This window comes from Actinoplanes oryzae (assembly GCF_030757795.1).
Lineage (GTDB): Bacteria > Actinomycetota > Actinomycetes > Mycobacteriales > Micromonosporaceae > Actinoplanes.
This window is the reverse complement of the sequence record NZ_JAUQWH010000022.1, coordinates 1-56906: the sequence shown is the minus strand read 5'-3', so window position 1 is coordinate 56906 and position 56906 is coordinate 1. Positions and strand designations below refer to the sequence as shown.

At 72.6% G+C, this 56906-nt stretch carries 48 protein-coding genes, 1 pseudogene and 1 riboswitch (1 of these 50 running past the window's edge); of the genes and pseudogenes, 19 read left to right on the top strand and 30 right to left on the bottom strand.

The genetic code is table 11. The features are described from left to right. The 5 genes in view from hutU to hutH are tightly spaced (each overlapping or abutting the next) and all read left to right on the top strand, a layout consistent with a single transcriptional unit that may run on beyond the window. Positions 1-781, top strand: the end of a protein-coding gene (gene hutU, locus RBH18_RS10555; protein ID WP_306206295.1) for a urocanate hydratase. Its footprint begins 854 nt before the window's first position; only the last 781 of its 1635 coding nucleotides appear in the window; the start codon falls outside the window, past its left edge; its stop codon occupies positions 779-781. Continuing rightward, complete coding sequence (locus RBH18_RS10550) at positions 778-1968, top strand: allantoate amidohydrolase (RefSeq protein WP_306206293.1); 1191 nt, start codon at positions 778-780, stop codon at positions 1966-1968. The genes hutU and RBH18_RS10550 overlap by 4 nt, the downstream gene beginning before the upstream one ends. After that, the gene (locus tag RBH18_RS10545) at positions 1965-3239 is read left to right on the top strand and encodes a formimidoylglutamate deiminase (protein WP_306206291.1); all 1275 of its coding nucleotides are present in this window, start codon (positions 1965-1967) and stop codon (positions 3237-3239) included. The genes RBH18_RS10550 and RBH18_RS10545 overlap by 4 nt, the downstream gene beginning before the upstream one ends. Beyond that, complete coding sequence (gene hutI / locus RBH18_RS10540) at positions 3236-4384, top strand: imidazolonepropionase (RefSeq protein WP_306206289.1); 1149 nt, start codon at positions 3236-3238, stop codon at positions 4382-4384. The genes RBH18_RS10545 and hutI overlap by 4 nt, the downstream gene beginning before the upstream one ends. Beyond that, positions 4381-5916, top strand: a complete 1536-nt coding sequence (hutH, locus tag RBH18_RS10535; protein ID WP_306206287.1) for a histidine ammonia-lyase — start codon at positions 4381-4383, stop codon at positions 5914-5916. The genes hutI and hutH overlap by 4 nt, the downstream gene beginning before the upstream one ends. Positions 5917-6073: 157 nt before the next feature. On the opposite strand, the gene RBH18_RS10530 is transcribed toward hutH, so the two are convergent. Then, positions 6074-6625, bottom strand: a complete 552-nt coding sequence (locus tag RBH18_RS10530; RefSeq protein ID WP_306206285.1) for a helix-turn-helix domain-containing protein — start codon at positions 6623-6625, stop codon at positions 6074-6076. A 47-nt stretch (positions 6626-6672) separates the two neighbouring features. Between RBH18_RS10530 and RBH18_RS10525 the strand changes: the two genes are divergently transcribed. Then, entirely contained in the window at positions 6673-7566 is an 894-nt protein-coding gene (locus tag RBH18_RS10525; RefSeq protein WP_306206283.1) for a class I SAM-dependent methyltransferase, read from the top strand. Between the two features lie 155 nt (positions 7567-7721). Here RBH18_RS10525 and RBH18_RS10520 read toward each other — a convergent pair whose 3' ends face one another. From RBH18_RS10520 to RBH18_RS10500, 5 genes are all read right to left on the bottom strand, one after another. Beyond that, positions 7722-8687 carry a hypothetical protein gene (locus RBH18_RS10520; RefSeq protein ID WP_306206281.1) on the bottom strand — a complete coding sequence of 322 codons (966 nt, stop codon included), beginning with the start codon at positions 8685-8687 and terminating at the stop codon, positions 7722-7724. 479 nt (positions 8688-9166) lie between these two features. Next, a complete protein-coding gene (rdgB, locus tag RBH18_RS10515) occupies positions 9167-9781 on the bottom strand; it encodes an RdgB/HAM1 family non-canonical purine NTP pyrophosphatase (RefSeq protein WP_306206279.1) in 615 nt (204 codons plus the stop codon). Beyond that, a complete protein-coding gene (gene rph, locus RBH18_RS10510) occupies positions 9778-10506 on the bottom strand; it encodes a ribonuclease PH (protein WP_306206277.1) in 729 nt (242 codons plus the stop codon). Before rph ends, rdgB begins: the two co-directional genes overlap by 4 nt. A gap of 173 nt (positions 10507-10679) precedes the next feature. Next, entirely contained in the window at positions 10680-11936 is a 1257-nt protein-coding gene (locus RBH18_RS10505) for a glycosyltransferase (protein ID WP_306206275.1), read from the bottom strand. Between the two features lie 63 nt (positions 11937-11999). Next, positions 12000-12746 (bottom strand): MBL fold metallo-hydrolase, encoded by a 747-nt coding sequence (locus RBH18_RS10500; RefSeq protein ID WP_306206272.1) that lies wholly within the window; start codon positions 12744-12746, stop codon positions 12000-12002. A gap of 277 nt (positions 12747-13023) precedes the next feature. On the opposite strand from RBH18_RS10500, the gene RBH18_RS10495 reads away from it, so the two are divergent. Further along, entirely contained in the window at positions 13024-13431 is a 408-nt protein-coding gene (locus tag RBH18_RS10495) for a hypothetical protein (RefSeq protein WP_306206270.1), read from the top strand. A 333-nt stretch (positions 13432-13764) separates the two neighbouring features. Here the strand turns inward: RBH18_RS10495 and RBH18_RS10490 are convergent, their stop codons facing one another. From RBH18_RS10490 to RBH18_RS10480, 3 genes and pseudogenes are all read right to left on the bottom strand, one after another. After that, on the bottom strand, positions 13765-14730 hold the full coding sequence (locus RBH18_RS10490) for a PLP-dependent cysteine synthase family protein (protein ID WP_306206268.1): 966 nt from the start codon (positions 14728-14730) through the stop codon (positions 13765-13767). A gap of 5 nt (positions 14731-14735) precedes the next feature. Further along, on the bottom strand, positions 14736-15050 hold the full coding sequence (locus RBH18_RS10485; RefSeq protein WP_306206266.1) for a MoaD/ThiS family protein: 315 nt from the start codon (positions 15048-15050) through the stop codon (positions 14736-14738). A 63-nt stretch (positions 15051-15113) separates the two neighbouring features. Next, positions 15114-15616: pseudogene (locus RBH18_RS10480) on the bottom strand (Mov34/MPN/PAD-1 family protein). A gap of 95 nt (positions 15617-15711) precedes the next feature. On the opposite strand from RBH18_RS10480, the gene RBH18_RS10475 reads away from it, so the two are divergent. Continuing rightward, on the top strand, positions 15712-16575 hold the full coding sequence (locus RBH18_RS10475; protein ID WP_306206262.1) for an aldo/keto reductase: 864 nt from the start codon (positions 15712-15714) through the stop codon (positions 16573-16575). 33 nt (positions 16576-16608) lie between these two features. On the opposite strand, the gene RBH18_RS10470 is transcribed toward RBH18_RS10475, so the two are convergent. Together RBH18_RS10470 and clpS are read right to left on the bottom strand one after the other, a co-directional pair. Beyond that, on the bottom strand, positions 16609-17115 hold the full coding sequence (locus RBH18_RS10470; protein WP_306206261.1) for a DUF2017 domain-containing protein: 507 nt from the start codon (positions 17113-17115) through the stop codon (positions 16609-16611). A 49-nt stretch (positions 17116-17164) separates the two neighbouring features. Continuing rightward, complete coding sequence (clpS, locus tag RBH18_RS10465) at positions 17165-17455, bottom strand: ATP-dependent Clp protease adapter ClpS (RefSeq protein ID WP_305789260.1); 291 nt, start codon at positions 17453-17455, stop codon at positions 17165-17167. A 194-nt stretch (positions 17456-17649) separates the two neighbouring features. Between clpS and RBH18_RS10460 the strand changes: the two genes are divergently transcribed. The 3 genes from RBH18_RS10460 to RBH18_RS10450 are packed head-to-tail and all read left to right on the top strand — an operon-like array spanning position 17650 to position 22120. After that, positions 17650-20232 carry a LuxR family transcriptional regulator gene (locus RBH18_RS10460; protein ID WP_306206256.1) on the top strand — a complete coding sequence of 861 codons (2583 nt, stop codon included), beginning with the start codon at positions 17650-17652 and terminating at the stop codon, positions 20230-20232. A gap of 9 nt (positions 20233-20241) precedes the next feature. After that, the gene (locus RBH18_RS10455) at positions 20242-21528 is read left to right on the top strand and encodes a nicotinate phosphoribosyltransferase (protein ID WP_306206253.1); all 1287 of its coding nucleotides are present in this window, start codon (positions 20242-20244) and stop codon (positions 21526-21528) included. 10 nt (positions 21529-21538) lie between these two features. Then, complete coding sequence (locus RBH18_RS10450; RefSeq protein ID WP_306206251.1) at positions 21539-22120, top strand: isochorismatase family protein; 582 nt, start codon at positions 21539-21541, stop codon at positions 22118-22120. Here the strand turns inward: RBH18_RS10450 and RBH18_RS10445 are convergent. The 4 genes from RBH18_RS10445 to RBH18_RS10430 form a co-directional block, all read right to left on the bottom strand. After that, positions 22117-23349 (bottom strand): MFS transporter, encoded by a 1233-nt coding sequence (locus RBH18_RS10445; protein WP_306206249.1) that lies wholly within the window; start codon positions 23347-23349, stop codon positions 22117-22119. The genes RBH18_RS10450 and RBH18_RS10445 overlap by 4 nt on opposite strands. A 185-nt stretch (positions 23350-23534) precedes the next feature. Continuing rightward, complete coding sequence (gene ctaD, locus RBH18_RS10440; protein WP_306206247.1) at positions 23535-25289, bottom strand: aa3-type cytochrome oxidase subunit I; 1755 nt, start codon at positions 25287-25289, stop codon at positions 23535-23537. Positions 25290-25410: 121 nt separating this feature from the next. Further along, a complete protein-coding gene (locus tag RBH18_RS10435; RefSeq protein WP_306206245.1) occupies positions 25411-26520 on the bottom strand; it encodes an FAD-dependent monooxygenase in 1110 nt (369 codons plus the stop codon). A gap of 147 nt (positions 26521-26667) precedes the next feature. Beyond that, positions 26668-27345, bottom strand: a complete 678-nt coding sequence (locus tag RBH18_RS10430) for a helix-turn-helix domain-containing protein (RefSeq protein ID WP_306206243.1) — start codon at positions 27343-27345, stop codon at positions 26668-26670. Between the two features lie 71 nt (positions 27346-27416). Between RBH18_RS10430 and RBH18_RS10425 the strand changes: the two genes are divergently transcribed. Together RBH18_RS10425 and RBH18_RS10420 are read left to right on the top strand one after the other, a co-directional pair. Continuing rightward, positions 27417-28487, top strand: a complete 1071-nt coding sequence (locus RBH18_RS10425; RefSeq protein ID WP_306206241.1) for a DNA polymerase ligase N-terminal domain-containing protein — start codon at positions 27417-27419, stop codon at positions 28485-28487. 275 nt (positions 28488-28762) lie between these two features. Beyond that, positions 28763-30109 (top strand): MGH1-like glycoside hydrolase domain-containing protein, encoded by a 1347-nt coding sequence (locus tag RBH18_RS10420; RefSeq protein WP_306206239.1) that lies wholly within the window; start codon positions 28763-28765, stop codon positions 30107-30109. Between the two features lie 37 nt (positions 30110-30146). On the opposite strand, the gene RBH18_RS10415 is transcribed toward RBH18_RS10420, so the two are convergent. Together RBH18_RS10415 and RBH18_RS10410 are read right to left on the bottom strand one after the other, a co-directional pair. Next, positions 30147-30746 carry an MBL fold metallo-hydrolase gene (locus RBH18_RS10415; protein WP_306206236.1) on the bottom strand — a complete coding sequence of 200 codons (600 nt, stop codon included), beginning with the start codon at positions 30744-30746 and terminating at the stop codon, positions 30147-30149. Continuing rightward, positions 30743-31831 carry an S-(hydroxymethyl)mycothiol dehydrogenase gene (locus tag RBH18_RS10410; protein WP_306206234.1) on the bottom strand — a complete coding sequence of 363 codons (1089 nt, stop codon included), beginning with the start codon at positions 31829-31831 and terminating at the stop codon, positions 30743-30745. Before RBH18_RS10410 ends, RBH18_RS10415 begins: the two co-directional genes overlap by 4 nt. Positions 31832-31893: 62 nt before the next feature. On the opposite strand from RBH18_RS10410, the gene RBH18_RS10405 reads away from it, so the two are divergent. Then, positions 31894-34005 (top strand): TPM domain-containing protein, encoded by a 2112-nt coding sequence (locus tag RBH18_RS10405; RefSeq protein WP_306206232.1) that lies wholly within the window; start codon positions 31894-31896, stop codon positions 34003-34005. Positions 34006-34022: 17 nt separating this feature from the next. On the opposite strand, the gene RBH18_RS10400 is transcribed toward RBH18_RS10405, so the two are convergent. The 5 genes from RBH18_RS10400 to RBH18_RS10380 all read right to left on the bottom strand — a co-directional run bounded on the left by RBH18_RS10400 (position 34023) and on the right by RBH18_RS10380 (position 39089). Beyond that, a complete protein-coding gene (locus tag RBH18_RS10400; protein ID WP_306206230.1) occupies positions 34023-34484 on the bottom strand; it encodes a MarR family winged helix-turn-helix transcriptional regulator in 462 nt (153 codons plus the stop codon). A gap of 527 nt (positions 34485-35011) precedes the next feature. After that, complete coding sequence (locus RBH18_RS10395; RefSeq protein ID WP_306206228.1) at positions 35012-35401, bottom strand: cupin domain-containing protein; 390 nt, start codon at positions 35399-35401, stop codon at positions 35012-35014. 121 nt (positions 35402-35522) lie between these two features. Continuing rightward, positions 35523-36761 (bottom strand): MFS transporter, encoded by a 1239-nt coding sequence (locus tag RBH18_RS10390; protein WP_306206226.1) that lies wholly within the window; start codon positions 36759-36761, stop codon positions 35523-35525. Then, entirely contained in the window at positions 36758-37090 is a 333-nt protein-coding gene (locus tag RBH18_RS10385; RefSeq protein ID WP_306206224.1) for a hypothetical protein, read from the bottom strand. The genes RBH18_RS10390 and RBH18_RS10385 overlap by 4 nt, the downstream gene beginning before the upstream one ends. Before the next feature lie 244 nt (positions 37091-37334). Then, positions 37335-39089 carry an EAL domain-containing protein gene (locus tag RBH18_RS10380; protein ID WP_306206221.1) on the bottom strand — a complete coding sequence of 585 codons (1755 nt, stop codon included), beginning with the start codon at positions 39087-39089 and terminating at the stop codon, positions 37335-37337. A 396-nt stretch (positions 39090-39485) separates the two neighbouring features. Here RBH18_RS10380 and RBH18_RS10375 point away from each other — a divergent pair, with 396 nt between their 5' ends. Then, positions 39486-41060: a restriction endonuclease gene (locus tag RBH18_RS10375; protein WP_306206219.1), complete on the top strand. Its 1575-nt coding sequence runs from the start codon at positions 39486-39488 to the stop codon at positions 41058-41060. Between the two features lie 5 nt (positions 41061-41065). Here RBH18_RS10375 and RBH18_RS10370 read toward each other — a convergent pair whose 3' ends face one another. The 7 genes from RBH18_RS10370 to RBH18_RS10340 all read right to left on the bottom strand — a co-directional run bounded on the left by RBH18_RS10370 (position 41066) and on the right by RBH18_RS10340 (position 50073). After that, a complete protein-coding gene (locus RBH18_RS10370; RefSeq protein ID WP_306206217.1) occupies positions 41066-41308 on the bottom strand; it encodes a cupin domain-containing protein in 243 nt (80 codons plus the stop codon). Next, positions 41305-45531: an AAA domain-containing protein gene (locus RBH18_RS10365; protein ID WP_306206215.1), complete on the bottom strand. Its 4227-nt coding sequence runs from the start codon at positions 45529-45531 to the stop codon at positions 41305-41307. The genes RBH18_RS10370 and RBH18_RS10365 overlap by 4 nt, the downstream gene beginning before the upstream one ends. A gap of 61 nt (positions 45532-45592) precedes the next feature. Then, on the bottom strand, positions 45593-46324 hold the full coding sequence (locus RBH18_RS10360; protein WP_306206213.1) for an SDR family NAD(P)-dependent oxidoreductase: 732 nt from the start codon (positions 46322-46324) through the stop codon (positions 45593-45595). Positions 46325-46328: 4 nt separating this feature from the next. Further along, a complete protein-coding gene (locus RBH18_RS10355) occupies positions 46329-47027 on the bottom strand; it encodes an aspartate/glutamate racemase family protein (RefSeq protein ID WP_306206212.1) in 699 nt (232 codons plus the stop codon). Then, positions 47027-48544, bottom strand: a complete 1518-nt coding sequence (locus tag RBH18_RS10350; protein ID WP_306206210.1) for an NCS1 family nucleobase:cation symporter-1 — start codon at positions 48542-48544, stop codon at positions 47027-47029. The genes RBH18_RS10355 and RBH18_RS10350 overlap by 1 nt, the downstream gene beginning before the upstream one ends. A gap of 57 nt (positions 48545-48601) precedes the next feature. Then, entirely contained in the window at positions 48602-49342 is a 741-nt protein-coding gene (locus RBH18_RS10345; RefSeq protein ID WP_306206209.1) for a GntR family transcriptional regulator, read from the bottom strand. Positions 49343-49407: 65 nt separating this feature from the next. Continuing rightward, positions 49408-50073 (bottom strand): hypothetical protein, encoded by a 666-nt coding sequence (locus RBH18_RS10340; RefSeq protein ID WP_306206207.1) that lies wholly within the window; start codon positions 50071-50073, stop codon positions 49408-49410. A 429-nt stretch (positions 50074-50502) separates the two neighbouring features. Continuing rightward, positions 50503-50701: riboswitch (cobalamin riboswitch) on the top strand. Between the two features lie 30 nt (positions 50702-50731). Between RBH18_RS10340 and bluB the strand changes: the two genes are divergently transcribed. Further along, the gene (gene bluB / locus RBH18_RS10335) at positions 50732-51370 is read left to right on the top strand and encodes a 5,6-dimethylbenzimidazole synthase (RefSeq protein ID WP_306206205.1); all 639 of its coding nucleotides are present in this window, start codon (positions 50732-50734) and stop codon (positions 51368-51370) included. Positions 51371-51863: 493 nt separating this feature from the next. Here the strand turns inward: bluB and RBH18_RS10330 are convergent, their stop codons facing one another. Continuing rightward, on the bottom strand, positions 51864-53396 hold the full coding sequence (locus RBH18_RS10330; RefSeq protein WP_372338897.1) for an AAA family ATPase: 1533 nt from the start codon (positions 53394-53396) through the stop codon (positions 51864-51866). 169 nt (positions 53397-53565) lie between these two features. On the opposite strand from RBH18_RS10330, the gene RBH18_RS10325 reads away from it, so the two are divergent. From RBH18_RS10325 to RBH18_RS10315, 3 genes are read left to right on the top strand one after another with little or no spacing between them, the layout of a single operon-like run. Beyond that, on the top strand, positions 53566-54597 hold the full coding sequence (locus tag RBH18_RS10325; RefSeq protein WP_306206202.1) for a beta family protein: 1032 nt from the start codon (positions 53566-53568) through the stop codon (positions 54595-54597). Positions 54598-54636: 39 nt separating this feature from the next. Next, positions 54637-56181, top strand: a complete 1545-nt coding sequence (locus RBH18_RS10320) for a bifunctional DNA primase/polymerase (protein ID WP_306206200.1) — start codon at positions 54637-54639, stop codon at positions 56179-56181. Positions 56182-56208: 27 nt separating this feature from the next. Beyond that, the gene (locus RBH18_RS10315; RefSeq protein ID WP_306206198.1) at positions 56209-56880 is read left to right on the top strand and encodes an SRPBCC family protein; all 672 of its coding nucleotides are present in this window, start codon (positions 56209-56211) and stop codon (positions 56878-56880) included. Positions 56881-56906 lie beyond the last annotated feature (26 nt).

Sequence of the window (56906 nt, the reverse complement as noted above, 5' to 3'; positions counted from 1 at the left end):
GTTCACCGACCGCGCCCGCGCCAGCATGGCCCAGCACGTCGAGGCGATGGTCGGGTTCCTGGACGCGGGCGCCGAGGTGTTCGACTACGGCAACTCGATCCGGGGCGAGGCGAAGCTGGGCGGGTTCGAGCGCGCGTTCGCCTTCCCGGGGTTCGTGCCGGCGTACATCCGGCCGCTCTTCGCCGAGGGCAAGGGGCCGTTCCGGTGGGCGGCGCTCTCCGGCGACCCGAAGGACATCGCGGCCACCGACAAGGCGATCCTCGACCTGTTCCCGGAGAACGAGCCGCTCGCGCGGTGGATCCGGATGGCCGGCGAGCGCGTCGCCTTCCAGGGGCTGCCGGCGCGGATCTGCTGGCTCGGCTACGGCGAGCGGGACAAGGCCGGCGTCCGCTTCAACGAGATGGTGGCCGACGGCACGCTCTCCGCGCCGATCGTCATCGGGCGGGACCACCTGGACTCCGGGTCGGTCGCGTCGCCGTACCGGGAGACCGAGGCCATGCTCGACGGCTCGGACGCCATCGCGGACTGGCCGCTGCTGAACGCGCTCGTCAACACCGCCAGCGGGGCCAGCTGGGTGTCGATCCACCACGGCGGCGGCGTCGGCATCGGCCGGTCGATCCACGCCGGGCAGGTCTGTGTGGCGGACGGCACCGCGCTCGCCGGGCAGAAGATCGAGCGGGTGCTGACCAATGACCCGGCGATGGGTGTGCTGCGCCACGTCGACGCGGGCTACGAGTCCGCCGCCGCGTCCGGCGTCCACATCCCGATGGCGGGCGCATGACCTCCTCCTCACCCCGGGCCTTCGACGAGCTCTGGGAGCAGATCGCGCCCATCGGCCGCGAGAGCAAGGGCTATCTGAGGTACGCCCTCAGCCCGCCCGAACTCGCCCTGCGCGACTGGTTCCGGAGTCAGGCGGCGCTGCGCGGTCTTGAGGTCACGGACGACGGCAACGGCAACTTGTTCGCGTGGTGGGGCTCGCCGTGGGCCGACGGTGCCGTGCTCACCGGTTCGCACTTCGACTCGGTCCCGTACGGCGGAGGGTATGACGGTCCGCTCGGCATCGTCAGCGCGTTCCTGGCCGTGGACGAGCTGCGGTCCCGGGGGGTGACGCCGGCGCGGGCGATCGGGGTGGCCGCCTTCGTGGAGGAGGAGGGCGGGCGGTTCGGCGTACCGTGCCTGGGGTCTCGGCTCTTGACCGGGGCCGTCGATCCCGCGCGCGCGGCGGGACTGCGCGACGCCGGCGGGGTCACTTTCGGTGCGGCGCTGGGGGCGCAGCCGGCCGGCGCGCGGCTCGATCTGGTGAGCAAGGTCTCCGCGGTGGTCGAGCTGCACATCGAGCAGGGGCGTGCCCTCGTCGGCCTGGACGCGCCCGTCGGGGTGGCGAGCGCGATCTGGCCGCACGGGCGGTGGCGGCTCGACTTCACGGGCACCGGCGACCACGCGGGCACGACGCTGATGGCCGACCGGCACGATCCGATGCTCACTTTCGCGTACACGGTGCTCGCCGCCAACAAGGAGGCGCGGCTGGCCGGGGCGCACGCGACGATGGGCCGGGTGCTCGTGGAGCCCAACGCCACCAACGCGATCCCGGCGCTGGTCCGGGGCTGGCTGGACGCGCGGGCCGCGGACACCCCCACGCTGGACCGGCTGGTCGAGGCGGTCGTGAAGCGGGCGACCGAGCGCGCCGGGCGGGACGGCACCGCGGTCGCGGTCGAGGCGGAGTCGGTGTCGCCGGAAGTGGCCTTCGACACCGCCTTGGCCGCGCGGCTCGCGGGCATTCTCGGCGGCGCGCCGATCCTGCCGACCGGGGCGGGGCACGACGCCGGGGTGCTGTCGGCGCACGTGCCGACGGCGATGCTGTTCGTCCGCAACCCGACCGGGGTGTCGCACTCCCCCGCCGAACACGCGCCGCACGAGGATTGCGTGGCGGGTGTCACGGCCTTGGCCGACGTGCTGGAAAGCCTATGAGGTACTTCGCTTCCGCCGCGTGGATCGACGGACAGGTACGCCGGGACGTCCGCCTGGAGGTCGCCGGCGGGCGGTTCACCGCCGTCGAGCCCGGCTCCGCGCCGGACGGCACGCGCCTCGAGGGGCTCGTGCTGCCCGGTTTTGCCAACGCGCATTCGCACGCCTTTCATCGGGCGCTGCGCGGGCGGACGTACGACGATCGGGGCAGCTTCTGGACGTGGCGTGAACGGATGTACGAGGTCGCGGGCCGGCTGGATCCCGACTCGTACTACGCGCTGGCCCGGGCGGTCTACGGCGAGATGGCCCTGACCGGCATCACGGCGGTGGGTGAGTTCCATTACCTGCACCATGATCCGGACGGCCGGCCCTACCCCGATCCGAACGCGATGGGCTCGGCTCTCGTCGCCGCCGCCGCCGACGCCGGGATCCGGATCACGCTGCTGGACACGCTCTATCTGACGTCCAGTGTGGAGGGCGCGCCGCCCGCCGGGGTGCAGCGCCGATTCAGCGACGGCGACGCCGACAGCTGGCTCACGCGGGTGAGCGCACTCGGTGCGGCCGATCACGCGATCATCGGCGCGGCCCTCCATTCGGTACGCGCGGTGCCGGCCGACGTGCTCGGCAAGCTCGCCGGCCGGGCGCCGCTGCACATCCACCTCTCCGAGCAGCCGGCCGAGAACGAGGCGTGCCTGGCCGTCCACGGCTGCACCCCGACCGAGCTGCTGCACCGCCACGGGATCCTCGGGCCCGGCACGACCGCCGTCCATGCGACGCACCTCACCGACCACGACGTCGAGCTCCTCGCCTCCACCGGCACCGGGGTCTGCCTGTGCCCGACCACCGAACGCGACCTCGCCGACGGCATCGGGCCCGGCCGCCGGCTGGCCGGCGCGGGCGTGCCGCTGAGCCTGGGCAGCGACAGCCACGCGGTGATCGACATGTTCGAGGAGGCGCGGGGCATGGAGCTGGACGAGCGGCTGGCCACCCGGCGGCGCGGGCACTTCTCCCCCGCCGAACTGATCGCCGCCGCGTCCGCGCACGCCGCGCTGGGCTGGGCGGACGCCGGCCGCATCGAGGTGGGCGCGCGGGCGGACCTGGTCGCGATCACCCTTGATTCGGTCCGTACGGCCGGCGCGGACCCCACGGGGATCGTCTTCGCGGCCACGGGTGCGGACGTGACGGACGTGATCGCGGACGGGCGGCACATCGTCAAGGACGGACGTCACACGACACTCGACGTGCCCGCCGCGTTGCGGGAGGTGCTGGCGTGACCGTGCTCATCACCAACATCGGCGAGCTGACCACGCAGGACGGTGAGCTCGGCACGCTGCACGACGCTGCCGTGGTCCTCGACGGCGAGCGGATCGCCTGGATCGGCCCGGCCGCCCACGCCCCCGCCGCCGACCGGCGCATCGACGCCGCGGGCCGCGCCGTGATCCCGGGCTTCGTGGACAGCCACGCGCACCTGGTGTTCGCCGGGGACCGGGCCGCCGAGTTCGCGGCGCGGATGGCCGGCGAGTCGTACACCGGCGGGGGCATCCGGACGACCGTCGCCGCCACCCGGGCCGCCTCGGACGCCGAGTTGCGAGCCGCCGCGGGCCGGCTGGTCGCGGAGATGCTGCGGCAGGGCACGACCACGGTGGAGATCAAGTCCGGGTACGGGCTGAACGTCGACGACGAGGCGCGCTCCTTGCGCATCGCGCGTTCGCTCACGCCGGAGACCACGTTCCTGGGCGCGCACGTGGTGCCGGCCGAATACCTGGACCGGCCGGACGAGTACGTGTCCCTGGTCACCGGGCCGATGCTGGCGGCCGCGGCGCCGTACGCGCGGTGGATCGACGTCTTCTGCGAGCGCGGCGCCTTCGACGGCGACCAGACGCGGGCGATCCTGACCGCGGGCGCCAAGGCCGGCCTCGCACTGCGCGTGCACACCAACCAGCTGACGGCCGGGCCGGGCGTGCAGCTCGCGGTGGAGCTGGGCGCGGCGAGTGCCGACCACTGTACGCATCTGAGCCCCGCGGACATCGACGCGCTCGCCGGCTCGGACACCGTCGCGACGCTGCTGCCCGGGGCCGAGTTCTCGACGCGGTCGCCGTATCCGGACGCGCGCGGGCTGGTCGACGCCGGTGTCACCGTGGCGCTGGCGACGGACTGCAACCCCGGCTCGTCGTACACGTCGTCGATGCCGTTCTGCGTGGCTCTGGCCGTACGGGAGATGGGTCTTGCCCCCGAGGAGGCCCTGTGGGCAGCGACCGCGGGCGGCGCGCGGAGCCTGCGGCGCGACGACATCGGCGTGTTGCGCCCCGGGGCGCGGGCGGACCTCGTGCTGCTCGACGCCCCGACGTTCCTGCATCTGGCCTACCGGCCCGGTGTCCCCCTGATCCACCAAGTTCTGCACAACGGAGTGCCGCAATGAACGTCACAGTCCAGGTCACCGGAGTCAGCGCCGCCGACGTCGTCGCGGTCGCCCGCCACGATGCGCGCATCGAGATCGCGGGAGCCGCCGTCGACGCCATGGCGCGCAGCCGGAGCATCGTGGACGGCATCGAAGCCTCCGGCCGACCGGTGTACGGCGTGTCGACCGGCTTCGGCGCGCTCGCCAACACGTCGATCGCCCCGGCGCGGCGCTCGGAGTTGCAGCATGCGCTCATTCGCTCCCACGCGGCCGGGGTGGGCGCCCCGATGCCGCGCGAGGTGGTGCGGGCGATGATGCTGCTGCGCGTACGGTCGCTGGCCCTGGGGTTGTCCGGGGTCCGCCCCGCGCTGGCGCAGGGGCTCGTCGACCTGCTCAACCACGACATCACGCCGTGGGTGCCGGAGCACGGCTCGCTCGGCGCATCGGGTGACCTTGCTCCCCTTGCGCACTGCGCGCTCGTGCTGCTCGGCGAGGGCTGGGTGCTCGGCAAGGACGGCGCGCGGGTGTCGGCGCCCGACGCGCTGCACGCGGCCGGCCTGTCGCCGCTGGCGCTGACCGCCAAGGAGGGGCTCGCGCTCATCAACGGCACGGACGGCATGCTCGGCATGCTCCTGCTCGCCATCGACGACGCGGCGCACCTCTTCACCATGGCCGACGTCACAGCGGCCCTGGCGATCGAGGCGATGCTCGGCTCGGAGCGCCCGTTCCTGCCGGAGCTGCACGCGATCCGCCCCCACCCGGGTCAGGCGGCGTCGGCGGCCAACATCCACCGGCTGCTGCAGGGCTCGGCCATCATGGACTCGCACCGCGACGACCTCGCACACGCGGTGCAGGACGCCTATTCCATGCGATGCGCGCCACAGGTTGCGGGGGCGGCGCGGGACACCCTCGATTTCGTACGGCTGACGGCGTCGCGTGAGCTCGTCTCTGTGGTGGACAACCCCGTGGTGCTCACCGACGGGCGGGTGGAGTCGACGGGCAACTTCCACGGGGCGCCGCTGGGCTTCGCCGCCGACTATCTGGCCATCGCGGCCGCCGAGGTCGGCGCCATCTCCGAGCGGCGCGTCGACAGGCTGCTCGACGTGACGCGCAACCGGGAGCTGCCGCCGTTCCTGTCCCCGGACGCGGGCGTCAACTCGGGGCTGATGATCGCGCAATACACGGCCGCGGGCATCGTCGCGGAAAATCGGCGGCTGGCGGCGCCGGCGTCGGTGGACTCGCTGCCGACCAGCGGCATGCAGGAAGACCACGTGTCGATGGGGTGGGCGGCGGCGAAGAAGCTGCGGACCGTGCTGGACAATCTGAGCAGTCTGCTGGCGGTGGAGCTGCTTTCCGGCGTACGGGGGCTGCAGTTGCGGGCGCCCTTGACGCCCTCGCCGGCGGGGCGCGCCGCGGTGTCCGCCTTCGAGCCCTTCGCCGGGACGCCGGGGCCGGACCTTTTCCTGGCGCCGGTGCTGGAGCAGGCCCGGGCAGCGGTGTCGGGCAGGGCGCTGCGCGCTTCGATCGAGTCCGCTGTGGGGGCGCTTTCCTGACCTTCAGCCGTGGACGTGGGTGCGGCCTTCCGTTGCTTCCCTCCCGGGCGTGCTTCGGCAGTCGCGGCCCTCAGCCGCTTCCCTCCCGGGCGTGCTTTCAGGCAGTCACAGCCCTCAGGCGCTTCCCTCCGGGCGTGCTTTCAGGCAGTCGCGGCACTCAGTCGTGGACGTGGGTGCGGCTGCCGTCGTGGTCGAGGACGGCGAGGATCTCGGCGGGGCCGTTGCGGGAGCCGAAGGCGTGCGGTGTCATCGTCGAGAAGGAGGCGGCCTGGCCGGTCTCGACCACGATGAGCCGGTCGCCGAGGATCAGCTCGACGGTGCCCGAGAGCACCAGGAACCAGTCGCGCCCCGGATGGACCCGGGTGTCACGGGGCGCGGGGCCGTCGACGCGCACCTTGGCGACGCTCTGGTGCGGCTCGTTGGAGAGCCGCCAGACGGTCTGATTGCGTTCGGGGTTGTGCAGCGGGCGGATCACCACGTCGTCGTCGCCGTCGGGGCGGACCAGCTCGTCGAGGCTGACGCCCAGCGTCCGGGCCAGGGCGGTGAGCTGATCGAGCCCGATCCGCCGATGCCCGGTCTCGATGCGGCTCAGCGTCGAGGGGCTGAGATGACTGCGGGCGGCGAGGTCGTCGAGAGACCAGCCGCGCGCCAGCCGGAGCGTCCGCAGCCGGGCCCGCACGAGGCCGTCGACATCGCCGTCTTGCTTCATACGCAAGATTGTATGCCCGTCGAGCAACGCGGGCGTACCGTCGGGGCATGAGTCAGTCGCATTCCCCCAGCCCTTCCTCCCACCACGCTCCACACGGGCACCACCACCATGGTTCTTCGCACGGGCACGGCGACTCGGGGTCGTTGTCCACGGTGCTGGACCTCGATGCGGAGGTGCTGGGGGCGTACGTGGACGAGGTGACAGCTTGGATCGCCCAGCAGGCGGGCGACCGCCCGGTCCGCCGCATCCTGGATCTGGGCAGCGGCACCGGAGCCGGGGCGTTCGCACTGCTCCGGCGCTTCCCGGCGGCGAGCGTGACGGCAGTCGACGCCGACCGGGCGATGCTCGACCGGCTGACCGGCCGCGCACACGAGCTCGGCCTGCAGGAGCGTGTGCAACCCGTGGTCGCCAACCTGGACGAGGGCTGGCCCGCCGTCGGGGAAGCCGACCTGGTGTGGGCCTCGGGATCCCTGCACCACTTGGCGGAGCCGGTCCGCGTGCTCGAATCGGTGCGCGCCGCGCTGGCTCCCGGCGGAGTGCTCGCCGTGATGGAGCTGGACGGCATGCCGTGGTTCCTGCCGGAGTCGGCGGACCCGGCGGAACGAGCCCTGGAAGCCCGCACCCAGGAGCTCCAGGCCCAGGCACGCGCCGAACACCTCCCGCACATGGGCGCCGACTGGCGTCACCTGCTGGAGAAGGCGGGCTTCACCGTCACCGACCGAGTGCTGAACATCTCCGTCGACGCGCCGCTGCCGCCGGCCGGCGGGAAGTATGCGGCAGCGGTCTTCGGGCGGGTGGCCGAGCAGGTCGGCGACCGGCTGACCGCCGAGGAAAGCCACACCCTGGACCGCCTGCTGGCCGCCCTCCCCCAGCGCAACGACCTCGTCATCCGAACCACACGAACCGCCCTGATCGGCTCAGTCCCCCACCCCGCCCCCTGACCGCCTCACGGGCTCGTCACGTGGGAATGCGGCGGCCGACGACGCGCTGGATCGTTCCCCTCACGGCTCTCGTCGGGGCTCTCGTCGGGCTTCCGTCACGACTTCGGTCGGGCTCCCGTCACGGGCTTCCGTCGGGCTTCCGTCACGGGCTCCCGTCACGGCTTTCGGAGCCACTCACTCAGCGCCTCGGCGGCATCGGCGCGCAGGTCGGCGATGCGGTAGCCCGGTGCTCGACGACGCAGCCGCCTGGCCAGGTCGTCGAGCGCCGCGTCGAAGTCCTCGGCGAAGCCCCGCTTCTGCTCGGCGAGATCCGCCCGGGCCTCCGCATCCGTGTAGTGCCGAACGGCAGTGCACACAAGCTCGCCCCGATGCAGCGAGAACCGGCCGACCTCGAGCCGCGGCCGCACATAGGCCTTGGCGCCGGGCACCGACACCGCCCCGATCACCTCATGGAAGTACTCGGCGCCCGGCGCCCGCCCGCTCGCCGGATGACTGAAGTGGAGACGGATGCCGAGGCTGCCGAACCCGGGACCGTAAGGCTTCGCAAGCCGCCGATCAAGCAGCTCCCGCAGCCGCACGACCTCCTCGGCGAACGGCTTGGCCTCGACCTGGCAGCCACTCGACCGCACCAGCCGCACCGGACTGGAAGCCAACGGAATCCGCTGCGACGCCAACCCGGTCGCCGCGCCGACCACCACGTGGTCGCCGGCACCGTTGCTCCTCCCGGCACTGTCACTCTTCCCGGCACCGACGCCTCGCCCGACGTCATCACGTTCCCCGGCGCCGTCGCTCAGGCTCGAAGCATCATCTGCCAGGACGAAGCTGTTGCCCTGCTTGTCCCAGCGCTGATCGCTGCCGAGCACGACCTCGAACTGCCGATTCCGAAGCTGGGTGTAAAAAGACCCGTTGATCCACCGCTCGGCAAACGCCTCGACGGGCTCCCGCTCACCCCAGCCGACAACCGCCAGAGCCTCACAGACCCGCACCAGCCCATTCCACTCGGCGGCGGTCCGATAGTCCCGATACCGATCGAACGCTGCCAGCAAGTCGGAAGTGCCCCAAGCGGAACTCGCCTCCCGCACCTGCTCGACGCTCAGCTCCCCGAACAAGGCCTCGACCACCGCGCTCCCTCCACCGCCGGCCTCCCCGAAGATCAACTGTCGGCAGCCACGGAAAGACGCGGCACCCGCCCCACAGCCGGCCCCGCCCCAACGGCCCCAACGACCGTCAACCCAGGACAGGCCCGTTGACCCCGCGCTCGGCGACGGCGAGGCCGGACCAAGCCACCGCGCCCTCAACCACACCGCCGCGCCCGGCGAGCCCGGTCAGGCCAAGGCACTCGGCGCCGGCAACCGCAATGACCGTCGCGCCCATCCATGCGCCGCCGGCCGGCCCGGCCCAACGGAGAAGCCCGGCGAGCGTGGGGTTATGCGCCGCCGGGCAGCCCGGCCCAACGGAGAAACCCAGCGAGCGTGGTTTATGCGCCGCCGGGCGGGCCAACCCAACGGAGGAGCCCGGCGAGCGTGGTTATGCGCCGCCGGCAGCCCGGCCCAACGGAGGAGCCCGGCGAGCGTGGTTGTGCGCCGCCGGGCGGGGCGGCTCAGCGGGGGAGCTCCTTGGCGATGACCTTGGCCAGCTCGCGGAAGGCCTTGCCGCGGTGGCTGATGGCGTCCTTCTCGGCGGGGCTCAGCTCGGCGTTGGTGCGATCCTGCCCGTCGCCCAGGAAGATCGGGTCGTAGCCGAAGCCGCCCGTGCCCCGGCGGGAGCGGAGGATGCGGCCCGGCTGGCGGCCCTCGACCAGGTGCTCGCGGCCGTTGGGCAGGACCAGGGCGGCCGCGCAGACGAAGGCGCCGGCGCGGTGCTCGTCGGGGACGTCGGAGATCTGGCTCAGGAGCAGGTCGAGGTTGGCGTTGTCGTCGCCGTGCCGGCCCGACCAGCGGGCGCTGAAGACGCCGGGCATGCCGTTGAGCGCGTCGACGGCGATGCCCGAGTCGTCGGCGACCGTGGGCAGGCCGGTGCGGGAGGCGCCCTCGCGGGCCTTGATCAGGGCGTTTTCGCCGAAGGTCAGGCCCGTCTCGGGCACGTCGGGGTAGTCCGGGAAGTCGCCGAGGCCGACCAGCTCGACCCCGCCGAGGCCAAGCGATGCGTCGAGGATGCGCTGGAGCTCGACGAGCTTCTTCTTGTTGCCGGTGGCCAGCAGCAGGCGGGCGCTCACGATGCCAGCGCCTTCTGCTGGGCGGACGCCAGCTCCGCGCAACCCAGGACGCCGAGGTCCAGCAGGTCGTCCAGCTGGCCGCGATTGAAGATGCCCGCCTCGCCCGTGCCCTGCACCTCGACGAAGTCGCCGTCGCCGGTGCAGACGACGTTCATGTCCACCTCGGCGGCGACATCCTCCTCGTACATGAGGTCGAGGCGGGGCTCGCCCGCGATGACGCCCACGCTGACCGCCTGGATGGACCGGTGCAGCACCGCGGCCGGCTTGCCGGCGAGGGCCTTGCGGTCCGCGAGCCAGCTCACCGCGTCGTGCAGCGCCACGTAGGCGCCGGTGATCGCGGCGGTGCGGGTGCCGCCGTCGGCCTGCAACACGTCGCAGTCGAGGACGATCGAATTCTCCCCGAGGGCCTTGAGGTCGATGCTCGCCCGCAGGCTGCGCCCGATCAGCCGGGAGATCTCCTGGGTGCGGCCGCCGACCTTGCCCTTGACGCTCTCCCGGTCGCCGCGGGTGTTCGTCGCGCGGGGCAGCATCGAATATTCGGCCGTGAGCCAGCCCAGGCCGGAACCCTTGCGCCAGCGCGGCACGCCCTCGGTGACGCTCGCCGTGCAGAGCACGCGCGTGTTCCCGAACTCGACGAGCACGGATCCCTCGGGATGCATGCTCCACCTGCGGGTCAAGGTCACGGGACGGAGTTGATCCGGCGCTCGGCCGTCGGGACGGGACATGCCAAAGAGCCTAGGCCGATGACGAGCACTCCGCCGCGCCGGGTGCCCGTCCTGTGGATAACTTGCCGGGCTCGGTCGCACCTGTGGACAACTTCCCGAGCCCCTCTCCGATCGCTGCTAGACCTGACGCATCGAACGGCACGAAGGAGACGGCCATGAAGCAGGAATCGATGTCAGGCCCGGTTGTTGGAGGCGCTCGCCCACACGTCGGTGGCGGCCGCGATGACTGCCGGGACAGCAGGCCTGAGCGTACGGGCGGTCTGGCGGGCGGGCATCGTCGGCGGCCGCAGCGTCGGCTGGGCGCCGTGCGCGCGCAGGAAGCCCTCGACGGCCTGGGGCCACCCGAAGAGCTCGGCGCGCGCCCGTGCCTCGGCGCGGCGCTCGGCCTCGGGGCGCTCCATGAGCCTGGTGACACCGTTCGCGAAGCCGTCCGGGGTGCCCGGCACGGCCAGCCCCGCGGAGCCGACGACCTCGGGCAGCGCGCTGGCGTCGTTGACCACGACCGGCGTGCCGCAGGCGAGGGCCTCGAGGGCGGCCAGGCCGAAGGTCTCGATGGGGCCGGGCGCGACGGCGACGTCGGCGCTGGCGAGCAGCGCGGCCACCGCATCCCGGTCGGTGATGTGGCCCGCGAAGCGGACCGGCAGGCGGGCGGAGCGGTAGGCCAGGGAGGTGCGCCGGGCGCCGTCCCCCGCGATGACGAGCACGGCGGGCACCTTGGCAGCGCGCAGGGCGGCGACGGCGTCCACGGCGAGCTCGGGGCGCTTGTCCGCGGAGAGCCGGCTGCAGAAGACGACGAGCAGCTCGTCCGGCCGGGCATACTGCGCGCGGACGGCGGGGTCGCGGCGGCTCGGGTGGAACTGGCGCAGGTTCACGCCGAGCGGGATCTCGATGAGGTTGGGCACTCCCAGCCGGCGGAACTCGGCCGCGGCGAAGGCGGTCGTGCAGACGATCTGGTCGAAGGTCTCGGCGGTGCGCTCGTTGAGCCGGTCGGCGAGCGAGTCGCGGTGCGGCATGCCCCACACGCCGAGCAGGCCCGCCAGGCTCTCGTGCGAGACCATCATCGAGCCGACGCCGCGCTCGCGCGCCCAGCGGCCCGTCCAGCCCAGCGTGGAGCGGTCGGAGACCTCGATGCGGTCCGGGGCCAGGTCGTCGAGCAGCTTGCTCAGCTGACGGCGACCGGCCAGGACGCGATAGCCACCCGTGCGGGGCAGCCGCTGGCCGGGGAGCGTGATCACACGCCCCTGCTCGGTCATCACGTCGGAGTGTTCCTTGCCCGGCACGATCAGGATGGGCCAGTGCCCGGCGCGCAGATAGCCCTCGCCGAGGTGGCGCAGGGCGGTCCGCAGACCGCCGGAGCGGGGTGAGACGAAGTTCGCCAGTCGGACGATGCGCAGTCCACGAGAACGCGCGGCCGATGGTCGACCGGTCATGCAGGGCACTCCAAGATCACTATCGAAACCCGATGGTGCGCTGGTGCCGCCCCCTCGGCAAGCTCACAGATCGTAGCGGGCGCCCGGACGGACGACCTCCACCGGACCCGCGAAAGCCGCACTCGCGGCCTCCACAGTAGATGCCTCCGAGCCCCACGCGGGCACCAGATGGGTCAGCAGGAGGCGCCGCACATCGGCCTTCGTGGCCGCCTCGCCGGCTTCGCTGCCGGTCAGGTGCAGGTCAGGCGGGTTGGGCCGGCCGTCGAGGTAACTCGCCTCACACAGGAAGAGATCCGCGTCCTGAGCCAGGCGCAGGAGGGAGTCGCAGGGAGCGGTGTCCGACGAATACGCGAGGACGTGTCCGTTGTGCTCGACGCGGATCCCGTAGGTCTCGATCGGATGGTTGACGCGGTCGGCCGTCACCGTGAAGGGGCCGATCGGGAAGGTGCCGGGCTGCAGTCCGTAGAACGTGTAGACGTCGTCGACCGGTTCGTTCTCCGAGCTGTAGGCGGCGGAGATGCGCTCGGCGGCGCCCATCGGGGCGTAGACCGGCAGCGGCGGCAGCGGGCCCCCGGGTGAGTATCGGCGCACGACCACATAGGTACACGCGTCGAGCATGTGATCGCAGTGGAGGTGGGTGAGCAGAATCGCGTCGACGGCATCGATCGATGCATACCGCTGGAGTGCCGTCAGGGAGCCCGATCCGAAATCGATCAAGAGCCGGAATCCCTCGGCCTCGACGAGGTAGGCGGAACAGGCCGACTCGGGGCCGGGAAAACTGCCGGCACAGCCGAGAACGGTCAGTCGCATAGGGGTCCCTCTGGTTCACGCTCGGTCGTTCACAGCGCCGCCGACCGACCCCTGGCGGAGCGAGCGGAGCGGGCAATCTCGCTGCGCAGCCTACGCCGGGACCAGCGCGTCACGTAAACGTCTGATCGATTTGTCGCTAAATCGACAACCTATGTCACAGGCGCCGTGAGCTGGGTCATTTTCGGTCGCGTTACGCCTCGTGAGTCGCATCCGTTGCTCATTGTGTGTGAGGACAGTATCGGACAAATCGGAGGGCGGCGCAGTGACGACGACGGACATGGACGAAACGACGCGCACGCGTGAGGTGAGGGCACCGGAGGTCGTCCCGTTCGGCTGGGAGCCGACCCGGTCCGTCGCGCCGGACGTGTCCGACGCGGAGGCGCGCTTCCGCTTTCCGGCCGCGGACGACCCCACGCCCGGCAACCGGCGGCTGCTGGCGATGTCGATCTACGCACTCTTCCTCGGCCTCGGCGGGGTCGGGGTCGGAGTGCGGGGCATGGTGTCGCAGATCGGCGGCGGGGTGCCGGTCTGGTACACCGGCGTGCTCGCGCTGCTCGGTCTGGTGAGCGTGGCACTGGCGGTGGGCGGCTACCTGTCGATCCACCGGCGGGTGCTGCCGTGGGTGCTGCTGCTGGGCGCGGCGGTGCCACTGATCGCGGACATCATGCTCGCCGTCGCCTACTGACAGCGGCCTACGCCGACACCGCGAGACGGGCGCTCAGAAGGCGCGACGGCCACGGACTTCGACCGAGGGCGGAGCAAAGAAGGCCCCCTGGGAACGGTGCAACGGGGAGGAACGCTGTCTCGGGGCACGCACCCCGTGCGCCCGTCGACGATGTGGGCGCGCTGCCGGCGGTGGTGTGACGAAGGGGGCACGGCCGAAGAGGCACGGCCGAAGAGGCACGGCCGAAGAGGCACGGCCGAAGAGGCACGGCCGAAGAGGCACGGCGGAAGAGGGGAAGCCAGGACGGGGAAAGCAAGGACGGGGCAGCGTAAGCCGCCCCGTCCCGGGAGAGCGTCAGGCCCAGAGCTGACCCTCGAGGGCATCCTCCGCGTCGGAGAGGGTGCCGCCATAGGCTCCGGTGGAGAGGTATTTCCAGCCGCCGTCGCAGACCACGAAGGCCACGTCGGCCTGCTGGCCCTCCTTGACCGCCTGGTGGGCGACGGCCAGGGCGGCGTGCAGGATGGCCCCGGTGGAGAAGCCGGCAAAGATGCCCTCCACCTCCACCAGCTGGCGGGTGCGCAGGACGGCGTCGCGGGTGCCCACCGAGAAGCGGCGGGTGAGGACCGTGGCGTCGTAGAGCTCGGGGACGTAGCCCTCGTCGATGTTGCGCAGGCCGTAGACCAGCTCGCCGTAGCGGGGCTCCGCGGCGACGATCTGGATGCCCTCGACCTTCTCGCGCAGGTAGCGGCCCGTGCCCATGAGGGTGCCCGTGGTGCCGAGGCCCGCCACGAAGTGCGTGATCGTGGGCAGGTCGCGGAGCAGCTCGGGGCCCGTCGTCTCGTAGTGGGCGCGGGCGTTGGCCGGGTTGCCGTACTGGAAGAGCATGACCCAGTCGGGGTGCTCCTCGGCGATCTGCTTGGCCGTCGCGACCGCCTGGTTGGAGCCGCCCGCCGCCGGCGAGAAGATGATCTCCGCGCCGTACATGCGGAGGAGCTGGACGCGCTCGGCCGAGACGTTCTCCGGCATCACGCACACCAGGCGATAGCCGCGCAGCTTGGCGACCATGGCCAGCGAGATGCCGGTGTTGCCGCTGGTCGGCTCCAGGATCGTGTCGCCGGGGCGCAGCTTGCCGGACTCCTCGGCCTCGCGGACCATGGACATCGCCGCGCGGTCCTTGATGCTGCCGGTCGGGTTGCGGTCCTCGAGCTTGGCCCAGAGCCGCACCGGCGGTGCCCCCTCGGGCACCGTCGGCGACAGGCGGGGCAGGCCGATGAGCGGCGTGCCCCCGCAGGCGTCCAGAAGGCTCTCGAAGCGAGCCATGACGATTACTTCCCGAGCAGGGCCGCGGCAGCGGCGAAGCCCAGGGCGCCCCCGGCGACGGCCGGCAGGATGGTGACGGAGTCGCCGTCCTTGACCTTGGCGTCGAGCGCGCCGAGGAAGCGGACGTCCTCGTCGTTGACGTAGATGTTGACGAAGCGGTGCAGGCCACCCTCGGGGGTGATCAGCCGGCCCTTGAGGCCGTTGTGCTTGGTGTCCAGGTCGTCGATCAGACCGGACAGGGTCTCACCGGAGCCCTCGACGACCTTTGCGCCGCCGGTGTAGCTGCGCAGGATGGTCGGAACGCGAACTTCGACAGCCATGATGCGGTAACTCCTAGCAGAAGAGTGAGTCAAGATGTTCGGGAAACGGCCGGGGACGAGCGCTCAGCGACACTCGTAATAGACCGACGCGGGACTCTGCCCGAACATGTACGACTGGACGGCGTACCCGTCCGCACTCGTGCTCACGCGTCCACCGTCGCATCCACGATGTTGACCTCTTCCTCGGTCACCACACCGTCCACGATACGGAACGAGCGGATCTCCTCGGCATCGGGCTCGCGGGTCGAGACCAGCAGGTAGTGCGCGCCCGGCTCGCCGGCGAACTTGACGTCCGTGCGGGACGGGTAGGCCTCGGTCGCCGTGTGCGAGTGGTAGATGACGACCGGCTCCTCGTCGTTGTCGTCCATCTCGCGCCAGACGCGGAGCTGCTCCATCGAGTCGAACTCGTAGAACGTCATCGACCGCGCCGCATTGTCCATGGCGATGTGCCGCGTCGGCAGGTCGCTGCCGATCGGGCCGGCAACGACGCCACAGGCCTCGTCGGGATGATCCCGGCGGGCGTGGGCGACGATCGCGGAGACGATCGCACTGTCAATGGTCAGCACGCCGTTCACATTACCGTGACGACGAGCTTCACCGGGCGTGGCAGTGCTCACGCGCGAACACGGTACGAGCCGCCGAACGCGGGTAGCACCAGAACATGAAGCAGCGAAGCATCGGAGAAACCCAAGTCAGTGCGATCGGCCTCGGCGGCATGCCGATGTCGATCGAGGGCCGGCCGGAGACCGAGCGGTCGGTGCGGACGATCCACGCCGCGCTCGACGCCGGTGTGACGTTCATCGACACCGCGGACGCGTACCACCTCCGGGCGGACGACGTCGGGCACAACGAGAGCCTCATCGCGCAGGCGCTCGCGAGCTACGGCGGCGACACCTCGGGCGTCCTGGTCGCCACCAAGGGCGGTCACCTGCGGCCCGGCGACGGCTCGTGGACGCAGGACGGCTCGCCGGAGCACCTGCGGGAGGCCGTCGAGGCGTCGCTCAAGCGGCTCGGCGTGGACGCGATCGGGCTCTACCAGTTCCACCGGCCCGACCCGAAGGTGCCGTACGAGGACTCGGTCGGCGTCCTCAAGGAGCTGCTCGACGCCGGCAAGATCCGGATGGCGGGCATCTCGAACGCGAACGAGCAGCAGATCCGCCAGGCGCAGGAGATCCTCGGCGGGCGGCTGGTGTCCGTACAGAATCAGTTCTCGCCGGCCTTCCGGTCGTCCGAGGGCGAGCTGAAGCTCTGCGACGAGCTGGGCATCGCCTTCCTGCCGTGGTCGCCGCTGGGCGGCATCACCAAGGCCGGCGAGCTGGGCGACCGGTTCGCCGAGTTCGCCCGGGTCGCGCAGGCGCACGACGTCAGCCCGCAGCGGGTGACGCTCGCGTGGATGCTGGCCAAGAGCCCGGTGGTCATCCCGATCCCCGGCGCGAGCCGCCCCGAGTCGATCACCGACTCGGCCCAGGCGCCCGAGCTGACGCTCACCGACGAGGAGTTCGCGGCGCTGGACGCCGCGAAGTAACCGGTCGGCAGGGAAAAGACGCGGACCCGGAGGTCAGCGCGGCTCGATCTCCGGGAGCGCGTTCAGCAGGGACTCCTGCAGATAGCCCAGGTACGCATACACAGAAAGCTGGAACACGCGGCTCGACCCGGGATCCTCGGACACCGCCGCGTCCAGCTCCTCGCCCAGGTCGGTTGCGGCCTGGATGTCGAGCCGGGTGCCCATGGCGAGACGGGCGTCGTTGATCGCGCGCAGCCAGGCCTCGGCCTCCTCGCCGTCGAGCCGCACCTCGCCGGGGCCGTCGTCGGGCAGCGCCGCGAGGATGGCGCCCGCCTGGTCGAGCTTGCCGGTCTTGAGGTCGCCCTCGGTGTAGAGCCGGAACTCGGCGGAGTCGTCGGGCCGGTCCGGATAGATGTCCGGGAACAGCCGCTCGACGACCGGGTCGCCGTGGTCGAAACCGTCCATGAGGAGCCCGACGACCTCACCGGCCACCTTGCGCAACACCCGCACCTCGTCCACCGCGAAGGTGGCCACGCACACGTTGCCATTGCGCCGGAACATCAGTCGATCACCCGCCCGGTTTCGATCTCGTCAAGTCGGAACCGAGGTCTCACGCCCGGTCCACCGTCGCCCACAGACCGTATCCGTGAAGCTGGGAGGCGTCCATCTCCATGCGCTCGCGCGCGCCGGTGGAGACGACCGCCTTGCCCTTGTGGTGGACGTCCAGCATCAGCTCCTCGGCCTTGTCCTTGCTGTAGCCGAACAGCTTCTGGAAAACCCACGTCACGTAGGACATCAGGTTGACGGGATCGTCCCAGACGATCGTCACCCACGGCCGGTCATCTGCCGGCACCTCCTCGATCTGCGGCGTCTCGACGGGAGCGACCTGAGGCAACGCCATGCCCCCAATCGTGCCACGGCTTCGGAGGAGAAGACCCGACCGGCGAGCGATGACGCCCGCAACGAAATGGTGTATGCCCGCGCGCACCCGGCGGCGGAAGGCCCGCGACCAAGGGCGCGAGCTGCACTGTCGCGGTTCCGACTCTGACCGTCCGGACGTTCACCCAACGTGATGTTCCTCGATATGCTGGCGCGGTGGAGCACTGGGACTTCGTCGGCCGGGCCGGCGATTTGTCCCGCCTGCGTGCGGCCGCGACGAGGCCGGACGAGCGCGGGCTGATCCTCAGCGGCGCCGCCGGCATCGGCAAGAGCCGCTTGCTCCACGAGGCCGTGTCGTCACTCAAAGCGACCAACTGGGCGGTTCGCCGCGCCTCGGCGAACATCGCGACCTCCGGGCTGCCGTTCGGGGGCCTCGCGCAGATCCTGCCCGCCGACCCGCCCGCCGGCCTCTCCCCCGCCGGGCTGCTGCGCTGGGCCGTCGACGGGCTGGTCGCCGAGGCCGACGGCCGCCCGATCGTCCTGGCCGTCGACGACGCCCACCTGCTCGATCCGCCGTCCGCCGCGCTCGCGCACCTGCTGGTCCGCGAGGGCGCCACGCTGCTGGCGACCCTGCGCACCTCCGAGCCGGTGCCGCCGCCGATCGCCGCATTGTGGACCGAGGGCCTGGTCGCGCACGCCACGCTGGAGCCCCTGACGCCTCAGGAGTCACGGGAGCTGCTGACGACCCTGGTGGGCGGCCCGGTCGAGGCCGGCTCGGCGCAGCGGCTCGGGCGCCTCGGCGGCGGCAACCCGCTGCTGCTGCGGGAGCTGGTGGCCGCGGCGATCGCGGGCGGCGAGCTGACGGAGGCGTACGGCTTCCGGCGCTGGACCGGCCGCCTGGCCCTCGCGCCGAGCCTCGCCGAGCTGGTCGACGCCCGCATCGGCGGCCTGACCACCGGGGTGCGCGGCGTGCTGGAGCTGGTGGCGTTCGGGGAGCCGATCGGGCTGGAGCTGCTGATGCGCGCCGCCGACCCGGCCGACGTGGAGACGGCGGAGGAGCGCGAGCTGATCCGGGTCGTGTCCGACGACCGGCGCCGCGAGGTGCAGCTGGCCCATCCCCTCTACGGCGAGGTGGTCCGCCGCCGCTGCCCGGTGACCCGGGCACGCCGCCTCCTCGCCCGGCTCGCCGGCCTGGTGGAGGACGCCGGCTCCAAGCGCCGCAACGACGTGCTGCGCGTCGCGGTCTGGCGCCTCGACTCGGGCACGGCGCAGAGCGGCGAGGCGCTGCTCAAGGCGGCGACGGAGGCGTTCACGGGGTTCGACATCGCGCTCGCCGGGCGGCTGGCCGCGGCGGCCCGGGACGCGGGGGCCGGTTTCGCCGCCGCCGAGCTGCTGGCGACCTCCCTGTTGTTCACCGGCGAGCCGGAGCGGGCGCTGGTGGTCCTCGACGGGTCCGAGGACGGCGGGGCGCGCCAGGTCACCGCCCGCGCGTCCGTCGAGTTCTTCGGGCTGGGCCGGACGAGTGCGGCGGATCTCGTGTCCAAGGCGCTGGAGGGCGCGCACGAGGGCGTCGCGCACCTGCGGGCGTTCGAGGCGTTCCTGCGGCTGCAGCTCGGCGATCCGGCCCGCGCCCGCGAGCTGGCCGGCCAGGTGCTGGCCGAGCCGGATGCCGAGGTGCCGTCGCAGGCCCTGGCCCGGTTCGTGCTCGCGTTCCTGGCGGCCGCGGGCGGCGACCCGGACACCGCCCGCGAGCTGATCGACGAGGTCGAGCGGGAGCGGGCGACCTGGCAGCGGGACACCCCGACGCTGCAGTTCGCGCTGCAGATGGCGCTGGGCACGCTGGTCGGCGTGGGCCTCGACCTGCCGGCCATCGACCGGATCCTCACCGCGGAGTTCGCCGACCTGGCCCAGGCGGGCGGCTTCGGCTTCGGCTCGGGCTGGGTGTCGCTGCTCCACGCGCACGCCGCGTGGCTGCGCGGCCGCACCGGGGAGGCACTGCGGGCGGTCGACCAGGCGTGCGCCGCACTCGCGCCCGTCCGCTCGTACGACGGAAGTGCGCACTTCGGCCGGGCCATGGTCGCCGCCCTGCGCGGGGATCCGGCGCTCGCCCTCGCGTCGGTCGCGACCGGTGCCGAGGCCGAGGGCACGGCGGTCGGGCTCTACTACCCGTGGCACCAGCAGGCGCGGGCCTGGGCACACGCCAGCGCGGGCGAGCTGGACGAGGCCGTCCGAATCCTGCTCGGGCTGGCCGACCGGACACGCGCGGACGGGTTCTTCGGGCAGGAGCTGCTCGCCCTCTACGACGTGGTGCGCCTGGGCCGGCCCGAGCGGGTGGCGGAGCGGATCGGCGAGCTGGCGGCCTTCGTGGGCGGGCGGGCCACGCCGATCTTCGCCCGGCACGCCTCGGCCGCCACGGGCGAGGAGTTCCTGGCCGTCGCGCGGGAGTTCGCCGGGCTGGGCTACGAGGTGTTCGCGGCGGAGGCGGCGGCCGGCGCGGTGCGACGCTTCCGGACGGTACGAGACCCCGGCGCCCTGGCCGCCGGCACGCTCCTCGGGGACGTACTCTCCCGGTGCGACGTGCTGCGGACGCCCGCGCTGACGGCGGTGCAGCCCGCCCTGACCGTACGCGAAAGGCAGGTCGCCGAGCTTGCAGCCGGCGGCGTCCGCAGCCGCGAGATCGCCGACCGGCTGTTCCTGTCGCCACGCACCGTGGAGAACCACTTGCAGCGGGTCTACACCAAGCTGGGTGTCGGGGGCAGGAACGAACTCGCCCCGGCGCTCCGCCTGCTCCCGCAATAAGGTGGGGGCGTGACGTCATCTGCGCCTGCCCTGCTCACCGACCAGTACGAGCTGACCATGGTCAGCGCGGCCCTCAAGGACGGGACCGCCTCGCGGCCCAGCGTCTTCGAGGTGTTCGCCCGCCGCCTGCCCGGTGGCCGGCGCTACGGGGTCGTCGCGGGGCAGGGCCGGCTCATGGAGCTGATCCGGGAGTTCCGCTTCCGCGAGGAGGACGTGGCCTTCCTGCGCAGGGCGGGCATCGTCGACGAGGCCACGGCCGCCTGGCTCGCCGACTACCGGTTCACCGGCGACATCGACGGCTATGCCGAGGGCGAGCTCTTCTTCCCCGGCTCCCCGATTCTGACCGTGTCCGGCGGCTTCGCCGAGTGCGTGGTGCTCGAGACGCTCATCCTGTCGGTGCTCAACCACGACAGCGCCATCGCCTCGGCCGCCGCCCGGATGGTCACGGCGGCGCGCGGCCGGCCGATCATCGAGATGGGTTCCCGGCGTACGCACGAGGAGGCCGCCGTGGCAGCCGCCCGCGCCGCCTACCTCGCCGGCTTCGCCTCGACGTCGAACCTGGCCGCCGGCGCGCTCTACGGCATCCCGACCACGGGCACGTCCGCCCACGCCTTCACGCTGCTGCACGACGACGAGCCGGCGGCCTTCGCCTCGCAGGTCGCGGCGCTGGGCAAGAACACGACGCTGCTGGTCGACACCTACGACATCGCGCAGGGCATCCGCAACGCCATCGCGGTCGCCGGGCCCGGCCTGCGCGCGGTCCGCATCGACTCCGGCGACCTGTCGGTGCTGGCCCAGCACTCGCGCGAGCTGCTCGACTCGCTGGGCGCGACCGAGACCAAGATCGTGGTCTCCGGCGACATGGACGAGTACGCGATCGCGACCCTCGCCGCCGAGCCCGTCGACATGTACGGCGCCGGCACCGCGGTCGTCACCGGCTCCGGCGCCCCGACCGCGGGCCTGGTCTACAAGCTCGTCGAGGTCGAGGGCCGACCGGTCGTCAAGCGCTCGGAGAACAAGGCCACGGTCGGCGGCCGCAAGACCGCCGTCCGCCGGCACAAGCCCACGGGTACGGCCACCGAGGAGATCGTGGTCTCGCAGGGCGTCCCGGACCACCAGCCGAACGACCGGCTCCTGCAGCACTCGTTCGTCGCCGGTGGCACCGTGGCCGACCTGCCCACGCTCGAGGACGCGCGCGCCCACCTGCGGCAGTGCCTGATCTCGATCCCGTGGGAGGGGCTCAAGCTGTCGGCCGGCGACCCGGCTGTGCCCGTGACCGTCGTCCCCACCGCCTGAAAGGTCCGTCATGTCGAAGGCTCTCATCATCGTCGACGTCCAGAACGACTTCTGCGAAGGCGGCTCCCTCGCCGTCGGCGGCGGGGCGGGCGTGGCCGCGGCCATCTCGTCGGCGCTCGCCGCATCGGACGGCCGGTGGGACCACGTCGTCGCGACGAAGGACTACCACGTCGACCCGGGCGCGCACTTCAGCACGCACCCCGACTATGTCGACACCTGGCCCGCGCACTGCGTGGTCGGCACGGCCGGCTCGGAGTTCCACCCGGCGCTGGTCACGTCGCACGTCGAGGCCGTCTTCCACAAGGGTGAGCACGCGGCGGCCTACTCGGGCTTCGAGGGGCACACCACCGAGGGCGAGACCCTGACCGACTGGCTGCGGGCCCGCGACGTGACGTCGGTGGACGTGGTCGGCATCGCCACCGACCATTGCGTACGCGCCACCGCCCTGGACGCCGCGTCCGCCGGCTTCGCCACGACGGTCCTGCTCGACCTCACGGCGGGCGTGGCCGAGGCGACGACGGCATCGGCGCTGGAGCAGTTCGGCGCCGCCTCGGTCGAAACGGTCGGCAAGCCCGTCGTCGTCGCCTCCTAGACCGCCGCGTCGGTCAGCTGGGACGCCGTCGTCGGCGCCGTCGCGGCGAGCTTGCTCTCCTCGCGGCGGCGACGGAGCTCGATCGGGAGGACGGCGATCGCGATGAGGGCACCGATCCCGCCCACCGTCACGAAGCCCCACGCCGGCGAGATCGTGTCCATGGCGAGGCCGGCGAGCGGCGCGCCCAGGGCCACGCCGACGGTCAGGGACGAGTTGTGCCAGCCCATGGCCTCACCGCGGGCGCCGGCCGGGGTGAGGCGGCTGACCGCGTCGGCGGTGGCGGTGATCAGGGGCGCGCACAGGGCGCCGGCCGGGAGGAGCAGGACGGCGAGCAGCCACCAGTGGCCGCCGGCCAGCCCCACCGGGATGGTCAGCAGCGCCATGGGGAACAGCAGGGCGAGCGGCGGCAGACCGTTGCGGACCGTCCCGTAGGCGAAGCCGCCCGCCAGCGAATAGACCGCCCACAACGAGAGCACCGCGCCCGTCCAGGCGACCTCCCCGGACTCGCGCAGCACCGCCACCACGGCCACGTCGGTCCCGCTCAGGACCAGGGTCGCCGCACTGCTGATCGCCAGGACGGCGACGAGCCGGGGGCGCAGCCACGAGCGCCGCGGGATCCGCTCACCGGCGGCGAGGGGCGCCTCGTCGTGGGCGCGGATGGGCGGGTTCAGCAGGAACAGCCCGATGCCGGACAGCAGGATGCCGCCGCCGACCGCGAGCATCGCCACGCGCGGGCCCGCCGTGGTGCTGACGAGCACGCCGAGGGCCGGGCCGGACATGAACGACAGCTCGGTGGTGATCGAATCGAGCGCGAACGCGGGCAGCCGGTGCGACTCGGGCGCCAGCGCGGCGATCGACTGGCGGGCGACGGCGAAGGCGGGCAGCGTCAGGAAGCCGCCGAGCAGGGCCGCGACGAGCAGCGCCCAGTAGGGCAGGGCCTGCGCCGAGGTCCAGAAGGTGACCTCGGCGACGGTGGTGAGCACCAGCACGGGACGCAGCCCTCGCCGGTCGGTGATCCGGCCCATCGCCGGGGCGCCGAGCGAGCTGCCGATCGTGAAGAGGGCACCCACGAGCCCCGCCGCGCCGTAGCCCAGACCGAGGTCGAGCGTGACGTGCAGGGTCAGCGTCACGGTGCCCGCCGTGATCGGGATCCGAGCCAGCGTCGCCACGATCAGCAACGACTTGATGCCGCGCAGGGCGAGCGTCTCCCGGTAAGGCGTCAAAGTCATGTGCGGTCCTCACCTCCGGCCGACAGTCTCCACCCCGGGTACGACACTTCCCGCGGCGCCCCACCATGACATGGGCCCGTGTGGGCCGTCGTCCGCTTTATCCCCTCCGGATCCCGGCCGGTGCTGTACGGACACAAAAAACTGGCCCGATCCCCAGGGGGACCGGGCCAGCTCAGTGCGGTTGGTTACTTCTTGCGGTCGCTGAGGTCTTCCTTGTAGGTCGCGCCGCCGTCGGACTCGGAAGTCAGCGGGCGGGCACCACCCTCGGGCGGGCCGGCGATGGACTGGTCGCCCGCGGCGAGCTCCGGGTACTTCGCGTCGAAGGCCGGCCGCTCGGAGCGGATGCGCGGCATCTTGTCGAAGTTGCGGAGCGGGGGCGGCGAGGAGGTCGCCCACTCCAGCGAGTTGCCGGCGCCCCACGGGTCGTCCACCGTGACGAGCTGGCCGACGCGGTAGGACTTCCAGACGTTGTAGATGAACGGCAGCGTCGAGGCACCCAGCACGAACGACCCGATGGTCGAGAACGTGTTGAGGAACGTGAAGCCGTCGCTCGGCAGGTAGTCCGCGTAGCGGCGGGGCATGCCCTCGGCGCCGAGCCAGTGCTGGACCAGGAACGTCGCGTGGAAGCCGATGAACGTGAGCCAGAAGTGGATCTTGCCCAGGCGCTCGTCGAGCATCCGGCCGAACATCTTCGGGAACCAGAAGTAGATGCCCGAGAACACCGCGAACACGATCGTGCCGAAGAGCACGTAGTGGAAGTGCGCGATGACGAAGTACGAGTCGGAGACGTGGAAGTCGATCGGCGGCGCCGCGAGGAGCACGCCGGACAGGCCACCGAAGAGGAACGTGATCAGGAAGCCGATCGCGAAGAGCATCGGCGTCTCGAAGCTGATCTGGCCGCGCCACATCGTGCCGATCCACACGAAGAACTTCATGCCGGTCGGGACCGCGATGAGGAAGCTCAGGAAGCTGAAGAACGGCAGCAGCACCTGGCCGGTCACGAACATGTGGTGCGCCCACACGCTCATGGACAGGGCCGCGATCAGCAGGGTCGCGCCGACCAGGCCCTTGTAGCCGAAGACGGGCTTGCGGCTGAAGACCGGGATGACCTCGGTGATGATGCCGAAGAACGGCAGCGCGACGATGTAGACCTCGGGGTGGCCGAAGAACCAGAAGAGGTGCTGCCACAGCATCGGGCCGCCGGTGTCCACGTCGAAGACGTGCGCGCCGAGGACGCGGTCGGCCGCCAGGGCGAACAGGGCCGCCGCGAAGAACGGGAAGACCATGATCACCAGGAGCATCGTCACCAGGATGTTCCAGGTGAGGATCGGCATGCGGAACATCGTCATGCCCGGCGCGCGCAGCGTGATCACCGTGGTGATGATGTTGACGCCACCGAGGATGGTGCCGAGGCCGGAGAGCGCGAGGCCCACGACCCACATGTTGCCGCCGACGCCCGGCGAGTGCAGGGAGTCGCTCAGCGGCGTGTACGCGAACCAGCCGAAGTCGGCGGCGCCGCCCGGGGTCAGGAACCCGCTGATGGTGATCGTGCCGCCGAACAGGTAGAGCCAGTACGCGAACGCGTTGAGCCGAGGGAACGACACGTCGGGCGCGCCGATCTGGATCGGGATCAGGAAGTTCGCGAAGGCGAACACGATCGGCGTCGCGAAGAACAGCAGCATGATCGTGCCGTGCATCGTGAACAGCTGGTTGTACTGCTCCGGGGACAACAGCTGCATGCCCGGCCGGGCCAGCTCCGTCCGCATGAGCAGCGCCATCAGACCGCCCAGCATGTAGAACACGAAGGCGGTGATCATGTACATGATCCCGATCTGCTTCGCGTCCGTGGTCCGGATGATCCGCGCGAGGGCGGAACCCTTGACCTGTCGCCGGACCGGCCACGGCCGCGTAACTACCGGCTTAGGCGCCACGGTCGTCACGGATAGCCTCCGGTGTCTCGTTCGTCCCACTGCGTACACCCGAGTGAAAGGCGTACCTCGCAGGCAGAATAGTCCCCCACCGACCTCCGGCGGGCGCGGGGTGACCAAAGAGCACCCTGGTCTAGAAAGCCTCCACCAGCGCGCGGTAGTGCCCGGTGAAGATCTCTTGTCCCCGGCTCCGAAGCATAGGGTCACGCTCGGCGGGCGGCACGTCACGGGTCGAATCCCGCTCGTGTGTCCGCTCCCGCACCTGCTCACACCGCCCCCGGCGACGATCTTCGTACGCCCGCAGCGCCACCGCCACGTCCCCGCCGGCCGCCTTGAGCACCTCGCCGAGCACCACCGCGTCCTCGAAGGCGAGGGCGGCCCCCTGGGCGAGCGTCGGGGCGGTGGCGTGTCCGGCATCACCGACGAGGAGCACGGGCCCCTGCGAGTAGCGCTCGACGACGACCTCGTCGGTCCGGGCGACCTGAACCTTCTCCACCGCGTCGAGCACGGCGGGCACGCACCCGCCGAAGCCGCCGAACACCTCGCGGAGCCGGGCGACGGGATCGGCCGGGTTCGGGGTGCCGGGGTCGACGCTCTCCTCCGCGTAGCAGTAGAGCCGCCGGCCGCCCATGGGCATGGCGACGAACTGTGACCTGTCCCCGAGCAGCGCCGTCCAGTCGCTGAGCGCCGGGCCGCCCGCCACCACGCTGCGGTAGACGATCTGGCCCGTCGGGGTCGCCGGGCCACCCAGCCCGGCCTTGTCGCGGATCATCGAGCGCCGGCCGTCGGCCCCGACGACCAGGTCGTACTCCGCGACCGAGCCGTCGCCGAACTCCACCTTCGCGGCCCCGCCCGTGAGATCGAGGTCACGCACGGCGGTCTCGTAGCTGACCTCGCCGCCGACCCCGGTGAGCAGGACCTGCTGCAGGTCGGCGCGGGACAGCGCCCGGGACTCGCCGACGCCGGCCCACAGCGCGGCGGCGTCCAGCTCGAAGAGCTCGGCGCCACCGGCGTCCTGGAAGACCTGGCGGAAGATGAGGTGGCCGAGCGGGCGCAGCGGGGCGTCGAGCCCCAGCATGCGCAGCGCGCGGGCGGCGTTGCCGGGCAGGAAGATGCCGGCGCCGGGAACCATCGTGGCGGGCAGCTCCTCCACCACGTGCGGGCGGAAGCCGGCGACTCGCAGGCCCCTGGCAGCGGCGAGACCACTGATCCCGGCGCCCACGACGAGGATGCGCAGAGTCATCGCAGCAACGCCTCCGAGGGGTGGCCGATACGCGTCGGAGCCAAGACACTACCGGGCGCCACCGGGAACACGGAACCCATGAATCGCTTCCCGTCCGAAATGTTCAGACCTAAAGCGCGTCGCTCCACTTCGCATGGCTCGCACGTCTCATGAGGAGCGGAGCAGGGCGCCGAGCGGAACGCCCGACAACGCCTTGACCTCGCGGGACAGGTGCGCCTGGTCGGCATAGCCCGCCGCGGCGGCCACCTCGGCGAACGGCCGGCCGGCCCGAGCGAGCGGCAGCGCCCGTTGCAGCCGCAGGATCCGGGCCAGCGTCTTGGGTGCGTACCCGAAAGCGGTGGTGACCCGGCGTTGCAGCTGCCGCGCGCTGAGGCCGCTCGAGTCGGCGATCGCGGCGACCGGCCGGCCCGCGCGGGCCGCGGCGTGGACGGCGACCATGGTCCTGTCGGGCGGCTGCCAGCGGCGTGTGACGAACTCCATGAGCACCGCGAGCGGATCCGCGGCCTCGGCGATCCGGCGGCTGTCGGCGCCCGGCACCAGGGCGTCCAGCGGGACCTGCCGGTCGGTGAGCTCGTCGGCGGGCAGGCCGAGGACGCCCGGGCCGGTGCCGGCCGCGAAGCGCACGGCGAAGAAGCGCGTGCCCGCCGGGGGCGCCGGCCCGCCGACCTGGGCCGTCGTGTCGGGACCGGCCACGAAGACGCGCCCCTCCTGCCAGATCACGTCCATGCAGCCGTCCGGCAGGATGCGTGCCGGCCGCGCGCCGGGCTCCACGACGCTGCGCCAGGCGAGCACGTGCGGGAGGCGGGTGCCTCGTTCGGCGTACATGGGACGAGCCTGGCACGGGGGTACGACACTCCCGGAATGACAACGGTGTAAGTCGGGCGAAGAATCGACGGATGGCCGACCGGCTGGACGAATATCGGAGCAAGCGGAACGCGCGGCGCACCCCGGAGCCCGTACCCGGGGAGAGGCCGCGGCCGACGGACCGCAGGCGCTTCGTCATCCAGCAGCACCACGCCCGCAGCCTGCACTGGGACGTCCGGCTCGAGCGCGACGGCGTCCTGGTCTCCTTCGCGGTCCCGCGCGGGCTGCCGCGCGACCGCGGCCGCAACCACCTGGCCAAGCACACCGAGGACCACCCGCTGGAATACCTGGAGTTCAGCGGCGACATCCCGGCCGGCGAGTACGGCGGCGGGCGCATGACCATCCACGACCGCGGCAGCTACGAGGCCGACAAGTGGCGCGACGACGAGATAGGCGTCACGTTCCACGGTGACCGGACGTCCGGGCGCTACGTCTTCTTCCAGACCGGCGGCCAGGACTGGATGGTCCGGCGGATGGACCCGCCGGAGCCCGGGTGGGAGACCATGCCCGACTCGGTCGCGCCCATGCTGCCCACCCGGGTGTCCGGCCTGCCGCCCGACGACCACGACTGGGGGTACGAGCTCCGCTGGGCCGGCCGCCGCACCCTGACCGCGGTCTCGGGCGGCCGCGTCCGCCTCACCGACGCCGACGGCGTGGACGTCACCTCGTGGTACCCCGAGCTGCGCGCCCTCGGACCGGCCCTCGCCCCCGTCGAGGCCCTGCTCGACGGGGAGATCGTCACCTTCGACGGCGGCCGGATCGCCCCGGGGCTGCTGGAGCGGCGCAAGGCACCGCGCGACTCGGGCGCCGCCCGCCGGATGGCCGAGCGCACCCCGGTCCACCTGCTCCTCTACGACGTGTTGTGGCTGGAGGGGCGCTCGACGGTGGAGCTGCTCCGCTACACCGAGCGACGCGAGCTGCTCGACGGGCTGGGCCTGACCGGCGACAACTGGCAGACCCCGCCGTTCTTCCCAGGCGGCGGCGAGTTCGCCCTCGACACCGCCCGAGCGCAGGGGCTCGGCGGGGTCGTGGCCAAGCGGCTCGACTCGCCCTATCTCCCCGGGCGCCGCAGCCGGCTGTGGCTGGACCTCAGCGCCGGCTGACCCATCCCAGTTTCACGGCTTTTGTCCCGAGTGCCCCCAGCTGGCGGCACAATCGAACTCCGAAGCTGACCCGCCTCGGCCGAACAGCCCGCCCGGCGTGACCCGTCCGGCCGGTCCGTTGCTGCTCCCCCGGCCTGCCGAAGTTTGCATTGCTGACATTTCTTGATCCCGCCGCGGGCCGCCCGATCACGTGTGTTTGCCAGGGCCCGCGGCGGAAAGGCTATAGATAGATGCACTGTCCGATGCACCATCCGCCTGATGCACTGATCCCGGATATGTCTGCTGATCTCTGGAAATCTGCCGCCGCCGTTCTCGACACCAACTGGGCCGGAGACCACATGGTCCCGTCCCACCGGCTCTATCCGCACCAGTGGAGCTGGGACGCCGCCTTCATCGCCATCGGTCTCGCCTACGTGAACCCGACGCGCGCCTGGCGTGACCTCCGCAGCCTCTTCGACGCCCAGTGGCCCGACGGCCGCGTGCCGCACATCGTCTTCGACCCCCAGACCGCGGAGGGCGACTACTTCCCCGGTCCCGCTTTCTGGGACGTTCCCGCGTACGCCGGCCGGGCCGCCCGGGGCAGCACCGGCCTGGTCCAGCCGCCGCTGCACGCGGTCGCCGCGTGGGAGGTGTACCGCCGCGCCACGTCCCACGGCGCGGCCTGTGCCCGCGAGGCCCGCGAGGAGCTGGCCTGGCTCTACCCCCGCCTGGTGGCCCAGCAGGACTACCTCGCCGGGGCCCGCGACGCCGGCGGCGACGGGCTCGCGAGCATCGTGCACCCCTGGGAGTCGGGGCTGGACAACAGCCCGTCCTGGGACTTCGCGATGGCCGACGTCCCCGCCGACATGGGCCTGCTCGACCGCTTTCGACGCCGCGACCTCGAGGTCGCCGACGCCGCCCACCGCCCGACCGACGTCGACTACGCCCGCTACCTGGGCCTGGTCCTCAACTACCGGGCCGGCGACTACTCGGACCACGGGCTGGCGAAGCGGCACGACTTCGTGGTCGAGTGCCCGTCGTTCAACGCGATCCTGGCCGCGGCCGAGCTGGCTCTCGTGCACATCGCGGGCGTCGTCGGCGCCGATCCCGACCCGCACCTCGAGCGCGCCGCGCGGATCACGAGCGCGATCTCGCGGCATCTGTGGGACGAGCAGACGCGAACCTTCCGCGCGCGCAATGTGCGTACGGGCGTCCTGAGCCCGGCCCGGACCGTCAGCGGCCTGGTGCCGCTGCTCCTGCCCGGACTCCCCGACCACCAGGCGGCCGCCGTCATGGCGGAGGCCGCGTCGGAGCGTTTCGGGCTGCCCGGGACGACGGGCCTGCCGGTGCCGAGCTACGACCGCACCGCGCCCGATTTCGACACGCTCAGGTATTGGCGCGGGCCGATCTGGATCAACGTCAACTGGCTGCTGCGCCGCGGCATGCTGGTGCACGGCTATCGCGACGAGGCCGAGGACCTGCGCACGGCGATGATTCGGCTGATCCACCGGTCGGGCCACTTCGAGTACTTCCACCCCACGACCGGGGAGGGCATCGGAGCGCCGACCTTCAGCTGGACCGCCGCGTTGTCGCTCGACCTGCTCGCGGACCGCTCGGTTCCCGCGTACGCACGGGCCGCATGATCTTTCCCGGGCCGCCTCGCCGGCGGCCCGGGGCTGATCAGAACTGCTCGGCGCCGATCGTGGTGTCGTCGCCGTGCCCCGTGTGCACCACGGTGTCCGGGGGCAGGGCCAGCAGCCGGTCCTTGATCGACCGCTCGATCGTCGGCCGGTCGCTGAAGGAGCGCCCGGTCGCGCCCGGCCCGCCCTGGAACAGGGTGTCGCCGGTGAAGACGCTGTTCAGCGCGGGGGCGTACAGGCAGATGGCGCCCGGGCTGTGCCCCGGCGTGTGCAGCACCTTCAGCGTGATGCCCGCCACGGCGATCTCCTGGCCGTCGGCCAGCGCCTGCGGCATCGGCACGCCCGGGTGGGTCAGCTGCCACAGCGGCTCCTCGGCCGGGTGCAGCAGCAGCGGGGCGCCGGTCCGCTCGGCCAGCTCGGGCGCCACGCGTACATGATCGTCATGCGCGTGGGTGAGGACGATCGCGACGACCTTGCGGCCGTTGACCGTCTGCACGATTTCCTGTACGGAGTGCGGGGCGTCGATGACGACGACCTCGTTCTCGTCCCCGACCACCCAGACGTTGTTGTCGACGTCGAAGGTCTGCCCGTCGAGGGAGAACGTGCCGCTCGTGACGGCGTGATCGATCCTCGCGGTCATGCGAAGATCACCACACTGCGCAGCACGTCGCCGGTGTGCATCTTGCCGAAGGCCTCCTCGACCTGGTCGAGCCGGATCTCCTCGGTCACGAACGCGTCGAGGTCCAGCCGGCCCTGCTTGTAGAGCTCGGTCAGCATCGGGAAGTCGCGGGTCGGCAGGCAGTCGCCGTACCAGCTGCTCTTCAGCGCCCCGCCGCGCCCGAAGACGTCCAGCAGCGGCAGCTCGACCGTCATCTCCGGGGTGGGCACGCCGACCAGAACCACCGTGCCGGCCAGGTCACGGGCGTAGAAGGCCTGCTTGTACGTCTCCGGGCGCCCCACCGCCTCGACGACGACGTCCGCGCCGTTGCCGTCGGTCAGGGCCTGCACCTCGGCGACGACGTCCTTGCCCTTGGCGTTGATCGTGTGCGTCGCGCCGAACTTGCGGGCCCACTCGAGCTTCCGGTCGTCCGTGTCGATGGCGATGATCGTCGTCGCCCCGGCCAGGGCCGCACCGGCCACCGCGCCGTCGCCCACGCCGCCGCAGCCGATGACCGCGACCGAGTCGCCGCGCGTGACCCCGCCCGTGTTGATCGCCGCGCCGATGCCGGCCATGACACCGCAGCCCAGCAGGCCGACCGCCGCCGGCCGCGCCGCCGGGTCGACCTTGGTGCACTGTCCGGCGTGCACGAGCGTCTTCTCCACGAACGCCCCGATGCCGAGCGCCGGGCTCAGCTCGGTGCCGTCCTCGAGCGTCATCTTCTGGGTCGCGTTGTGCGTGTTGAAGCAGTACCACGGCTTGCCCTTGCGGCACGCCCGGCAGTCACCGCACACGGCACGCCAGTTGAGCACGACGAAGTCGCCCGGAACCACGTCCGTGACGCCCTCACCCACCGACTCCACGATCCCCGCGGCCTCGTGACCGAGCAGGAAGGGGAACTCGTCGTTGATCCCGCCCTCGCGGTAGTGCAGGTCGGTATGACAGACCCCACACGCTTGCACCCGTACGACCGCCTCGCCCGGACCGGGATCCGGCACGACGATCGTGGTGACCTCGACGGGCGCTCCCTTGGCACGGGCGATGACACCCTTGACTCGCTGACTCATGCCCACACCTTGCCATCCGAAGCTGGGGGCGGACTGTCTGACCCGGCATCTACGGTGATGGTGTGACTTTCGTACGCCGTGTGTTGCCGCTGGTGGCAGCGCTGCTCATGCTCCTCGTCGCGGTCCCCGCCCGCGCCGACGCCCCCGCACGCCTCGGCACCCAGGTGACCGACCCGGCCGGGGTCCTCGACTCCTCCGTCGCCCCGGCGCTGCGCGCGCTGCAGGACAAAACGGGCATCCAGCTCTTCGTCGTCTTCGTGCCCTCCTTCGACGGCACGCCGGCGCAGGAGTGGACCGACGAGACGGCGCGGCTCAGCGACCTCGGCGACCGCGACGCGCTGCTCGCGGTGGCGACCACCGACCGGGCGTACGCCTATTCGTTCCCACCCGACTCCCGCCTCTCCGACGGCGAGCTCACCGACGTGGCGGCCGAGCGGATCGAGCCCGCCCTGTCCCGTGGCGACTGGTCCGGCGCCGTGGTCGCCGCGGCCGACGGCTACGCGGACGCCGCGACCGGCTCCGGCTTCTCGGCCGCCTGGGCGCTCGCCCTCCTCGCGGCGATCATCGTCGTCGCGCTCGCCTGGGTCGCCGCCCGCCGCCGTCACCGCGCCGCCGCGTCGGCCTCCTCGTCGGAGCCGGCCGCCGGCCCGTCCGTGGCCGACCTGTCCGCCCAGGCCAACGCGCTGCTCATCGAGCTCGACGACGACCTGCGCGCCGCGGAGAGCGAGCTGGCGCTGGCCACCGCGCAGTACGGCCCGGACGAGACGGCCCGCTTCCGCACGGCGCTGGAGGAGTCGCGCCGGGACGTCGCCGAGGCGTTCCGGCTGCGGATGACGCTGGAGGACGAGCGACCGGAGGCCGCCGAGGCGTCCCGGACGACCCTGGAGCAGATCATCGCCCGGTGCCGGGCCGCCGACGAGCGGCTGGACGCGGAGTCGGAGGCCTTCGATCAGCTGCGCGACCTCGAGGGCCGGGCCGCGGAGGCCGCCGCCGAGGTGGACCGGCGGCGGGCGGCTGCCGAGGCCGGCATCCCGGCGGCGGCGGTCGCGCTGCAGGACCTGTCGCACCGGTGGAGCGGGCCGCCGGTGAGCGCCGTGGCGGGCAACATCGATGCGGCTTCGGAGCGGCTGCGGTTCGCCGCGGAGGCGGTGGGGCGCGCTCGGGCCGCCCTGGCCAGCGCGGGAGCGCCAGCGCACGCCGGCAGCTCCGGATCCGTGGACGGCGGCGCGCCGGCGGGCGGGGTCTCCCCGGGCGGCGCGGCGGCGGGCGCCGCGGCGGCGGGCGGCGCGGCGGGCGGCGGGGTCGGTGGGGCTCGGGCCGAGGCGGCGCTGGCGGTGCGGGCTGCCGAGCAGGCGGTGACGCAGGCGGAGCAGTTGCTGGCGGCCGTGCGGCGGGCGGCGACCGATCTGCAGGCGGCTCGGGCGGCGGCTGATGCGCTGCTGGCCGAGGTCGAGGGAGAGATCGTCACGGCGCGCGGGCTGATGCAGCAACAACCCGGTGATGCGGGGCTTGCCGGGGCTGTCGGGGTGGCGGAGCAGGCTCTCGGGGTGGCGCGGGCGCAGCTGGGTCAGGGCTTGCCTGACCCCGTGGCTGTCGTCGCGGGGCTGCAGGCGGCTGATGCGACGCTCGACCAGGCCCTCGCCGCCGCGCAGGACGCCGCCGCGCGGGTCACCCACGCCCGGGCGCTGCTGGCCCAGGCGCTGCCCGTGGCGCGGGCCGAGGTGGCCGCGGCGAGCGACTTCATCGGGACCCGGCGCGGGGTGGTCAACGCGGGCGCGCGCACGTCGCTGTCCGAGGCGCAGCGGCACCTGGCCCTGGCCGAGAGCCTTGCCGAGCAGGATCCCGCGGCGGCCCTGAGCCACGCGCAGCAGGCGCAGTCACTGGCCGGGGACGCCAGCCGGTCGGCGAGCTACGACGTGCAGACCTGGAGCTCCGGCGCCGGCTGGCCGGGCGGCCGCGGCGGCTATGGCAGCGACGGCGTCGCCGGGGCCATCCTCGGCGGGCTGCTCTTCGGCGACGGGTCGCCCGGGCCGGCTCGGCGGCGCTCGCCGGGCGGCGGCATGTCCTGGTCCGGCGGCGGCTTCGGCGGCAGCGGCGCGCGCGGCCGGCGCACGGGCGGAGGCGGCGGGCGCAGCGGCGGGGGCGGGCGCCGGGGAGGCGGGGGCCGCTTCTGAACCCCTCCCGCCGGTTGTCAGCGGGCGTCGGCGGGCGGGTCGAGGAGGGCGTCGCAGAGTTTGGCGAGCTGGCGGACCTGCGTCGGGGTGAGGCGGTCGAAGACCAGGGAGCGGACCGACTCGACGTGGCCCGGGGCGGCGTCGACGATCTTGGCGAAGCCCTCGTCGGTGAGGACGGCGATCTGGACGCGGCCATCGTCGGGGTCGCGTTCGCGGCGGACCCAGCCCTGGGCCTCGAGGCGGGCCACCACGTGGGAGAGGCGGGAGAGCGAGGCGCTGGCCTGCTTGGCGAGGCGGCTCATCGGCAGACGGCGGTCGTCGCGCTCGGAGAGGGCGGCCATGACCAGATAGCCCATGTGGGTCAGGCCGGCGTCCCGCTGGAGCTGCGTCTCGAGCGCGGCCGGCGTTTTGACGAGCACCTCGACGAACTTGCGCCACGCCTGCTGCTGCTCGTCGGTCAACCACCGGGGCTCGTCCATGGCAGCAGGTTAATGACCGGGCCGGGCCGGTCGAAGTCCGGGTTGGCCGCCACCCGGGAGGCGCGTCGGCTGCCTCCCCGGAACCGGGTCGGCTCCCCTGAGAAGCGGCTGCACGCGCTGCATGCCGCACGCGATCTCACCCAGCGCTCGGCCACCGTGACAGCGGGCGCAACGACAGTCCCGGGCGGGCCGAATTCGGCTGCACATCGGGGCAGTCCGATCGACTCCCTTGAACCGTCAAGAGTATGGTTCGCGCCGAGCTTTCTCCCGGTGTGCGGCGCCGGGGCCGGCCGGCTGGGGGGCATCGGCCGGTCCGGCGCCGCCCCATACCCGGCATCGGCCGGCCTCAGCGCAGCCCAAGCCCAGCATCGACCGGCCTCAGCGCCGCCCGTATCCGGCATCGACCGGCCTCAGCGCAGCCCGGGAGGGCGCCCGGCGACGGCGGCCGGAGTGATGCGGGCACGCCGAAGCGGCGAGCCCCGGAAAGGACCGGCGCCGAAGCGGCGAGCCCGGAGCGCCCAGGCCGCTCAGGACGCGGGCGGCTCGTCCTTGCCGGCCTCCTCGAGGGCGTCGGCCTCTTCCTTGGTCTTGTGGACGGCGCCCTCGGCGTGCTCCGGCGGGCCGTACACGGTGTAGAGGACCAGGGGGTTCGGGCCCGCGTTCACGAAGTTGTGCTTGTGGCCGGCCGGCACGACGACCAGGTCGCCCTGCGAGACCTTGCGGGTCTGGCCGCTCACCTTGGCCTCGCCCGTGCCGCTGACGAAGGTGAGGATCTGGTCCACCTCGTGAACTTCCTCACCGATCTCGCCGCCCGGCGGGATCGTCATGATCACGAGCTGGGTGTGCTTGCCGGTCCAGAGCACCCGGCGGAAGTCCGGGCTCTGCTCGGCGGTGGTGGCGATCGTCCAGTGCTCCATGCTGAGCCCCATACCCCTGATGACCCCAAAACAATCGTGCGTCGTCAAGCCGCGAAGCCACGAAGAGGCGTCAGGCCGCACGAGCGGCGAGCCGAAGCGGGCAGAAGGCGCAGGACGAGCGTCAATCGGCTGGTCGTAGCTCTTCGATCGCTCGTGTGCCGAGGATCGGCGACCTGACCAGCCACGCGATCGACAGCGTTCCTCCCACCGCAGCGATCACGAGTGTCGGCCCGACGCCGGCGAAGCTGCCCAGCACGCCACCGACGAGGGCGCCGAGCGGGCGGATGCCGTAGTTGACCGTGGAGAACGCGCCGGAGACACGGCTTCGGAGATCGTCGTGCACCACGGCTGTCTGCAGGGCGTTGAGGTTGATGTCGAACAGCATGATCCCGAATCCGCTGACTGCCTCAACGAGTGCCAGCACCGCGACCTTCGCCCAGCCGGGGCCGGAGGCCAGCGGGATCAGCGCGTACGGCGCGCTGAACAGCACCGCCCCTGCCGCAATGGTGCGGCCGGCGCCTATCCAGTGGGTGATCCGCCCGGCCAGGACCGCCCCGGCCAAGCCGGCCACCGCGCCGGCGCCGTAGGCCAGTCCGATCGCGCCGGCGGAGAGGCCGAGGGTGCGGCTGGCGTAGAGGAGGACCAGTGCGATCGCCACGAAGCTGAAGAAGTTGAGCGTCGTGCAGCAGCGGAGGGACGCTGCCATGTAGGGGTGGCGCCAGAGATAGCCGAAGCCATGGGCTGCGCGGCGTACCAGGGTTCCGGAGTGGTCGGCGGGCGGTCGCTCGGTCACGCGGACCCGGCCGGTCATGTGCGCGGAGAAGGCGAAAGACGCCGCGTCCACGATCATCGCCACCGGCGCGCCGAGCGTCTGGATCATTGCGCCGCCGAGAGCCGGGCCGGCGACGAACGAGCCCGATCGGGTGGTGCTGAGGAGCGAGTTCGCCTGGACGTACCGGTCGCGGGTGACCAGGGAGGCGAAGAACGGCGCGTACGCCGACTGGGAAAGCGTCCGGCCGACGCCCGCCACGAGTGCGACCGCCACGAGCTGGACCAGGGTCAGCGAGCCCAGCCACCAGGCGAGCGGCAGGGTCGCGACGGCCAGTGCCTGCAGCAGGTCGCTGACGATGAGCAGCCTGCGCTTCTGCGGCTGCTGGTCGACCCAGGCGCCGATGAACAGCGACAGCAACTGGGGCGCCCAGACGGCAGCCGTGAGAATGCCGACTTCGGTGCTGGAGGCGCCCACGATCGTGATGGCGATCAGCGGGAGCGCGAGTTCGGAGACTCGGTCCCCGAATTCCGAGGCGGCTTGTCCCATCCAGTACGTCGCGAAGCGCCGGTCACGGTACAGCCGGGTCATGCCGGGCCGTCGTCGCCGTCGTGCTCGGGCGCCGCCGGCAGGATGTGGCGCCGGATCCGCACCGGACGGGCCCCGTCGGGCACGTCGTCGGCAGGTGCGTCCTTGCGCAGCACGTACGGCGCGAGCAGCTCCTCCATCGCATCCTCGACCTGCTCGAGCTCCTCGCGCGTCACCAGGATCGTGGTGTTCGCCAGCCCGGACAGGGCCAGCCACTCCAGTTCCAGGTGCGGCTCGACCTCGCGGCGCCAGGTGCCGACCTGGTCGCCCTCGGCCTCGTCGAGGGTGTCGCGCAGGGCACGGGCGGCGTCGCGCCCGGCCTCGTCGTTCACGACGAAGCGGAAACCCCGCGAGGCTGCCTGCCACCAACGCTCGCGACCGTTGCCGAGTGCCTCGGCATCGCGGACAAGCCCGTACTTCGCGAGATGCCAGCTCGTTGGGCGGCGAAAACCCGCAGGACGAGGCGAGACGAAGGAGCAGAAGGGCACAGGACGAGCGGCCAGGCCAAGAAGGGCGAAGCGAAGAAAGCGGCGCGCGGCAAGGCGAAGGAGGGGCGGAGCAGTGGGAGCGGAAGGCTCAGGACGAGCGCAACCGCGTCCCCGCGCCGAGCGCCGACACCGGCTCGGGCTTCCCGATCTGGTAGCCCTGCACGAAGTCGACCCCGAAATCGCGCAGCAGCCGCAGCGTTTCCTCGTCCTCGACGAACTCGGCGACGGTGTGGATGCCGTAGGCGCGGCAGACCTGGACCAGCGCCTGCACCAGCACCTGGTCCTCCGGCGACGCGACCAGATTCCGCACGTACTCCCCGTCGATCTTGACCAGGTCGACCGGGAAGAGCCGCAGGTGCCGGAACGACGTGTAGCCCGCCCCGAAGTCGTCGAGCGCCAGCTGGCAGCCCCGGTCGCGGATGCGGTCGGCGAAGCGGCGCGCCTCGCTGAGGTTGCCGATGAGGGCGGTCTCGGTGATCTCGAACGTCAGCTGCGCCGGGTCCACCGCGTAACGGTCGAGCAGCGCTTCGATCTCGGCCGTCAGGCGCGGGTCGCCCACCGTACGCCCGGAGAGGTTGATCTGGAAAGCGTGCGTGGGCAGGGAGGCCGCGAGCCCGATCGCGCGCTCGACCACCCACAGGTCGATGTCGTAGACCGCGTCGAGGCGCTCGGCCGTGTCGAGCACCTGGATCGGGGACTGGGGGCCGCCGGCCTCGTCGAGGACGCGCAGCAGCACCTCGTGGCGGAGCACCTTGTTGCTCTGGAGCTCGAGGATGGGCTGCGCGAAGAGGGTGAAGCGGTCGGTGCCGAGCGCCGCGGCGACGCGGGTGCGGTAGGAGCCCTGGCGGTCGCGGGCCGGGACCGGGTCGGCGACCAGGGTGACCGCGCGGTCGGCGTCGCGGCCCTGGCGCCAGGCGTGCTCGGCGTCGATGAGCAGGTCGTGGCTGCCGGCCTCGCTGCCCTGGCCGAAGGCGCGGAAGCGGACCAGCCCCGCCCAGACGGTGGCGCGCGACCAGGAGTCGGGCAGCACGAAGGCCTGGGTGCGCAGGGCCTCGACATAGTGGTCGGCCTGGCGGCGGGCGAGCGCCCAGGAGGCGCCGGGCAGGAGGACCGCCAGCTCGCTCGGCCCGGCCCGGCCCAGCAGGTCGCCGGTGCCGGCGATGCCCTCGAGGACGCGGGCCGCGCGCTGGAGCAGCTCGGGGGCGTCGCGCCGGGACTCGGCCGGCTCCACGCGGATGACCAGGACCGCTCCCCCGCCCTTGCGCTGGGCCCGGTCGATCTCGTCGGCGAACCGGGCGCGGGTCATCAGCCCGGTGGCCGGGTCGGGCTCCACCACGGACGACTGCACGGTCTCCCCGCGCCGGGCGAGCCGGGCGACCTCGCGGCGGGCGCGCTCGCGGGCCGAGACGTCGCGCAGGGCGCCGCGGATGCCGGTGACGCCGCCGTCGCGGCCGCCCATGGGCTCGAGGCGGCAGTCGACGTCGAACCAGCTGCCGTCGGCGCGCAGCAGCCGGACGGTCGTGCGGACCGGCTCGCCCTCCGTCCAGGCGCGGGTGATGGAGGCGAGCGCCTTGGCATGGTCCTCACGGTGCACGTGGCGGCCGAGGAGCTCGTGGGAGATCTCGCCCTCGTGGGCCAGGCCGAGCAGCTCGGCCAGGCCGTCGGACCAGACCATCCGCTCGCCGTCGGCCAGGTAGAGGAACCAGACCTCGTCATCCACCGGCATGCGGGCCTCGGGCAGACGCGGGGGCAGCGGCGCCGCGTTCGGCGCGAGGCGGGGACGGCGGGCGAGCCGGTCCCGCAACGCGCGCGGACGCGGGAAGCGTTCGTCGGATGCCGACATGCGTGCCCACCACCTCCCCTGACGAGTGAAGGATGCCCGTCGCGTGTTACGCGCCGTCACCGGTCGATGTAACGGCGGGCGTCCGCCGACCATGTTTTCGCACCGCGGCCCGGAACACAAAGAACCGCGGAATTGCGATCGATCCGCGGCCGATTTCAGCCGTTCGGACGACGGATTCATCGCTCAGCGCATCGACGCGACTACGCATTCGGTCCATGACGGACAGTTACGCGCCGTATGCCCGGGCGTACGAAAAGCGATGAGCCCCTGGTTGATCTTGCCGGATCACGGGCCGTGACAGGAGCCCCCGGATGGTGGATATGGTGGCCGTCCGGGCACACGAGCAGGGACGTCGACTCTCGGCAGCAAGGGATACGCATGGGCATCATTCGGGACATGCAGCGGGAACAGGCCACGCGCACCGCTGCCCAGCAGCGCGCCGGCACCGCGGCGGCCCAGCAACGGCTGCTCATCCGGCGCAACGCCGATCTGGCCATCGCGGCCGCCCAGCAGGCGGCCGCCGACGCCGAGCGGCAGCGCGAGCACCGGCGGCTCTACGCGGAGGCGCGCACGGCCGATGCCGCGGCGGCCAACGCCGACCTGCGCGCACGGCTCGCCGACCTCGACACGCTGTTGCTGTCCACGCTGGACGTGGACGACCACATCGACCTGGACACCTTCAAGAAGCCGCTGACCGTGCCGCCGTTCGACCCGGGCCCGCTCGGCCGGCCCGCGCCCGAGCCGTCGTGGCAGAGCTACGCGCCGCCGGAGCCGCGCGGCGTGGGCAAGATCCTCGGCGGCGAGCGGCTGCACGGGCAGCAGGTGGCGGCGGCACGCCGGGCGTACGAGCAGGCCAAGGCCCAGTGGCAGGAGAACGAGCAGCGCCGGCTGCGGCAGCTCGAGACCCGCCGCCGCCAGTACGACGAGAGCCGCCGGCGCCACGAGGCGAAGCTGGTCGCCTACAACGCCGAGGTGGACCGCTTCGCCGCCGCGGTGGCGGGAGCCGACCCGTCGTCGGTGGTCGAGTACTTCGCGATGGTGCTCGGCAACTCGGTCTACCCGGACGACTTCCCACAGCACTTCCGCCTCGCCTACCTGCCGAAACAGCGCCACCTCCTGGTCGAGTACCACCTGCCGCCGGTCGAGGTGATCCCGGTCGTCAAGGAGTACAAGTACGACCGGGTGCGCGACGACCTGATGGCCGTCCCGCGCGAGGAGGCCGAGGTCCGGCGCCGCTACACCGAGATCATCGCCATGGTGACGTTGCGCACCATCCACGAGATCATCGAGGCGGACCGCGGCGGACTGGTCGCCAAGGTGGCCTTCAACGGCATCGTCGACACGATCGACCGCCGCACCGGCCGGTTCGTGCGGCCGTGCCTGGTCTCCGTGCGGACGGACCGGGCGGTCTTCGAGACGATCAAGCTGCGCCGGGTCGACCCGGTCGCCTGCCTCAAGCACCTCGAAGCCGGCATCTCGGGCACCCCCGACCAGCTCGACGGCGTCACCCCGGCGCTCGACTTCGACCGGGAGGCGGACCGCGACTTCACCGAGGAGTTCAACGTCCTCGCCGACATCGACCACCGCCCCAACCTCCTCGCCATGCCCCCGGCCGAGTGGGAGCAGACGATCGCCGACCTCTTCTGCACCATGGGCCTGTCCATGGGCGAGGCGGCCGGCGGGCGCTGGCTCGCCACGGACCCGCGCCCGGTCTTCGGCGGCCCGGTAGTCGTCCACGCGGTCCGCGGCACGGTCATCGGCCCGGCGGAGGCCAACGACCTGGCGGGCGCGGTCACCGACGCCGGCGCCACCAAGGGCATCCTGATCGCCGTCGACGGGTACGACCACCAGGCCCACGACGCGGTCGCCGGCCGCCCCGTCGAGCTCATCGACGGCCCGGCCCTGCTCAACCTGCTCGCCGAGCACTGCGGCCTCAAGGCGCGCATCGAGCAGGTCGAAGCGAAGGTCTGACGGCCCTACAGGGCGTGCCCGGTCGTCGCGTCGACGTGACCGGGCACGTCCTCGTGCCGGTCGCCCACGGTCAGCGTCCCCGACGGCTCGACCATCAGGATCGACGCGCCGCTTGCCGACGAGGGCTTGTGCTCGCCCCGCACCTTCGCGATGCGGACGTCGTAGTCGTTGACCCGGGTCACAATGCGCGGGCTCCACAGCTCGGCGAACGAGGCCAGCGCCGCGGTCAAGGAGATCGGTTCGCTCATGCCCCCATCGTCGGGCCCGCCGCGGGCCCGCCGGAAGGGCCGGGATCAGCACATGGCGAGATACGCAGTTCGTCGAGGCGCTGCCAGAGGGGGCGGAGGGCGGCGTCCGGCTCGCGGGCGAAGATGCTGCCGCGGATGCGGACGAAGACGCAGTTGCCGACGCGCTCGAGGACGGCCTGCCTGCGCATGTCGGTTTCCCACTGCTCCGGACCCTCGTACGTGTCGCCGTCGCACTCGATGGCGAGCCGGCGGCCGCCCGGGGCGTTGAGGACGAAGTCGATGCGGTAGCCGCCGATGCGGTACTGCGGCGTGGGGCGGTGGCCGCGCGCCCAGAGGCGGCGCAGCACCTCGCGTTCGAAGTCGTTCGTGCAGAGCCGCTCGGCGTCCGCCAGGGTCAGGTCCGACGCTTCCCCGGGCATCGCGCCGCCCGCGAAGTAGGACAACAGCAGTGCCCGCGCGTCGTCGTCGCGGAGAGCCTCCTGGCGTACGGAATGGAAGATCCACAGTTGGTCCCGGGCGCGCGAGGCGGCGACGTTGACGCGGCGGTGGTATTCGCGCTTGGTGAACGCCGCGACCCGGCCGTCGGTGTCCGAGACGACGAGCGACAGCAGGACCACGTCGCGTTCGTCGCCCTGGAACGTGTAGGCGTCACCGACGCGCAGGCGCCGGGCCTCCATCTCGTCCTCGCCGATGGTCTCGCGCAGACGGGCGAGCAGGTAGGTCGCCTGCCCGCTCGTGCTCAGCAGGCTGATCACGCCGAGGGTCCTGCCGCTGTACGCCGGGTCCGCGACCAGGGCTGCCACCCGGGCGACCAGCGCCTCCGCCTCCGGCACGTTGACTTCGCCGTAGCCCTCCACCGGCCCGCGGGTGCCGTCGGGAAGGAACACGACACGGACCGGGTCGAGGGCCGGGCGGTCGGCGCGCAACGGCTGGATCTTCGAGTCGTAGTAGTGCTTGGACGAGAACTCGATGATCTGCGGCACGCACCGGAAGTGCTCGGTGAGCAGGATGCGCTCGGGCGAGCGGCGTACGGCGTGGTCGTAGAGCGACGACTCGGGGTCGAAGTGCTCCGCCGACGGAACGTCGCGCAGGTGGCTGTGGATCAGGCCGGTGACCGGGGCGACGAAGCCCAACTGCGGGCCGATCTGCTGGTCGTCGCCGACCACGACCGCGCGCTCGGCGAGGGAGAGGATCGGCAGGGAGAACAGGTCGGCCTGGGACGCCTCGTCGACGATCACGACGTCGAAGCGGGCGCCGCCGGCGAACTGCTCGATCGCGCGGTCGACCGACATGACCCATACCGGGACGGCGTCGACGGCGGACTCCATGGCCCGCTGGGCGTGGGCCTGCCAGGCGGCGGCGCTGCGGCCCGTACCCTTGCCGATCTTGCGCAGGGCGGTGGTCCAGTCGGCGAGGGCCGCCCGGCGGCGGTCGTCCAGCGCGCGGGAGACCTCGAGCCAGGCGGAGGCCACGACCAGCTCGGCGGTGAGCCCGCGGATCCGCTCGCGGCCCTGCTCGACGCGGCGGTTCAGCACGGCCGGGTCGACGCTGCCGACCACCTCGTCGAACCAGGTCTGCGCCTGCCGCCACCGCCACGCCCGCAGGCACGCCGTCCCGGACACCGCGGGCACCACCCCGGCCTCCACCTGCGCGGCCCACAGCGGCGCCGCGAGGGCCAGGCGATCGCGCAGCCCGAGATAGTCGCGTACGTCCTCCCGCAGCGCCAGCAGCCGCGAGGTCTCCGCCCGGAACTCGTCCCAGCCGTCCAGCGTCCGCCACGCGCGCACAGCCTCGGGCCAGGGCGCGAGGCCGTCCGCCACGGCGCGGTCGGCCGCGTCCAGCCGGTCGAGCTCGAAGACCACCGGCGCCTCGGCGACCAGCTCGGCCACCTCCGCCAGCCGGGCCGCGTCGAGGGCGGCCTCCTGCTGCGGCACGACCCGGGCCAGGCGACCGGCCAGCTCGGGCCACTGCCGCGCGTCGAAGGCGAGCGACTGGGCCGCCTCGGCGAGCAGCGACCCCGCCCACACCTCCGGAGGTCCGTCCCGCGTGGGGATGTCGAGGCGCTGGATCCACTCCGCCCAGTGCTCGCCGAGCCGGCGCTGCGCCTGCGCCCGGCGCACCCAGGCGACGGCCAGGTCCACGTCGTCCGTGGTGCGCAGCGGCTCGTCGTCGACCCGTACCTCGTCGGCGAGCTTCCACAAGGGTGCTTGCAGCAGCCGGTTCACTCCCCGGCCCGCGGCGAACCGGCGGTGCAGATCAGTCAGACCGGCCAGGAGGCGCCGGGGCTCGGCGGCCAGCGGGGCGGGCACGCCGATCCGGTGCCCGGCGAGCCCGCGGGTCAGCGTCGCCAGCTCGGCCTGCAACGTCGCGGTGGCTGCCACGTGGTCGTCCCAGCGGGTCGCCCAGTGCGGATCGGCGACGAGACGGCCGAGCCGGTCGGTCCACGTGCCCTCGCGCCGGTGCAGCCACGCGACCGCCTCGCGCAGCCCGTCGAGGAGCTCCGCGACGGCGTCCGGCCCCTGGTCGCGTACGCCCTCGGGGTCAAGCCCGGCCGCGACGAGCCGGGACACCCGCTCGGCGGCCGCCGCCCGCTCGGATCGGTCGCTCTTCGCCCGCGTGGCGGCCGGCAGCGCGGCGACGTCCGGCAACTCCCGCAGCGCCGCGTCCCGGTCCGCGGGCGTGAGCCGGCTCGCCAGCTCGAGCAGCCGCGCGAAATCGTCGCCGGCCAGCGGCGGCCCCGCGTGCGGATCGACGGCGTCGGGGATGCCGCCCTGGGCAGCGGCACGTTCGCGCAGCCAGGCGCCCACCTCGGCCGGGGTCAGCGCCACGTCGTCGAGGCGATAGGTCGCGGCCTCGCTCTCGGCGATCGACCGCAGCCCGCCCTGCGCCCGCGCCAGCTCCCGCTCGGCCTCCTCCAGCCGCTCGGTGAGCCGGGCCACCCGCGTCGCCTCGGCACGCTGGTCGAGCGTGGCGGCGCGGTCGCTCAGCTCCCGCGCGGCGAGCTGCAGCTGCACCAGCTGGTCGGTCGTCCGGCCGAGGACCGCCAGACACAGCGCCCGTACGCCCTCGGGCAGCCCGTCCCGCAGCACCCGCAGCGGGTCCTCCTTCTGCGCGACGACGAGCACCCGCTTGCCGTTCGCCATCAGGTGGCAGATGAGGTTGCGAATGGTGTGCGTCTTGCCGGTGCCCGGCGGCCCCTGCACGGCGACGTTGCGGTGCTGGGCGAGCCGGCGCGCGATCGACTCCTGCGCCTCGTTGGTGGGCAGCGGCATGAGCAGCCGCTCCCCCACCCGCTGCCACTCCTCCGGCCGGTCGTCGGGCATCCGCAGCTTGCTGGGCTCGTGCGCGACGATCGCGGCGAGCGCGCCGATGCTCGCCGTGTCGCCGTCGAGCAGCCTGTCCCGCAGACTCTCGAGGAAGCCGCGCAGCAGTCGCTGGCGGGGCCGCGCGAAAAGCACTCCGGTGTCCACGATGCCGCTCTCGGCCAGTCCGGCGCCCGCCTCCACCACCAGTTTGTCGTGCCCCAGCCGGGTCAGCGCCCGCTCGAAGAGCTCCCGCCGCGCGAAGTCGTCCCACAGGTCCACCTCGACCGTGCCCGCGGGGCCGGCCAGGGCGAGCAGCTGCCGCAGATAGCGCTCGTCGAGCCCGCTCAGCGCGTCGGTCTGGAGCCGCGACGGCCCCTGCGGGGAGACGGTGACCAGGGCCCGGTCGGCGTCGTACTCGACGATGACCGGCGTGGCGACCAGCGGATAGCGCACCCGCTCGCCGGCCACCTCGGTCTCCAGGATGCCGTGGCCCCAGACCAGCTCGGTGGTGACCGTGGTCATGTCGAGCTGGTGCATGAGGTCGAAGAGCCGCCGGTGCAGCTCGCGGGTGTCCTCGGTGGTGCGGGTCAGCTCCTCCCAGGGCCGCCAGACCTGCTCGCGCCAGGCCTCGTAGTCGGGGTGCGGCTCGGCCTCCTCGTTGAGGTGGCGGCGCAGCTCGGTCGGCACCGGCGCCGGGCCGGGCAGGTCGGGCAGGCCGACGCGCAGCCAGGTCGTGCCGTCGGCGCCCGGGCCCACCTGGCACGCCGGGTGGCCGGGCAGGGTCTCGAGCCGCAGGGCGTCGGCGGGCAGCGTGCGGGCCGGCCGCTCGAGCTGCGCGCGCACGGCCAGCAGGTAGTCCGCGACGGCGACGGCCCGATCCCGGATCAGGGTGGGCGTCTCGGGCTCGGGCTCCGGCATTCTTCGCAGGCTATCCGACAGTGACCCGCGGGACAGTCATGCGTGCCCGGACATCCCGGGCTCAGGCCTCCTCGGGGTCTCGGCCCACGGCCGAGCGGCCGCCGTCGACGGGCAGGATCGCGCCGTTGACGAAGCTCGCCGCCCCGGAGAGCAGGAAGGCCACGACGTCCGCGACCTCGGCCGCCCGGCCGAGCCGGCCCAGCGGCTGCAGCAGGGCGATCTCCCGGTCGAAGTGCTCCGCGGCGGCCGGGGCGAGGCCCGCGACATGGGCGTCCGAGCGCTCGGTGGCGATCGATCCCAGGGCAACGGCATTCACGCGTACGCCCCTCGGCCCGTAGTCCACGGCGAGCGCCCGGGTCAGCCCCTCCACCGCGGCCTTGGCGGTCGCGTAGGGCAGCGCGCCCCGGACCGGCCGGGTGGCCTGGTGCGACGACACGTTGACGAGCGCCGGGCAGCCCGCGGCGAGGGCCGCCGCACAGCCCACGATCACGGGGTCCAGGTTGCGGGCGATGATCGACGACACCTGCCGCGGGTCCTCGTGCAGCCAGGCGTCCTCGAAGACGGCCGCGTTGTTGACCCAGCCCGTCAGCGTCGCTCCCACCGCCGCGGCGCGTGCGGCGACGCCGGGGTCCGCCGCGTCACCGATCACGGGCACGATCCGGTCGTCCGCCGCCGCCCAGGCCAGCGACTCGGCGTCACGCTCGATGACGGCGACGGTGTGCCCGTCCGCCCCGAGCCGCTCGACGATGGCCCGGCCGATTCCCCGGCCGCCGCCGGTCACCACGATTGTCACCCGGCTACTTGTACTCCTTGGCGGGCGGGGTGGCGTACTCGACATGCTTGGAAGTCCGCAGTCCGAGGGTGACCAGCGCCTGGACGAGCACCGTGGCGGCCGCGACCCCGTCGACGACCGGGACGCCCAGCCGGGCCGAGGCCCGGGCCGCCAGGTCGGCCATCCCGGCGCAGCCCAGGACTATGACGTCCGTCCCGTCGCGGGCCAGCGCCTCGCGGGCGAGGGTGACGACCCGGTCGAGCACGCCCGGGTCCTTGTCGAGGTCCAGCACCGGGATGTCACAGGCGTACACCCCCTTGCAGGGGGCGCCGTAGCGCTCGGCGAGCTCCCACGCCCGCCCCTTCGTACGATCCAATGTGGTCACCACGCTGAAGCCGCGCCCCACCAGGGCCGCCGCGTGCATCGCGCCCTCCGCGATCCCGACGACCGGGCCCGCCGCCAGCTCGCGTGCCGCGTCGAGGCCGGGGTCGCCGAAGCAGGCGATCACATAGCCGTCCACGCCCTCGCGCTCGCCGCGGGCAACCTCCGCGAGCAGCCCCGGCACGCTCAGCGCCTCGTCGTAGTGGCTCTCGATCGACGCCGGGCCGGTGGCGGAGGTCACCGCGTCGAGGCGGGTGCCCGGACCGGCCACGGCCCGGGCACTCTCCCCGATCGTCACGGTCATCGCCTCCGTGGTGTTGGGATTGATGACGCGCAGGTGCATCAGGCGCTCACGAGTTCTTCCTCGGCGGTCACCGGCGTACGGCGCGGGACGAGCAGCAGGTACGCGACGAAGCCGAGACCCATGCCGATGAACCAGCTGTACTGCGCCGTGGTGTGCATGCCGGGACCGTCGGTCCACAGCACCGGCACCATCGCGACGACCGCGCCGATGGCGGTGGCGATGATGGCCGGCGGGTTGTACCCCTTGCGGTACCAGTAGCGGCCTTCCGGCGACATGGTGAACAGGTCGTCGACGTCCACGACCTGCTTCTTGATCAGGTAATAGTCGGCGATCAGCACCCCGAACAGCGGCCCGATGAAGGCGCCGAGCGTCTCCAGCGTGTAGTGGATGACGTCCGGGTTGTTGTAGAGGTTCCACGGTGTGATCAGCACCGAGCCGACGGCCGCGATCATGCCGCCGGCCCGCCAGCTGATCCGCTGCGGGCTGACGTTGGAGAAGTCGAAGGCGGGCGAGATGAAGTTCGCCACGATGTTGATGCCGATCGTGGCGATGGTGAAGGTCAGCGCGCCCAGCACGATCGCGAACGTGCTGTCGATCCGGGCCACCGTGGCGACCGGGTCGGTGATCAGCTCGCCGAAGACCGGGATCGTCAGCGACGACGTCACCACGACCAGGATCGAGAAGGCGAGGAAGTTGACGGGCAGGCCGAGCAGGTTGCCGGTCTGGACCGCGCGGAACGACTTGCCGTACCGGCTGAAGTCCCCGAAGTTCAGCATCGGCCCGGAGAAGTACGACACCACGAGCGCGATCGCCCCGAGCATGACCGGAATCGCGTCGAAGCCGGTGTACTCGACGTCGCCGAGGCTCAGGTTGATGTGACCCCAGCCGGCCTTGTAGATGAGATACCCGGCCAGCGCGACCATCACCACGTAGACGGCCGGCCCGCAGAAGTCGATGAACTTGCGGATCGTCTCCATGCCGGTCCAGAAGACGGCGGCCTGCAGGACCCAGAGCAGCGCGTACGAGCACCAGCCGAGCAGGGGCAGCCCGAGGAAGCCGTACTGGTTCACGTCGGCGTAGGGCGCGAGGTCCGGGAAGAGCTTGAGCACCACGACGTCGAGGGCCGCGCTGGCCAGGTAGGTCTGGATGCCGTACCAGGCGACGGCGATCGCGCCGCGGATGATCGCCGGCACGTTGGCGCCCAGCACGCCGAAGACCGTGCGGCAGATCACCGGGTACGGGACCCCGGTCCGCTGGCTCGGCTTGGCGACCAGGTTGCAGAAGAAGTAGACGATCGTGATGCCGACCAGCAGGCTCACCAGGACCTGCCAGCTCGACAGGCCCAGGGCGAAGAGGCTGCCCGCCGTCACGTAGCCGCCGACGCTGTGCACGTCGGACATCCAGAAGGCGAAGATGTTGTACGAGCCCCACGACTGCTTCCGCAGCGGCGCGAGGTCCTCGTTGGTGAGGCGCGGGTCGTACCCGGGTTTGATGGCGCCGGCGCCGACCGGCATCCCGGCGGCTTCGACGAGGTCGTTATTGGCGTGATCGGGCATGCGCACTCCCCAGAGGTCGAGCGGCGTCAATGCTGCTCACGCTAGGAATGCGCTGTTTCACTCAGATGATCGGAGAGATATATCTGTCTCCTGGAAGAGCCCGGTGTCCCGGGGCAGCCGTGCGATGTAATCCTGCAGCCGCCGGTGATGCGCCCCGCACAGGTCGATGAGCCGCGCACCGTCGCGCGCGGTGAAGGCTTCGAGCATCGCGTCGTGATCCCGGTGCAGCAGCTCCCGCTCGGCGGCGCCGAGGTGGGCCATCGGCTGCAGCGGCTCGGTCATGTTCCAGGCCGCGGTCAGCATGTGCACCAGGCGGCGCATCCCGCACGGCCGGATCAGCGCCAGGTGGAAACGGCGGCTCTCCCGATGGTGTGCCTGCCCGTCGCCGCTCTCGACGGCGGCACCGAGGGCCGCGTGGGCAGCTCGCGCCTCGGTCACCGCCGCGTCGTCCGCGAGCCCGGCGGCCACCCGCAGCGCGGCGGTCTCCAGCGCCTCGCGTACGAGATAGATCTCCGCGAACTCGGCGGCGGTCAGCTTCGTCACGCGGTAGCCGGTGCGGGCGCGGTGATCGACCAGGCCCTCGCCGATCAGGGTCATGAGGGCCTCGCGTACGGGGATGCGGCTCACGCCGAACGTCGCCGCGACACCGTCCACGGGGATCGGCGACCCGGGCGGGACCTCGCCGTCGAGGATGCACCGGCGCAGCTCGTCGAGGATCTCGCCCTGGGAGGAGTGGGGGCGGCCGCCTTGCGGGTTCAGCCGGGACAGCAGCACCGACCGGACGCGGGGGTTGGTCATGGTGCGGCCCCGCGTGCTCTCGTCACGCGGGGCCTTTTCGTCACGCGGGGCCGTACCGCTGCTCGTCAGGGGAACACCATGCGGCGCGGCCGGGGGATGACCGGCGGGGGCAGCGGCAGGTCGTCCAGGTGGCTCCAGTTCAGCGTCCCGTTGTCGGTCGACTTGATCTCGCCGAGGCAGGCCCGCAGGAGGCCCAGGTGCGGCGCCCCCGCGTAGCCGGCGATCACCACCTCCGGCGCGGGGTCGATCTTCGCGATCGCCGCGCAGATCTTGGCGACCTCCCGCTCGTCCACGGCGTCGAGGGGAAGCGGGGTCTCCGCCTGCGATCGGCGCCACGGCGGCCCGAACCGGCGCAGCAGCTCCCGGGCGAGCCGGCCGAACGAACGGCCGACGGGTACGTCCCGGATGGAGTCGCGGGCGGACTGCCCGTAACACCAGGGGACGACGACATGCCCGTTGAGCACCACCAGCTGGTAGACCGACCGGGGCACCGAGATGATCTCGGCGCCGGGCAGGGTGCCCAGGAAGAGCACGAGCTCCTCGTACGGGAGCGGCCAGCGAGGATTCGCCAGCACGCGCTCGGTCTGCGTGACCGAGGGATGGGTGTTGACCTCACGTTCGATTGCGGTGTTCAGGGCCTCGGGCACCCGAGTCCACAATTCGGCGGCGACCTTGTCACCGAATTGCTCGATCACCCAATCGCTGGGACCGACCAGAACGTCTGGACGCATAGGGCTCCACCACCGTCCGTGTCGCTGGCGCTACGTCTGGCTAGAAGAGTTACACCTTCGGAGATCGACTGGAAGAGTCTGCTCCGGGGATCTGAAAAACGTGGATGAATGAAACTCATCCGAACCGGCAGACCGTTGCGACAGCGTTGGAGCAGCAGGTCGAAAGGACCTTCGCGGGCCTCTTACCGGCCCCTCGTGAGCCCTGCACGAGCCCTTCGGGACGCGTGAACATGCAACTTGCACGGCGAACCGCTCGTGCAAGTTGCATGTCAGCCCGCGGGTGAGTCCCCTAATCGACAGTGAACCCAATCCATATTTCGAGACGGTGACCGCGTTGCTAACACCCGCCGCGAGTTGTCGATCACATCCGCACGGTCCCGGGCTTCCGTCGCGCGTTCCGGATAGATCGCGGCCCGCTATCCTGGGCGGTGGCACGAACTGTTGCGAGGTGCCCCGCCGTGGCGGGGAGAATCGGGAAGCCGGTGCGAATCCGGCACGGGCCCGCCGCGGTGACCGGGGAGCCGCCGTCCACGCGCATCCTGCGCAGCCACTGGCCGCAAGGCTGGGAAGGCGGACGGTGAGGCTGTGATCCGGGAGTCCGAAGACCGGCCTCGCGCCTAACCGCCCTCCGGGGCCGAAGCGCAGCGGGAGCCTGCCCATGATCACCGACCTTTACGACGCCATCCACCGCCGCCGCGACGTACGCGGACAATTCACCGGCGGCCCGATCCCCGCCGAGACGCTGCACCGGGTCCTGGACGCGGCCCACGCCGCACCGAGCGTCGGCCTCTCCCAGCCGTGGGACTTCATCCTGGTGCGCGACGAAGCCGTCCGAGCGACCTTCCACGAACACGTCCAGCACGAACGCGACACCTTCGCCGCCACCCTCGACGCCGCCGCCGCCGAACGGTTCCGCCCGATCAAGATCGACGGCATCCTGGAGTCGACGCTGTCGGTGGTGGTGACCTACGACCCCGACCGCGGCAGCCCGGCGGTGCTGGGACGGCACGCCATCGCGGATGCCGGGCTCTACTCGGCGTGTCTCGCCATCCAGAATCTGTGGCTCGCGGCGACGGCGGAGGGGCTCGGGGTGGGCTGGGTGTCCTTCTACCGGGAAGAGTTTGTGCGGGGGCTGCTCGGGATTCCGGCCGGGGTGCGGCCGGTCGCGTGGCTGTGCATCGGACCGGTCACCCACCTCGAGCGGACGCCGGACCTCGAACGCCACGGCTGGCGCCGGCGACGCCCCCTGGCGAGCGCGGTGCACGAGGAACGCTGGAGCCCCGCCGCCACCGCCTGAGCGGCCACCGCCCCTTCCGCCCGCCGCCCTGCACCCCGTCGCCGGCAACATCCGCGGCACACCTGCCAGGGCGCCGGGCGAGGCGGTGCCCTGCGCCCGCCCGGCATCGAGCGCCGGTCACCCAGGCGCCGGGCGGCGTGGGACGGTCACGGGCAGCCGACGCGCGGTTGCCGGGTATCCGCAGACGGTCGCCAGTCGCACGTCATCGGACGCCGAGCCATCGGGGCGCACGAAATGTGATGGCGGACGGCATCGGCGTCACGCATCGAGCGCAGGCAGCGGCGGCGCGCGGCGGCGTCACGCATGTAGCGCAGGCAGCGGCGCGCGTCGAGCGGCGCGGGCGTCATTCGTCGGGCCTCGCGCGGCGGGCGTTGGTCGTCATTCGCCGGGCGGCGAGCGTTGGTCGTCATCCGCCGGGCGGCGAGCGTTGGTCGTCATTCGCCGGGCGGCGCGCGCCATTCGCCGGGCGGCGGGCGGCAGGCGGCGGGCGGCGTCAGGAGATGGCGGCGAGGTGGGCGAGCATGGCCTGGTTCGCCTCCCAGCCGTCCGGGAACTTGACCGGCACGCCGAGGTGCACCGGCTCGGTCGAAGGGTGGGCGTCGAGCAGCTCCGCGATGCCGTCGCGCGCCACCACCACGCAGGCGTGGCGGTGCCGGGAGGTGAGGACGCACAGGCGGCCCGACTCCAGGTGGAAGGCGGTGGCGTCGCGGCGGCCCGAGAGCGGGTGCAGGACGACGGTCAGGTCGTACTCGCGGCCCTGGAGCCGGTTGGCCGTGTCGACCGTGATGTCGCGGGCCTCGGGCGGCAGGAACGACCGGATCGCCGCCACCTGGTCGCGATGGGCAGCCCCCACCGCGATCCGGTCGGCCGTCAGAACGCCCTCGCCCGACTCCGATGTGGTCACGCCGCCCCGGGCCAGGGCACGGGCGGCGAGCAGCGCGCAGGCGGCCGCCGCCTCGGCATCCGTCCGCACCGTGAACCGCGCCGGCAGCCGCAGCAGCCCCCAGCCGGTCTCCGCCGCCACGTCCAGCACCTTGTCGACCTCTCCGAAGCCGAGCCCGCCCGGGAGAGAAGACCCACCCCCGGGACCGAGCCCACCCCCGAAGCCGACCCCATCCCTGAAACCGAGCCCAGCCCCGGAACCGGCCCCACCGCCGAGACCAGGCCCGACCCCGCGTCCCGAGCCGCCCCCGGGCCCCAAGTCGCCGCCAAGCCCCGAGCCGACCCCGAGCCCCGAGCCGCCTAGCCCCACATCGCCGCCGAGCCCTGGGCCGGCACCGGGACCGGATCCGTTGCCGGACGCGCCGAAGGTCAGCACCCGGTCTCCCGGCCCCGTGCCCGACCGGAAGCCGGTGAACGGATAGAACGCCTTCGCCACCACGGGCGCCGCCGAGGCCGGCAGGCGCCAGGAGACCGGGAGGCGGTGGACCGGCAGCTCGGGGTTGTGACGCAGCAGCACCGCGACGGCGCTCTGCATCGGGTCCCAGGACAGGCCCGTCCAGCGATCGACCTCGACCGTCGAGAACGGATCGAGCTGCCCGGGATCGCCCACGAACAACGCCCGCTCGAACCGGGGCGCGACGCGGAGCAGCGCGTCCGATCGCATCTGGTAGGCCTCGTCGACGATGGCCCACGGCCACGTGCCCTCGGTGACCGTGGCCCACTTGGCGGCGGTGCCGATCGTGACGGGCGGGCCGCCGAGGTCGGGCACCTTGGCGCCGACGCGGCAGGACGGGTGGGCTCGGACGCGCTCGCTCGGCACGTAGTCCACGGCGGAGAGCCGGCCGACGCCCAGCTCCGGCGACTTGCCGGCGAGGCGCTCGACGAGATCGTCGACCTGCTCGTTGGTCTGCGCGACGATCATCAGAGGGCCGCCGGCCGCGGCGAGCACACCGGCCGCCCGTACGACCAAAGTGCTCTTGCCCGCACCCGGCGGCGAGTCGACCACCACCCCGCGGTGCGGCGAGGTCGCGAGGTCGCGCAGCACGGCGTCGACCACCTGCCCCGCCGCGACGGACGGCGCCACCGCGGCCGGCTCGGGCCTGGTCACGGTCGCCCCGGACGGCTCTCCTGAAGTCACGGCGACCACCCTAGCCGCGCCCTACGACAAAACAGCGGACGCGCAGATCTTCACCAGAAGTGACTAAACGCGTCGGCAATGTCCACGCTGAGCGATCACCCGCTACTTTGAGTGAATGACCGTATTCACGGCGCCCGAGGCCGCGGACGACGGTGTCTACCGCCCGATCCTGCGGCCCCGCCGGGGCGAGCTCGCTGCCCTGCACCACCTCGATCCCGCGTCCGCCCGGCGCATCTCCCCCATCGTCGAGCTCGGACCCGCGGACCGCCTGCCCCAGCTGCTCAGACAGTTCCCGCCCCGGACCGGCGCCGTGGCCGTGGACCTCGCCGCGCTGCCCGACCCCGGCGACCCACTCGTGTCCCCGCCGCTCGACCTCGCGGAGGAACTGGCGGAGCTGGGCGTGGCGATGCTTCCGGTGCTCCGGGCGTACGACAGTAATCGCCGGCTGGTGGAACACGGCCTGGCCGCTCGCATGCACCTCGAGCGCGCTGTCCTGCGGCTGCGGCCGCACACCGACGCCCGCAACCCGGCCGAGGCGACGGCCACGACCAACCGCCTGCTGAGCGGGTCGGGCCTGCAGGCGGAGCGGGTCGATCTGATCATTGATCTCGCCGAGACCGCATGTACGGCACACGCCGCCCGCTTCGAGGACCGCGCCCGGCACGTGCTGCGCTGGGCCCGCTCGACGCCGTGGCGTTCGATCACCGTGGCAGCCGGCGCGATGCCGCCCAACCTCGACGACCTGCCCACCGACGAACCCGTCACGGTCGGCCGCCTCGACGCCAGGATGTGGGCGCGGCTCCGCGAGCCCGGCGTCGGCTATGCGGACTACGGCGTCACCTCCCCCGTACGCCGCAACGGCAGCAACCACCGCCAGCTCCCCACGCTCCGCTACACGGCCGAGGACGACTGGTGGATCTATCGATGGGCGCGCCGGGGCGGGCGGAGCGACGACCGCTGCCAGGACCTGTGCCGCACCCTCGTGGCCTCGGCGCACTGGCCGGCCACGGGCGGACACTTCTCCTGGGGCGACGCGGAGATCGCCCGCCGGGCCCGGAGCGCCCGGGGCGGCGGCAGCCCGGCGAGCTGGATCGCGTGGAGCACGTCACACCACTTGGCACATGTCCTGCACACGCTTTACGGATAACTCTCGGTGCGGCGGGCAATCACTCGTACACTTGTTCGAATGATGCTCGATGCAGCCCTCGCCTACGCCCGGCACGGGATCCCCGTGCTGCCGGTGCACACTCCCGCCCCGGGCGGCGGGTGTTCCTGCGGCCGTGCCACGTGCGAGCGCCCCGGCAAGCATCCTCGCCTGCGGCACGGGCTCATGGAGGCGAGCACCGATCCCCTGACGATCGAGGCGTGGTGGGCCCGCTGGCCGGAGGCCAACATCGGGCTGCGCACGGGCATCGTCATGGACGTGGCCGACGTCGACTCGGCGGAGGGCTGGCACGGCCTGCGCCACCTGCTGGGCGGCGAGCTGCCGCCGGGCCCGCAGGTGCGCACCGGAGGCGGCGGCTGGCACTTCTGGTTCCGGCCGTCGGGCCACGGCAACCGCGTGCGCGTGGTCCCCGGCCTCGACTGGCGCGGCACGGGCGGCTATGTGCTGGCGCCGCCGTCACGCCACGCCCGCGGCTCGACCTATTACTGGGTGGTGCGCCCCGGCGCAAGCAACCCGCCCGTGCCCCCGGAGCTGGCCGAGATGATCGCCGGCCCGGAGCCGCCCGGCGTCCGCCTCGTCGTCCCGACCCCCACACGACACCCCTTGCAGTACGCCGCCGCAGCCCTCGCCGCGGAGTCCGACCGCGTGGCCCGGGCGCCGGCCGGCACCCGCAACGACACGCTGAACCGAGCGGCCTTCGCCCTGGGCCGCCTCGTCGCCGCGGGCTGGACCGACGCGGCCACCGTCACCCGCGAGCTGACCGCCGCGGCCGCCTGGGCGGGCCTCGGCCGAGCGGAAACCGTGCGCACCATCCGATCCGGCCTGACCGCCGGCCTCCGCGTCGGCGCACCCCACCCCAACCGACCACACCGGACGACCACCGCCCCCCACATCACCCGAGCGCACCCGGCCACCGACGGCCCTCACCCCACTCGGCCAACCCCGGCCGCCGACACTCCTCACACCACTCGACCGGATCCGACCACCGACGCTCCCCGCGCCAGTCGCCCATGTCCGGCCACCGACGTTCCCCGTGCCACTCGACCGGATGCGGCTATCGACGTTCCTCGCACCTCTCGACCAGATCCGGCCACCGACGCTCCCCGCGCCAGTCACCCGTGTCCGGCCACCGACGTTCCCCGTGCCAGTCAAGCGGATCCGGCAACCGGTGCTTCTCATGCCATCCGGCCGGCGGTGCTGCCGAGTGCCGACCGCGGCCCGCACGACTCGGCTGCGCCCACCCGGGTCGGCAGCCTTGGCGGCACAGCAGGGACCGACGCCCTCGCCTCGGCAGAGGTTCACCCCGAGCCGGAGCCTCCGCCGGTGAACGAAGCGGTCGTCGATGTGGGACATGCCGTTACCGGCTTCGCGCGTCCACAGTCGCCTGACGTTCGCGGTGTCGCGAGGCCCGCGGTGGGCAGTCGCACGGGTCAGTCGGTGGGGCGTGGGGCGGGTCATGTGGCGGGGCGCGCGCTGGATCGGGCAGGGTCCGCGGTGGACCGGGCGGGGCGGACGGCGATTCGGCGCGAAATCTCCGGAGAAAGGGGGCGTGATCGCGTGGCGTGATCTTCGAGTTACCGCCAGGATAGGACCGTGACCGATCGAGAGACGCCGAAGTCCTATCACGTCGAGGTGGAGCTGCCGGCCGGCCGCGACGAGGTGTGGGATGCCGTCACCCAGCCCGCCGTGCTGCGGCAGTGGTTCGGGTGGGACTACGACGAGCTGGACGTCGAAATCGCCCACATCTTCGTGAACGAGGCCACGCTGCGGGCGCCGGAGCGGATGGGCTGGGCCGACGGGTCCTATCTGGAGGTGAGCGGGGGCGACGACAAGTCGGTGGTCCGCGCCGTCCGGGAGGGAGCGGACGACCCCGGCCGGTACGACGCCATCGAGGAGGGCTGGCGCGCCTTCCTCGTCCAGCTGCGCTATCTGCTGGCGGAGCGGCCCTCGGGCGAGCGCCGGACGCTCTACCTGACCGGGGCGAGCACCTGGCGGCAGGTCCTCGGCATGATCGGCGCCACCGCGGCGACCGTGACCCGGGCCGGCGACCGCGTGGCCTGGATCGTCGACGGCGACGGCCACCTCGTCGTCCTGGCCGGCCGTGAGCCGCTGGGCAGCCGCAGCGCGGGCCGCTTCGAGGTGACCGTCTCCACCTACGGACTCGACGACTCGGCCTTCGACGTCATCCGCAAGCGCTGGACGGAACGCTGGGCACCCCTCGCCCGCAACGCCCAGGTAACCGCCGCCGACACCCCCGCCCCCTGACCCACCCCTGCCGGACGGGCTCGGCA

Coding starts and splice junctions, on each gene's coding strand:
- RBH18_RS10550 (WP_306206293.1), top strand. CDS start 778: ATGACCTCCTCCTCACCCCGGGCCTTCGACGAGCTCTGGGAGCAGATC.
- RBH18_RS10545 (WP_306206291.1), top strand. CDS start 1,965: ATGAGGTACTTCGCTTCCGCCGCGTGGATCGACGGACAGGTACGCCGG.
- hutH (WP_306206287.1), top strand. CDS start 4,381: ATGAACGTCACAGTCCAGGTCACCGGAGTCAGCGCCGCCGACGTCGTC.
- RBH18_RS10530 (WP_306206285.1), bottom strand. CDS start 6,625: ATGAAGCAAGACGGCGATGTCGACGGCCTCGTGCGGGCCCGGCTGCGG.
- RBH18_RS10525 (WP_306206283.1), top strand. CDS start 6,673: ATGAGTCAGTCGCATTCCCCCAGCCCTTCCTCCCACCACGCTCCACAC.
- rph (WP_306206277.1), bottom strand. CDS start 10,506: ATGTCCCGTCCCGACGGCCGAGCGCCGGATCAACTCCGTCCCGTGACC.
- RBH18_RS10505 (WP_306206275.1), bottom strand. CDS start 11,936: ATGACCGGTCGACCATCGGCCGCGCGTTCTCGTGGACTGCGCATCGTC.
- RBH18_RS10500 (WP_306206272.1), bottom strand. CDS start 12,746: ATGCGACTGACCGTTCTCGGCTGTGCCGGCAGTTTTCCCGGCCCCGAG.
- RBH18_RS10495 (WP_306206270.1), top strand. CDS start 13,024: ATGGACGAAACGACGCGCACGCGTGAGGTGAGGGCACCGGAGGTCGTC.
- RBH18_RS10490 (WP_306206268.1), bottom strand. CDS start 14,730: ATGGCTCGCTTCGAGAGCCTTCTGGACGCCTGCGGGGGCACGCCGCTC.
- RBH18_RS10485 (WP_306206266.1), bottom strand. CDS start 15,050: ATGGCTGTCGAAGTTCGCGTTCCGACCATCCTGCGCAGCTACACCGGC.
- RBH18_RS10475 (WP_306206262.1), top strand. CDS start 15,712: ATGAAGCAGCGAAGCATCGGAGAAACCCAAGTCAGTGCGATCGGCCTC.
- RBH18_RS10470 (WP_306206261.1), bottom strand. CDS start 17,115: ATGTTCCGGCGCAATGGCAACGTGTGCGTGGCCACCTTCGCGGTGGAC.
- clpS (WP_305789260.1), bottom strand. CDS start 17,455: ATGGCGTTGCCTCAGGTCGCTCCCGTCGAGACGCCGCAGATCGAGGAG.
- RBH18_RS10450 (WP_306206251.1), top strand. CDS start 21,539: ATGTCGAAGGCTCTCATCATCGTCGACGTCCAGAACGACTTCTGCGAA.
- RBH18_RS10445 (WP_306206249.1), bottom strand. CDS start 23,349: ATGACTTTGACGCCTTACCGGGAGACGCTCGCCCTGCGCGGCATCAAG.
- RBH18_RS10435 (WP_306206245.1), bottom strand. CDS start 26,520: ATGACTCTGCGCATCCTCGTCGTGGGCGCCGGGATCAGTGGTCTCGCC.
- RBH18_RS10430 (WP_306206243.1), bottom strand. CDS start 27,345: ATGTACGCCGAACGAGGCACCCGCCTCCCGCACGTGCTCGCCTGGCGC.
- RBH18_RS10425 (WP_306206241.1), top strand. CDS start 27,417: ATGGCCGACCGGCTGGACGAATATCGGAGCAAGCGGAACGCGCGGCGC.
- RBH18_RS10420 (WP_306206239.1), top strand. CDS start 28,763: ATGTCTGCTGATCTCTGGAAATCTGCCGCCGCCGTTCTCGACACCAAC.
- RBH18_RS10415 (WP_306206236.1), bottom strand. CDS start 30,746: ATGACCGCGAGGATCGATCACGCCGTCACGAGCGGCACGTTCTCCCTC.
- RBH18_RS10410 (WP_306206234.1), bottom strand. CDS start 31,831: ATGAGTCAGCGAGTCAAGGGTGTCATCGCCCGTGCCAAGGGAGCGCCC.
- RBH18_RS10400 (WP_306206230.1), bottom strand. CDS start 34,484: ATGGACGAGCCCCGGTGGTTGACCGACGAGCAGCAGCAGGCGTGGCGC.
- RBH18_RS10395 (WP_306206228.1), bottom strand. CDS start 35,401: ATGGAGCACTGGACGATCGCCACCACCGCCGAGCAGAGCCCGGACTTC.
- RBH18_RS10390 (WP_306206226.1), bottom strand. CDS start 36,761: ATGACCCGGCTGTACCGTGACCGGCGCTTCGCGACGTACTGGATGGGA.
- RBH18_RS10380 (WP_306206221.1), bottom strand. CDS start 39,089: ATGTCGGCATCCGACGAACGCTTCCCGCGTCCGCGCGCGTTGCGGGAC.
- RBH18_RS10375 (WP_306206219.1), top strand. CDS start 39,486: ATGCAGCGGGAACAGGCCACGCGCACCGCTGCCCAGCAGCGCGCCGGC.
- RBH18_RS10370 (WP_306206217.1), bottom strand. CDS start 41,308: ATGAGCGAACCGATCTCCTTGACCGCGGCGCTGGCCTCGTTCGCCGAG.
- RBH18_RS10365 (WP_306206215.1), bottom strand. CDS start 45,531: ATGCCGGAGCCCGAGCCCGAGACGCCCACCCTGATCCGGGATCGGGCC.
- RBH18_RS10355 (WP_306206212.1), bottom strand. CDS start 47,027: ATGCACCTGCGCGTCATCAATCCCAACACCACGGAGGCGATGACCGTG.
- RBH18_RS10350 (WP_306206210.1), bottom strand. CDS start 48,544: ATGCCCGATCACGCCAATAACGACCTCGTCGAAGCCGCCGGGATGCCG.
- RBH18_RS10345 (WP_306206209.1), bottom strand. CDS start 49,342: ATGACCAACCCCCGCGTCCGGTCGGTGCTGCTGTCCCGGCTGAACCCG.
- RBH18_RS10340 (WP_306206207.1), bottom strand. CDS start 50,073: ATGCGTCCAGACGTTCTGGTCGGTCCCAGCGATTGGGTGATCGAGCAA.
- bluB (WP_306206205.1), top strand. CDS start 50,732: ATGATCACCGACCTTTACGACGCCATCCACCGCCGCCGCGACGTACGC.
- RBH18_RS10325 (WP_306206202.1), top strand. CDS start 53,566: ATGACCGTATTCACGGCGCCCGAGGCCGCGGACGACGGTGTCTACCGC.
- RBH18_RS10320 (WP_306206200.1), top strand. CDS start 54,637: ATGATGCTCGATGCAGCCCTCGCCTACGCCCGGCACGGGATCCCCGTG.